This window comes from Allobosea eneae (genome assembly GCF_042657265.1).
Classification (GTDB): domain Bacteria; phylum Pseudomonadota; class Alphaproteobacteria; order Rhizobiales; family Beijerinckiaceae; genus Allobosea; species Allobosea eneae.
Genome location: NZ_JBHSLW010000035.1, coordinates 54,255 through 96,175 on the forward strand (window position 1 = coordinate 54,255; position 41,921 = coordinate 96,175).

Annotated in this window: 41 protein-coding genes; 24 read left to right on the top strand and 17 right to left on the bottom strand. The window is 65.6% G+C overall.

Annotation, left to right across the window (positions count from 1 at the left end; translation table 11 throughout):
- Nucleotides 1-110 precede the first annotated feature (110 nt).
- Nucleotides 111-449, top strand: coding sequence for a P-II family nitrogen regulator (locus tag ACFPOB_RS21450; RefSeq protein WP_377800423.1), 339 nt, complete (start codon nt 111-113; stop codon nt 447-449).
- An 80-nt stretch (nt 450-529) separates the two neighbouring features.
- Nucleotides 530-1,954 (top strand): ammonium transporter, encoded by a 1,425-nt coding sequence (locus ACFPOB_RS21455; RefSeq protein WP_377800463.1) that lies wholly within the window; start codon nt 530-532, stop codon nt 1,952-1,954.
- Between the two features lie 69 nt (nt 1,955-2,023).
- Here ACFPOB_RS21455 and ACFPOB_RS21460 read toward each other — a convergent pair whose 3' ends face one another.
- Nucleotides 2,024-2,365 carry a hypothetical protein gene (locus tag ACFPOB_RS21460; protein ID WP_377800424.1) on the bottom strand — a complete coding sequence of 114 codons (342 nt, stop codon included), beginning with the start codon at nt 2,363-2,365 and terminating at the stop codon, nt 2,024-2,026.
- A 183-nt stretch (nt 2,366-2,548) separates the two neighbouring features.
- Between ACFPOB_RS21460 and ACFPOB_RS21465 the strand changes: the two genes are divergently transcribed.
- From ACFPOB_RS21465 to xth, 3 genes are all read left to right on the top strand, one after another.
- Entirely contained in the window at nt 2,549-5,122 is a 2,574-nt protein-coding gene (locus ACFPOB_RS21465; protein ID WP_377800425.1) for an FtsK/SpoIIIE family DNA translocase, read from the top strand.
- A 157-nt stretch (nt 5,123-5,279) separates the two neighbouring features.
- Nucleotides 5,280-6,125, top strand: coding sequence for an outer-membrane lipoprotein carrier protein LolA (locus tag ACFPOB_RS21470; RefSeq protein ID WP_377800426.1), 846 nt, complete (start codon nt 5,280-5,282; stop codon nt 6,123-6,125).
- Nucleotides 6,126-6,206: 81 nt separating this feature from the next.
- Nucleotides 6,207-7,022, top strand: a complete 816-nt coding sequence (gene xth, locus ACFPOB_RS21475; protein WP_377800427.1) for an exodeoxyribonuclease III — start codon at nt 6,207-6,209, stop codon at nt 7,020-7,022.
- Nucleotides 7,023-7,046: 24 nt separating this feature from the next.
- On the opposite strand, the gene ACFPOB_RS21480 is transcribed toward xth, so the two are convergent.
- The gene (locus ACFPOB_RS21480; protein ID WP_377800428.1) at nt 7,047-7,511 is read right to left on the bottom strand and encodes a cyclic nucleotide-binding domain-containing protein; all 465 of its coding nucleotides are present in this window, start codon (nt 7,509-7,511) and stop codon (nt 7,047-7,049) included.
- 6 nt (nt 7,512-7,517) lie between these two features.
- Nucleotides 7,518-8,204 (bottom strand): response regulator transcription factor, encoded by a 687-nt coding sequence (locus ACFPOB_RS21485; protein ID WP_110493338.1) that lies wholly within the window; start codon nt 8,202-8,204, stop codon nt 7,518-7,520.
- Nucleotides 8,205-8,399: 195 nt separating this feature from the next.
- Here ACFPOB_RS21485 and ACFPOB_RS21490 point away from each other — a divergent pair, with 195 nt between their 5' ends.
- From ACFPOB_RS21490 to ACFPOB_RS21500, 3 genes are all read left to right on the top strand, one after another.
- Nucleotides 8,400-8,954, top strand: coding sequence for a L,D-transpeptidase family protein (locus ACFPOB_RS21490; RefSeq protein WP_377800429.1), 555 nt, complete (start codon nt 8,400-8,402; stop codon nt 8,952-8,954).
- A 130-nt stretch (nt 8,955-9,084) separates the two neighbouring features.
- Nucleotides 9,085-9,462 carry a VOC family protein gene (locus ACFPOB_RS21495; RefSeq protein WP_377800430.1) on the top strand — a complete coding sequence of 126 codons (378 nt, stop codon included), beginning with the start codon at nt 9,085-9,087 and terminating at the stop codon, nt 9,460-9,462.
- A gap of 135 nt (nt 9,463-9,597) precedes the next feature.
- A complete protein-coding gene (locus tag ACFPOB_RS21500) occupies nt 9,598-11,367 on the top strand; it encodes a sensor domain-containing diguanylate cyclase (RefSeq protein ID WP_377800431.1) in 1,770 nt (589 codons plus the stop codon).
- 9 nt (nt 11,368-11,376) lie between these two features.
- Here the strand turns inward: ACFPOB_RS21500 and ACFPOB_RS21505 are convergent, their stop codons facing one another.
- Nucleotides 11,377-12,042, bottom strand: coding sequence for a YggS family pyridoxal phosphate-dependent enzyme (locus ACFPOB_RS21505; protein ID WP_377800432.1), 666 nt, complete (start codon nt 12,040-12,042; stop codon nt 11,377-11,379).
- A 227-nt stretch (nt 12,043-12,269) separates the two neighbouring features.
- Here ACFPOB_RS21505 and leuS point away from each other — a divergent pair, with 227 nt between their 5' ends.
- From leuS to holA, 3 genes are read left to right on the top strand one after another with little or no spacing between them, the layout of a single operon-like run.
- The gene (leuS, locus tag ACFPOB_RS21510; RefSeq protein WP_377800433.1) at nt 12,270-14,894 is read left to right on the top strand and encodes a leucine--tRNA ligase; all 2,625 of its coding nucleotides are present in this window, start codon (nt 12,270-12,272) and stop codon (nt 14,892-14,894) included.
- Nucleotides 14,881-15,420 (top strand): LPS assembly lipoprotein LptE, encoded by a 540-nt coding sequence (gene lptE, locus ACFPOB_RS21515; RefSeq protein WP_377800434.1) that lies wholly within the window; start codon nt 14,881-14,883, stop codon nt 15,418-15,420. The genes leuS and lptE overlap by 14 nt, the downstream gene beginning before the upstream one ends.
- Before the next feature lie 4 nt (nt 15,421-15,424).
- Nucleotides 15,425-16,447 carry a DNA polymerase III subunit delta gene (gene holA, locus ACFPOB_RS21520; protein ID WP_377800435.1) on the top strand — a complete coding sequence of 341 codons (1,023 nt, stop codon included), beginning with the start codon at nt 15,425-15,427 and terminating at the stop codon, nt 16,445-16,447.
- On the opposite strand, the gene ACFPOB_RS21525 is transcribed toward holA, so the two are convergent.
- From ACFPOB_RS21525 to mnmE, 5 genes are read right to left on the bottom strand one after another with little or no spacing between them, the layout of a single operon-like run.
- Nucleotides 16,448-17,329: a ParB/RepB/Spo0J family partition protein gene (locus ACFPOB_RS21525; RefSeq protein ID WP_377800436.1), complete on the bottom strand. Its 882-nt coding sequence runs from the start codon at nt 17,327-17,329 to the stop codon at nt 16,448-16,450.
- 31 nt (nt 17,330-17,360) lie between these two features.
- A complete protein-coding gene (locus ACFPOB_RS21530; RefSeq protein ID WP_377800437.1) occupies nt 17,361-18,191 on the bottom strand; it encodes a ParA family protein in 831 nt (276 codons plus the stop codon).
- Nucleotides 18,191-18,862: a 16S rRNA (guanine(527)-N(7))-methyltransferase RsmG gene (gene rsmG, locus ACFPOB_RS21535; protein WP_377800438.1), complete on the bottom strand. Its 672-nt coding sequence runs from the start codon at nt 18,860-18,862 to the stop codon at nt 18,191-18,193. Before rsmG ends, ACFPOB_RS21530 begins: the two co-directional genes overlap by 1 nt.
- The gene (gene mnmG, locus ACFPOB_RS21540; protein WP_377800439.1) at nt 18,849-20,741 is read right to left on the bottom strand and encodes a tRNA uridine-5-carboxymethylaminomethyl(34) synthesis enzyme MnmG; all 1,893 of its coding nucleotides are present in this window, start codon (nt 20,739-20,741) and stop codon (nt 18,849-18,851) included. Before mnmG ends, rsmG begins: the two co-directional genes overlap by 14 nt.
- Before the next feature lie 46 nt (nt 20,742-20,787).
- Nucleotides 20,788-22,095: a tRNA uridine-5-carboxymethylaminomethyl(34) synthesis GTPase MnmE gene (gene mnmE / locus ACFPOB_RS21545; protein ID WP_377800440.1), complete on the bottom strand. Its 1,308-nt coding sequence runs from the start codon at nt 22,093-22,095 to the stop codon at nt 20,788-20,790.
- A gap of 29 nt (nt 22,096-22,124) precedes the next feature.
- Between mnmE and ACFPOB_RS21550 the strand changes: the two genes are divergently transcribed.
- Nucleotides 22,125-24,122: a thioredoxin domain-containing protein gene (locus tag ACFPOB_RS21550; RefSeq protein WP_377800441.1), complete on the top strand. Its 1,998-nt coding sequence runs from the start codon at nt 22,125-22,127 to the stop codon at nt 24,120-24,122.
- An 83-nt stretch (nt 24,123-24,205) separates the two neighbouring features.
- Here ACFPOB_RS21550 and rho read toward each other — a convergent pair whose 3' ends face one another.
- From rho to hemE, 3 genes are all read right to left on the bottom strand, one after another.
- Nucleotides 24,206-25,471 (bottom strand): transcription termination factor Rho, encoded by a 1,266-nt coding sequence (gene rho / locus ACFPOB_RS21555; protein WP_091835939.1) that lies wholly within the window; start codon nt 25,469-25,471, stop codon nt 24,206-24,208.
- Nucleotides 25,472-25,689: 218 nt separating this feature from the next.
- Nucleotides 25,690-26,115, bottom strand: coding sequence for a protoporphyrinogen oxidase HemJ (hemJ, locus tag ACFPOB_RS21560; protein WP_377800442.1), 426 nt, complete (start codon nt 26,113-26,115; stop codon nt 25,690-25,692).
- An 11-nt stretch (nt 26,116-26,126) separates the two neighbouring features.
- Nucleotides 26,127-27,152, bottom strand: a complete 1,026-nt coding sequence (gene hemE, locus ACFPOB_RS21565) for a uroporphyrinogen decarboxylase (RefSeq protein ID WP_377800443.1) — start codon at nt 27,150-27,152, stop codon at nt 26,127-26,129.
- Nucleotides 27,153-27,617: 465 nt separating this feature from the next.
- Here hemE and ACFPOB_RS21570 point away from each other — a divergent pair, with 465 nt between their 5' ends.
- Genes ACFPOB_RS21570 through dnaQ form a run of 5 tightly spaced genes read left to right on the top strand, consistent with a single transcriptional unit; the run spans nt 27,618 to nt 31,261 of the window.
- Complete coding sequence (locus ACFPOB_RS21570; RefSeq protein ID WP_377800444.1) at nt 27,618-28,448, top strand: pyruvate, water dikinase regulatory protein; 831 nt, start codon at nt 27,618-27,620, stop codon at nt 28,446-28,448.
- The gene (locus ACFPOB_RS21575) at nt 28,445-29,068 is read left to right on the top strand and encodes a Maf family protein (protein WP_377800445.1); all 624 of its coding nucleotides are present in this window, start codon (nt 28,445-28,447) and stop codon (nt 29,066-29,068) included. Before ACFPOB_RS21570 ends, ACFPOB_RS21575 begins: the two co-directional genes overlap by 4 nt.
- Before the next feature lie 16 nt (nt 29,069-29,084).
- Entirely contained in the window at nt 29,085-29,918 is an 834-nt protein-coding gene (locus tag ACFPOB_RS21580) for a shikimate dehydrogenase (protein WP_377800446.1), read from the top strand.
- A 22-nt stretch (nt 29,919-29,940) separates the two neighbouring features.
- Entirely contained in the window at nt 29,941-30,552 is a 612-nt protein-coding gene (gene coaE, locus ACFPOB_RS21585; protein ID WP_377800447.1) for a dephospho-CoA kinase, read from the top strand.
- Between the two features lies 1 nt (nt 30,553).
- The gene (gene dnaQ, locus ACFPOB_RS21590) at nt 30,554-31,261 is read left to right on the top strand and encodes a DNA polymerase III subunit epsilon (RefSeq protein ID WP_377800448.1); all 708 of its coding nucleotides are present in this window, start codon (nt 30,554-30,556) and stop codon (nt 31,259-31,261) included.
- Nucleotides 31,262-31,354: 93 nt separating this feature from the next.
- Here dnaQ and ACFPOB_RS21595 read toward each other — a convergent pair whose 3' ends face one another.
- Nucleotides 31,355-32,098 carry a TerC family protein gene (locus ACFPOB_RS21595; RefSeq protein ID WP_092163270.1) on the bottom strand — a complete coding sequence of 248 codons (744 nt, stop codon included), beginning with the start codon at nt 32,096-32,098 and terminating at the stop codon, nt 31,355-31,357.
- 150 nt (nt 32,099-32,248) lie between these two features.
- Nucleotides 32,249-32,752, bottom strand: a complete 504-nt coding sequence (secB, locus tag ACFPOB_RS21600; RefSeq protein ID WP_092163272.1) for a protein-export chaperone SecB — start codon at nt 32,750-32,752, stop codon at nt 32,249-32,251.
- Nucleotides 32,753-32,994: 242 nt separating this feature from the next.
- On the opposite strand from secB, the gene ACFPOB_RS21605 reads away from it, so the two are divergent.
- Genes ACFPOB_RS21605 through ACFPOB_RS21625 form a run of 5 tightly spaced genes read left to right on the top strand, consistent with a single transcriptional unit; the run spans nt 32,995 to nt 36,867 of the window.
- Complete coding sequence (locus tag ACFPOB_RS21605; RefSeq protein ID WP_377800449.1) at nt 32,995-33,720, top strand: Tim44/TimA family putative adaptor protein; 726 nt, start codon at nt 32,995-32,997, stop codon at nt 33,718-33,720.
- The gene (gene mltA / locus ACFPOB_RS21610) at nt 33,717-34,877 is read left to right on the top strand and encodes a murein transglycosylase A (RefSeq protein ID WP_377800450.1); all 1,161 of its coding nucleotides are present in this window, start codon (nt 33,717-33,719) and stop codon (nt 34,875-34,877) included. The genes ACFPOB_RS21605 and mltA overlap by 4 nt, the downstream gene beginning before the upstream one ends.
- Nucleotides 34,878-34,880: 3 nt before the next feature.
- Nucleotides 34,881-35,438 carry a Smr/MutS family protein gene (locus ACFPOB_RS21615; protein WP_377800451.1) on the top strand — a complete coding sequence of 186 codons (558 nt, stop codon included), beginning with the start codon at nt 34,881-34,883 and terminating at the stop codon, nt 35,436-35,438.
- On the top strand, nt 35,438-35,812 hold the full coding sequence (locus ACFPOB_RS21620) for a helix-turn-helix domain-containing protein (protein ID WP_377800452.1): 375 nt from the start codon (nt 35,438-35,440) through the stop codon (nt 35,810-35,812). The genes ACFPOB_RS21615 and ACFPOB_RS21620 overlap by 1 nt, the downstream gene beginning before the upstream one ends.
- 56 nt (nt 35,813-35,868) lie before the next feature.
- The gene (locus ACFPOB_RS21625; RefSeq protein WP_377800453.1) at nt 35,869-36,867 is read left to right on the top strand and encodes an adenosine kinase; all 999 of its coding nucleotides are present in this window, start codon (nt 35,869-35,871) and stop codon (nt 36,865-36,867) included.
- Between the two features lie 18 nt (nt 36,868-36,885).
- On the opposite strand, the gene hemA is transcribed toward ACFPOB_RS21625, so the two are convergent.
- A complete protein-coding gene (gene hemA, locus ACFPOB_RS21630) occupies nt 36,886-38,097 on the bottom strand; it encodes a 5-aminolevulinate synthase (RefSeq protein WP_377800454.1) in 1,212 nt (403 codons plus the stop codon).
- Nucleotides 38,098-38,304: 207 nt separating this feature from the next.
- Here hemA and ACFPOB_RS21635 point away from each other — a divergent pair, with 207 nt between their 5' ends.
- Entirely contained in the window at nt 38,305-39,936 is a 1,632-nt protein-coding gene (locus ACFPOB_RS21635) for an HAL/PAL/TAL family ammonia-lyase (RefSeq protein ID WP_377800455.1), read from the top strand.
- Nucleotides 39,937-40,070: 134 nt separating this feature from the next.
- Here the strand turns inward: ACFPOB_RS21635 and ACFPOB_RS21640 are convergent, their stop codons facing one another.
- Entirely contained in the window at nt 40,071-40,703 is a 633-nt protein-coding gene (locus ACFPOB_RS21640; RefSeq protein ID WP_377800456.1) for a pyridoxamine 5'-phosphate oxidase family protein, read from the bottom strand.
- The gene (locus tag ACFPOB_RS21645) at nt 40,688-40,900 is read right to left on the bottom strand and encodes a hypothetical protein (RefSeq protein ID WP_377800457.1); all 213 of its coding nucleotides are present in this window, start codon (nt 40,898-40,900) and stop codon (nt 40,688-40,690) included. The genes ACFPOB_RS21640 and ACFPOB_RS21645 overlap by 16 nt, the downstream gene beginning before the upstream one ends.
- A gap of 80 nt (nt 40,901-40,980) precedes the next feature.
- Between ACFPOB_RS21645 and ACFPOB_RS21650 the strand changes: the two genes are divergently transcribed.
- Nucleotides 40,981-41,826, top strand: coding sequence for a hypothetical protein (locus tag ACFPOB_RS21650; RefSeq protein WP_377800458.1), 846 nt, complete (start codon nt 40,981-40,983; stop codon nt 41,824-41,826).
- Nucleotides 41,827-41,921 lie beyond the last annotated feature (95 nt).

Consider the following 41,921-nt stretch of genomic DNA (forward strand, 5'->3'; position numbering starts at 1 on the left):
CACGGGCCTTGAAAGGCTCCCTCCGACGCGCCTGCTCGAATGGGCGCGAGAGGCGCAACGACGTCGCTTGGATCGCGGTCCGACGGCGCACAAGCGGGGGTAACCCAGCCATGAAGATCGTGATGGCCATCATCAAGCCGTTCAAGCTGGAGGAGGTGCGCGACGCGCTCACCGCCATCGGCGTGCACGGTCTGACCGTGACCGAAGTGAAGGGCTATGGCCGCCAGAAGGGCCATACCGAAATCTACCGCGGCGCCGAATACGCCGTGAGCTTCCTGCCCAAGATCAAGATCGAGGTCGCCGTCACCGACGATCTCGTCGCCAAGGTGATCGAGGCGATCACCGCCGCCGCCCGCACCGGCCAGATTGGCGACGGCAAGATCTTCGTCTCGTCGATCGAGAAGGCCGTGCGCATCCGCACCGGCGAGACCGACGGCGACGCCCTTTGATCCCCGACCTTCCCAGGAGTTTCTCGATGAACAACAAGACCCTTAACCGGGCCGGGCTGGTTGGACTGGCCTTCGCCGCGATGGCCGGCGCCGCGCTGGCGCAAACCCCGGCTGCACCGCCTGCCCCCGTGCCCAACAAGGGCGACGTCGCCTTCATGATGAGCTCGACGATGCTCGTGCTCCTGATGACGATCCCGGGCCTCGCTCTGTTCTATGGCGGCCTCGTGCGCGGCAAGAACATGCTCTCGGTGCTGACCCAGGTCTTCGCCATCGTCTGCATCGTCTGCCTGATGTGGATCATCTTCGGCTACTCGCTCGCCTTCACCAATGGCGGCGGCCTCAACGACTTCGTCGGCGGCTTCTCCAAGGCCTTCCTGCGCGGCGTCGACGGCAACTCGGTCGCCGCGACCTTCTCCAACGGCGTCGTCATTCCCGAATACGTCTACATCGCATTCCAGATGACCTTCGCCTGCATCACGCCGGCCCTCATCGTCGGCGCCTTCGCCGAGCGCATGAAGTTCTCGGCGCTGCTGCTCTTCACCGTGCTCTGGGTCACCTTCATCTATTTCCCGATGGCCCACATGGTCTGGTACTGGGGCGGTCCCGACGCGGTCGGCAACGCCGCCAAGGCGCTGGCTGACGCCGGCACTGACGGCAAGGCTGCGGCCCAGGCGGCGCTCGACGCGGTCAATGCCGATGCCGGCATGCTCTTCAAGTGGGGCGCGCTCGACTTCGCCGGCGGCACCGTCGTGCACATCAATGCCGGCATCGCGGGCCTCGTCGGCTGCATGCTGATCGGCAAGCGCATCGGCTTCGGCAAGGAGCTGATGGCCCCGCACTCGCTGACCATGACCCTGATCGGCGCTGCCTTGCTCTGGGTCGGCTGGTTCGGCTTCAACGCCGGCTCCAACCTCGAAGCCAACGGCACCGCCGCGCTCGCCATGATCAACACCTTCGTCGCCACGGCGGCGGCGGCTGTGGCCTGGCTCTTCGTCGAATGGGCGGTCAAGGGCAAGCCTTCCATGCTCGGCATGGTCTCGGGCGCGGTCGCTGGCCTCGTCGCCGTCACCCCGGCCGCGGGCTTTGCCGGCCCGATGGGCTCGATCGTCCTCGGCCTTGTCGCCGGCGCGGTCTGCTTCGTCTTCTGCTCGACCGTGAAGAACGCGATCGGCTACGACGACTCGCTCGACGTCTTCGGCATCCACTGCGTCGGCGGCATCATCGGCGCGCTGGCGACCGGCATCCTGGTCAACCAGGCGCTCGGCGGCGCCGGCATCCCCGACTACTCGACCAAGCCGGGCGAGCTGGTCGCCGCGACCTACGAGTTCGGCACGGCCTTCATGGCCCAGCTCAAGGCGGTGCTGTTCACACTCGTCTTCAGCGGCGTCGGCTCGGCGATCCTCTACAAGATCGTCGATGTGATCGTCGGCCTGCGCGTCGCCCCGGACCAGGAGCGCGAGGGTCTCGACATCGCCGAGCATGGCGAGCGCGCCTATCACGACTGATCGTGAAGGCTCGTCTTGCCTCCACCATAGCCCCGGCGGGAGACCGCCGGGGCTTTTCTTTGGCTGCTCTCAATCGCGGCTTGTCACGCGGTCCCGCACGATCTCCAGCACCTGCACCGCCTCCGGCAGCTCGATCAGGAATTCGGCATCGCGTTCGAGATGATGGATCCTGCGCGGATCGGGTCCGGCGAAGCGAGACATCGCCTCGACACTCTCCCAATAGGAGATCGTCACGAACTGGCTTTCGCCCGCACGATCCTCCCGGAACATCTGCGCGTCGAGCGCCTGCTCCGCCAGCGGCTTGACACCGACCTCCAGCAGATACTCGGCATAAGCGTTGGCCTTCTCCGGCACGGTGCGGCCGCGCCAGATCCGGGCAATTCTCGCGATCCTGTCGTCGCCATCGGCCATCTCGCCCTCCTTGCGTTTGCTGCCCAAAAAAATGCGGCGGCCGAGGCGATCGTTCCCCGAACTGCTGACAATAAGCGGCGGCAGCGCAAGGTTAAGCGGGCCTTAACCGGACCTTCCTAACCTGCCGGTTCGATAGGGCGGCCCTTGCCGCCTTCCTGACCGACGCCCGCAGACCACGGCCCGATGCGCACGATCCGACGCTCCTCATCGCTGATCGACCGCCTGCCTGATCCGGTGCGCGAGTTCCTGTCGCGCCGCGCCGCCGAGATCGCCGGCATGGCGATGCTCGCGCTGATGGTCGCCGTCGCCGCCGCCCTCGCGACCTGGTCGGTCGACGATCCCAGCCTCAACAACGCCACGCGCGGCACAGTGCAGAATTTGCTCGGCCGCCCCGGTGCGATGATCGCCGACCTCGCCATGCAATTGCTCGGCCTCGGTGTCGTCGCGCTGCTGCTGCCGCCGCTGCTCTGGTCGCTCCGGCTGATTCGCTTCCACCTCTTCGATCGCAGCGCCCTCAAGCTCGTGCTCTGGGTCGTCGGCATCGTCTCGAGCGCCGCGGTGGCGAGCGCCCTGCCCGCGACGCCGCGCTGGCCGCTGCCGACCGGCATGGGCGGCGTCATCGGCGACGCGCTGCTGCAGGGCACCCGCAACATCGTCGGCCTCGGCGGCACCGCGCTCGGCGGCCTCGTCGCCTTCGTCTTCGCTGGCATCGCCATCCTCTCGGTCACCGCCGCCGCGGGCTTCGGCTTCGTCACCGACGAGGACCCCGATCCTGACCAGGACGACGAAGCTTTCGCCGATGGCGAGGAACGCCGCGACGATGAACCGGGCTTCTCCGTCATCCTGATCGGCTGGATCGCCCATGGTGCCATGGCGCTGAAGGCCGCGATCCTGCGCCGCCTGCCGCGACCGCCGCAGCCTGCCTCCGCCGGCGCCGGCGCGATGCCCGTGCCGGCCCAGACTGGCCGGGTCCGCCGCGAGCCGAACTTCACTGGCGATCCGGAAGCCTACCGCTCTCCTGTCGTCGCGCCCGAGCTCGTGCGCCCTGTTTCCGCCAAAGTTGCACCGAGCGCCCGTCCGGCCCATGACGACGATGACGAGCCTTTCGAGGCGCAGGACCTGCGCGACCTCAATGCGCCGCGAGTCGCAGCTCCGGTGCGTGCGCCGAAGCCCGGCAAGCGCCTGTCGCGCGAGGCGCAGCCCTCGCTGCTCGACAGCGAAGGCTTCGAGCTGCCGCCACTGACCTATCTGGCCGAGCCCAAAAAGGTGCTGGCCAATGCCATCTCCACCGATGCGCTGGAGCAGAACGCCACCTTGCTCGAAGGCGTGCTCGAGGATTTCGGCGTGCGCGGCGAGATCAGCCAGGTCCGCCCCGGCCCGGTCGTCACTCTCTACGAGCTTGAGCCCGCTCCCGGCACGAAGTCCTCCCGCGTGATCTCGCTCGCCGACGACATTGCGCGCTCGATGAGCGCGGTGTCGGCGCGCGTGGCGGTGGTGCAAGGCAAGAACGCGATCGGCATCGAACTGCCCAACGCCAAGCGCGAGACCGTCTTCCTGCGCGAATTGCTGGCCTCCCAGGATTTCGAGGGCACCAAGCACAAGCTGGCGCTGTGCCTCGGCAAGACCATCGGCGGCGAGCCGGTGATCGCCGACCTTGCCCGCATGCCGCATCTGCTCGTCGCCGGCACCACCGGCTCGGGCAAGTCGGTGGCGATCAACACCATGATCCTGTCGATCCTCTACCGGCTGAAGCCGGAGGAGTGCCGGCTGATCATGGTCGATCCCAAGATGCTCGAGCTTTCCGTCTATGACGGCATCCCGCATCTGCTCACCCCCGTCGTCACCGACCCGAAGAAGGCGGTGGTCGCGCTGAAATGGGCGGTGCGCGAGATGGAGGAGCGCTACAAGAAGATGTCGAAGCTCGGTGTGCGCAACATCGACGGCTTCAATCTGCGCGTGGCGGAGGCGGCCGCGGCCGGCGAGGTCATCACCCGCACGGTCCAGACCGGCTTCGACAAGCATTCGGGCGAGGCGATCTATGAGGAGGAGGCGATGGACCTGTCGCCTCTGCCCTATATCGTCGTGATCGTCGACGAGATGGCCGACCTGATGATGGTCGCCGGCAAGGAGATCGAGGGCACGATCCAGCGCCTGGCGCAGATGGCCCGTGCCGCCGGCATCCATGTCGTGCTGGCGACGCAGCGGCCTTCGGTCGACGTCATCACCGGCACGATCAAGGCGAACTTCCCGACGCGCATCTCCTTCCAGGTGACCTCGAAAATCGACTCGCGCACCATCCTGGGCGAGATGGGCGCCGAGCAGCTGCTGGGCCAGGGCGACATGCTCTACATGGCCGGTGGCGGGCGGATCACCCGCGTGCACGGCCCGTTCGTCTCCGATGCCGAGGTCGAGAAGGTCGTCGCGCATCTGAAGACACAGGGGCGGCCGGACTATCTCGACGCGGTCACCGCCGAGGAGGAGGCCGGGGCTGGCGAGGACGAGGACGGCGCGGTCTTCGACAAGAGCGCGATGGGCCAGCCGGAGAGCGACGACCCTTACGAGCAGGCGGTCGCGGTGGTCCTGCGCGACAAGAAGGCCTCGACCTCCTATATCCAGCGCCGGCTGCAGATCGGCTACAACCGCGCCGCCTCGATCATGGAGCGGATGGAGAACGAGGGCATCGTCGGACCCGCCAACCACGCCGGAAAACGCGAGATCCTCGTCGAGACAGGTAGAGCCAGGGAAGACGAGGATTGAAGGCGACGGCCGCTGCGGCCTCATGGCGCGAAACCGGTCCTGAAAATGCCATCAGCCCGGTGCAACCTCGTCGCCGACTGACGCGTTGAACCCTTGCCGGCCAGCCTGGGCGGCACGATATTCCGCCAGAAGGCCGCCAACCGGACATCGGAGCCCCATGACCCATCTTTCGCCCATGCCAGCTCTCGCAGCCGCCGCCCTGGCGCTCGCGCTGGCCGCGGGCCAGGTCTCGGCCCAACCGCTTGACATCAAGCCCAGTGGCCAGCCGGCCGCTGCGGCTCGCCCGGCCCAGCGCGCGATTCCCCTGCCGCCGATCCGCCCGCCGGGTCTCGGCATGCCGCGTACCGACGCTGTGCAGGCCACCGCGACGAGCTCTGCGCCAGCCGCTCCGGCTCCCGCACCGGTCGTCACCGCCAACAATGAGCCGCGTGCAGCGACGCCTGCGAAATCAGCGCGCCCGAGCACGCCGTTGTCGAAGGCCGAGGCCGTAGAGCGGCTGAACGCCTATTTCAACGGCTTTTCGACCTTGCAGGGCGACTTCATCCAGTTCGCCGCCGATGGCCGCCGCTTCGAGGGCAAGCTCTATGTCCTGCGTCCAGGCAAGATGCGCTTCGAATATCGCCCACCTGTGACCATGGAGGTCGTCGCCGACGGCACCTCGGTCGCGATCCGCGATCGCAAGCTCGCGACCCAGGACCTCTACTCGATCGGCCAGACGCCGCTGAAGTTCCTGCTCAAGGAGCAGATCAGCCTCGAGCGTGACACCAGCGTCACCGGCGTCAGCACCAAGGGCGACATTCTCTCGCTCAAGCTCGAGGATCGCTCGACGCTGGGCGGCACCTCGAAGATCACGCTGAACTTCGATCTGACCGCCAACGAGCTCCGGCAATGGGTGGTGATCGACCCGCAGGGCTACGAGACCTCGGTCTCGCTCTACAATCTCGATACCCAGCGCCGGCCCGACCAGAAGAACTTCGTGATCGACTACCAGCGCGTGCTCTGAGCGCTGCCGCATTGCGGCGCTTGCTTTTCCTGATGTGACGACCCAGTTTCCGGCTTCCCTCTCGGCCGGATTCCCTTTTTCGTGCAGCTCTCCGTCACCACCTGGAACATCAACTCGGTGCGCCTGCGCATCGGCATGGTCACGCGGTTCCTGAAGGATCATCAGCCGGACGTGCTCTGCCTGCAGGAGACCAAGACGCCGGACGAGCAGTTCCCGGCCAAGGCCTTCAGCGAGGCCGGCTATGTCCATCAGGCCTTCATCGGCAACAAGGGCTATAACGGCGTCGCCATCGTCTCGAAGCTGCCTTTCTCCGAGAAGGAGGCGATGGCGATGTGCGAGCGCAACGACGCCCGCCACATGACCGTCGTGCTCGATAAGGCCGCCGGGGCCGCGGCCGGCATCGCCATCCATAATTTCTATATCCCGGCCGGCGGCGACATCGCCGATCCCGAAGCGAACCCGAAATTCGCCCACAAGCTGCATTTCCTCGACGCCGTCGGCGCCTGGGGCGTCGCACGCAACCCGGCCGGGCGACCGAGCCTCCTGGTCGGCGACCTCAACATCGCTCCCTATGAGCATGATGTCTGGAGCCACAAGCAGCTGCTAGACGTCGTCAGCCACACCCCGATCGAGACCACGACATTGGAGAAGTTGCGCAGCGAGCTCGGCTGGACCGACGCCGCCCGTACCCTCCGGCCGGAGCCCGAGAAGCTCTACAGCTGGTGGAGCTACCGTGCCGCCGACTGGCAGGCCTCGAATCGCGGCCGCCGGCTCGACCATATCTGGCTCTCGGATGCGCTGAGGCCGACCTTGCGCGAACTCACCTTCCTAAGCGAGGCACGCGGCTGGGAGCGGCCTTCGGATCACGTCCCGGTGACAGTGCAGCTGGAGCTGTGAGCCACCCCGTCATGGTGAGAAGCGTCAGCGCACGTCGATCGCCCTGAGCGCCGTCCCGATCGCAGCCAGCTCGCTGTTGAACGCATGCAGCCGCTCCGCGACGGCCGCCGCGATCGCCTGCGCCGAATCGGGCGATTCGCCGAGCACGCGCCGCATCACGCTGCGCGCCAGCCGCATCACCTGTGTCGGCTCGCGCGCAATCGCCGTCACCGGCCGTTCCAGCGCCGTGAACAAGGCGAGCTCGCCGATCAGCGTGCCAGGTCCGACGACCTCGTCGGCCGGGCGGCCATCATCCTCGCGCTTCAGCGCCACCGCGCCGGAGATCACCAGAAAAGCGCCGTCCGAGCCCTCGCCGCGCCGGAACAGCACGTCGCCGGCGCGCAGGGACCGCGTCTCGGCGGCGAAGGCGACAAGGCGCAGCGCATCGCGATCCATCAGGCCCAGCAGCGGTTGGCGGGCCAGCAGGGCGATGTCGTCGTTGAGGGACATTCAGCGCTACGGATTCAGCCGGTAGCCGCCGGCATCGGTGACGAGCAGGCGCGCATTGGCAGGGTCCGGCTCGATCTTCTGGCGCAGGCGGTAGATATGGGTCTCGAGCGTGTGCGTCGTGACCTGCGAATTATAACCCCAGACCTCCTGCAGCAGGGTCTCGCGCGCGATCGGCTTGCGGCCGGCACGATAGAGGAAGCGCAGGATCGCCGTCTCCTTCTCGGTGAGCTTGGTCTTCGAGCCCTTGGCGCTGACAAGCAGCTTCGAGCCGGGGTGAAAGGTGTAGGGCCCGACCTGAAAGATCGCGTCCTCGCTCGCCTCGTACTGTCGCAAATGCGCGCGGATGCGCGCCAGCAGCACGGCGAACTTGAACGGCTTCACCACATAGTCGTTGGCGCCGGCTTCGAGGCCGAGCACGGTGTCGGCGTCCGAGCCCTGCCCGGTCAGCATCACCACAGGGCCCTTGAAGCCGTTCTTGCGCATCAGCTTCACCGCCTCGCGGCCATCCATGTCGGGCAGGCCGACATCCATGACCACGAGATCGATGCGCTCGGCCTGCACGGCCTTCAGGCTCGCCGTCGCATTGGGCGCGGACGACACCTTGAATTCGTCATAGAGCGCGAGCTGCTCGGCAAGCGCGTCGCGCAAGGTCTGGTCGTCGTCGACCAGCAGGATATGGTGGGTAGCAGACATGAAGGCGAGTCAGCCCGTTTGCGTTGGCGCGATAGTAGAGCATGTTCAGCGGAAGTGGGAGCCACCTTTGCGAACGGCTCATGCTCCAACATATTGAGTTGAGCGCAGATTCTGACTGTCCGGCGCAAGCCGGTCAAACGGAAAGCACGCCGGATGGCCACACACGGACGGCAGATCACGCAAGATGGATGGCCTGTGAGAAAACGTGATGATGGCGCCGCGACCGGCCGACGGCTGACCCGCCTCGTGGTTGTGCGCTCGGTGCACGATCGCCGTAAGGGGTTCCTGATCGCTGGTGCCGCGGTCTTCCCCTGTGCCCTCGGTCGCTCCGGCATCGTCGTCGCCAAGCGCGAGGGCGATGGCGGCACGCCGCGGGCGAAGCTGCCGCTGCGCCGCGTCTTCTACCGCGCCGACCGGCGACCGCGGCCCTCCAGCCTGCTGCCGGTCCGCGCGATCACGCCACGCGATGCCTGGTGCGACGACCAGGCCGACCGGCGCTACAACCGCCTGATCGACCGCCCACCCGGCGAGGCGCAGGAACGGCTCGCCCGCGCCGACAATCTCTACGACGTCATCGTCGAGCTCGGCTGGAACGACGCTCCGGTCCGGCGCGGCCGTGGCAGCGCGATCTTCTGGCATCTCGCCCGGCCGGGCTTCACCCCGACGGCAGGCTGCGTCGCCGTCACCGGCGACATTTTCGGCAAGGTCCTGCCACGCCTCGCGCGGCACTGCGCGATCGTCGTGCGCTAGCCACTTGCAACTCGGCGCAAGCCGGCGATAGTGGGCGTCGAGCACCGTCCCGCCGATCATTTCAGGAGCGCCGGAGTTGAGCGGGCACCGTCCCGCTGAGCGAGGTCGGTGTCCAGCACGAGACTGTGCCATGACTGATTCGCCCACCACCGAGATCGGCTTCGGCCGCGTCGCCGCGATGTTCCCCGTCAAGGACATGGAACGCGCCTGCGCTTTCTATGTCGGCGTTCTCGGCCTCACCAAGACCTTCGAGAACGGCCAGCCGGTCGGCTTCATGATCCTTAAGAAGGACAAGGCCGAAATCCATCTGACCCTGCAGAAGGACCACAAGGCGGCACCCTTCAACATCGCCCATATCATGGTCGAGAACATCGATGCCTTCCACGAGCTTTGCCGTGGCCACGGGCTGCGCATCGTCAAGGGCCTGCGCGACCAGGACTATGGCTTACGCGCCTTCGTCTTCGAGGATCCCGACGGCAACCGCATCGATGTCGGCCAGCCGATCTAGGTGCCGGTGATGACCAAGCGCATTCGAGCACGGCTGTTCACCCCGGACAAACCATCGTCGCCGACAGCTTTCGCCCGTTAACGGACGATTCGGCGAGATTAACAATCCTCTCCGGCGGTCTTGCCGGAGAGCCTTATGCAAAAACGCCTGTCACTGGTCGCACTCGCCGATCGTCTGACATTGCGGCAGCAGACCGCGGCGATGGCCGGCCTGCTCTGCATCATCGTCGTCGCCGTGTCGGCTACCGGCGCCGCCTGGCTGGCGCGTCGGGATGCCGTACGCGAAGCCAATTCCGAGCTGGTAGCGCTCGCCCGCACCATGTCGGACCGGCTCGATCAGAACATGTTCGAGCGCTATCGCGAGATCAAGAACTTGGCCAGTATGGAACCGCTGCGCGTGGTTTGGCAGGACAATCCCGCCCGGGCGAGGGCCGTCCTGATGCAATTGCAGGCGAGCTTGAGCGATTATGCCTGGCTCGGCATCGCCGAGCCGAACGGCAATGTCCGTGCCGCGACCCGCGGCATGCTCGAAGGCGTGTCGGTCGCCCAGCGGCCCTGGTTCATCAGCGGACTTGCCGGCCCGGCGGTCGAGGATGTCCATGACGCCAAGCTGCTCGATGGCCTTCTGCGCAAGAGCCCGGACGATGCACCCTTTCGCTTCGTCGACGTCGCCATGCCCGTCTTCGGGCCGACAGGCGCCAAAGTCGGCGTGCTCGGCGCGCATCTGAGCTGGAACTGGACCGGCAATCTGCGCGACAACGTCCTGCGCAATCACGACCCCGCGCTCGCCTCGGAGCTATGGATTATCGGCCGCGACGGCTCGGTTCTGCTCGGCCCGAAGGACGCCAAGCCCTTCGACAGCGCGCAGATCGCTGCCGCCCGCCACGGCATCTCCTTCGTCGACGGTTCCGGTGAACAGCCGATGCTGACGGCGCTCGCCGCGACCAAAGGGCTAGATGACTATCCGGGCCTCGGCTGGGTCGTAGCCGCGCGGCGGCCCGTCGATGTCGCGCTTGCTCCGGCCAACCGCCTCACCGCCGTGATCGCCCTGCTCGGCCTGGCCGTTGCTGCCATCGGCGCCGCCCTGGCCTGGTTCCTGGCGGGCACCGTCACCCGGCCATTGCGAAATCTCTGCCGCTCGGTCGACCTGATCGGCCGCGATCCGGGCGCCGCGGGCATTCGGCGCCAGCACGGCTCGCGCGACATCCTCCAGCTCTCCGCCGCGCTTCGTTCACTGCTGCGCCGCCTGGGCACCGCCGAGAAAGGCGCCCGCGACGCCGCGGCGATCATCCGCGACGTCCAGGCCAAGGCCGACAAACAGGCGCGCGACGCCGAGGAGAAGACCCGCCGCCTCGGCTCGGACCTGCACACCCTACAAATCCTCGCCGACACAGATCCGCTCACCAGCCTGCTCAATCGCCGTGCCTTCCTGCCCTTCGCAGAGGACGCGATGAATTATTACAAGCGCTATAAGCGCAATCTCGGCGTGCTGATGTTCGACATCGACCATTTCAAGCGTATCAATGACACTTTCGGCCATGCCGCCGGCGACGAGGTCATCCGCGCCGTCGCCAAGATCATCGCCGGCCAGATCCGCACGACCGACAAGGTCGCGCGCTTCGGCGGCGAGGAGTTCGTCGTGCTGCTGCGCGAGACCGATGCGCAGGGAGCCGAGAATCTCGCCAACCGCATTCGCGAATCGGTCGGCGCGACCGTGGTGACGCAGGGGCTCGCCCAGATCGACCTCACCATCAGCGTCGGCGCCGCTATCGTCGGCCAGCAGGATCGCGATATCGAGGACGTGATCGAGCGTGCCGACAAGGCGCTCTATGCGGCCAAGTCCTCCGGCCGCAACCGCGTTGTCCTGGCGGAAACCGGGCGCGAGCCGGCTCCAGCCACCGTTTGAACGATCTCGTCAGCCGCGCGCGCCAAAGATCACGCTGCCGACTCTGACATGGGTGGCGCCGAGCTGGATCGCCGCCTCATAGTCGGCGCTCATCCCCATCGACAGGACCGGCAGGCCGTTTCGCTTGGCGATCTTGGCGAGCAGGGCGAAGTGCGGCGAGGGCTGATCCTCGGCCGGGGGAATGCACATCAGCCCGGAGATCCTCAGGCCATAGCGGCTCCGGCACAGCTCGAGCAAGGCGTCGGCCTCGTCGGGCAGGACGCCGCCCTTCTGCGGCTCGGCACCGGTATTGACCTGCACGATCAGCTCGGGCGTCTTGCCGGCGCGCTCGATCTCGCGCGCCAGTTCCTTGGCCAGGCTCTCGCGATCGAGCGACTCGATCACGTCGAACAGCGCCACCGCGTCGCGTGCCTTGTTCGACTGCAAAGGCCCAATCATGTGCAGCCGGGCTTGCGGGAAGCGCTCCTGCAGCGCCGGCCATTTCGCCTTGGCTTCCTGGACGTAGTTCTCGCCGAAATCGATCTGCCCGACCTCGAGCACCGGCACGATCATCTCGGCCGGCTTGGTCTTGGAGACTGCGACCAGCGTTACCGACTCCGGCTTGCGGCCGAAGTCGCGCGCGGCGCGGGCGATCGCATTCCGCGTTTCCTGAAGTCTCGCCACGACATCCGACATTTCGACCCGTCCTCGCCATACGCGTTCCCGCCAAGCCGTTCCGAACATTCACCCGGGGGCTGCGATGGTGTCTGGCGCGCATTCCGTTCGGCCGCAACGGCCGAACGACAAGAATTCGCGCCGTTACGATAGTTCTGAGCATGTTCTAGTCGCAAAAGTGCCTTCCACTTTTGCGGAACATGCTCTAGTCCGGCCCAGTCCGCTCACGCAAGAACGACACGATCAGCATGGCCGTTGAACGCTACAATCCGAAGGAAGCCGAGCCGAAATGGCGCCAGGTCTGGAATGAGCGCAAGCTCTTCGAGACCCGCAACGACGACACGCGGCCGCCTTACTACGTGCTCGAGATGTTCCCCTATCCGTCGGGACGCATCCATATGGGCCATGTCCGCAATTATGCGATGGGCGACGTCGTCGCGCGCTACAAGCGCGCCAAGGGTTTTTCGGTACTCCACCCGATGGGTTGGGACGCCTTCGGCCTGCCGGCGGAGAACGCCGCCAAGGCCAACAAAGTCCATCCGCGCGACTGGACCTACGCCAATATCGCGACCATGCGCGGCCAGCTGCAGTCCATGGGCCTGTCGCTCGACTGGAGCCGCGAGCTCGCCACCTGCGACCCCAGCTACTACAAGCACCAGCAGAAGCTCTTCCTCGACTTCCTGAAGGCCGGGCTGGTCGATCGCAAGACCGCCAAGGTCAACTGGGACCCAGTCGACGAGACCGTGCTCGCCAATGAGCAGGTCATCGACGGCCGCGGCTGGCGCTCGGGTGCCCCGGTCGAGATCCGCGAGCTGACCCAGTGGTTCTTCAAGATCACCGCCTTCGGCCAGGAGCTGAACGACGCGCTGGACGGCCTGACCCGCTGGCCGGACAAGGTCCGGCTGATGCAAAAGAACTGGATCGGCCGGTCGGAGGGTCTGCTGGTTCGTTTCGCTCTCGAATCGAATGCGCTCGGCCAGAGTGAGGTTGAGGTCTACACGACCCGACCCGACACCCTGTTCGGCGCCAAGTTTCTGGCCGTCGCGTCCGATCATCCGCTGGCCAAGGCCGCAGCCGAAACGAATCCGGCGCTGCAGGACTTCATTGCCGAGTGCAAGAAGACCGGCACGGCACAGGAAAACATCGACAAGGCCGAGAAACAGGGCTTCGACACCGGCCTGCGCGCCGCCCATCCCTTTGATCCAGCATGGACTTTGCCGGTCTATGTCGCGAACTTCATCCTGATGGAATACGGCACGGGCGCGATCTTCGGCTGCCCAGCGCATGACCAGCGAGACCTCGACTTCGTCAACAAATACGGGCTCGGGAACACCCCCGTCGTCTGCCCGGAAGGCATTGATCCCGCGAGCTTCGTCATCACCGACACGGCCTATGACGGCGAGGGGCGGATGATCAATTCGCGCTTCCTCGATGGCATGACCATTCCGGAGGCGAAAGAAGAGGTCGCCAGGCGCCTGGAGGCCGAGAGCCTCGGCAATCGCCCGGTCGCCCAGCGCAAGGTCAATTTCCGCCTGCGCGACTGGGGCATCTCACGCCAGCGCTATTGGGGCTGCCCGATCCCGATCGTGCATTGCGAGGACTGCGGCGTCGTTCCGGTGCCGGAGCAGGACCTGCCGGTCAAGCTCCCGGACGACGTCTCCTTCGACAAGCCCGGCAACCCGCTCGACCATCATCCGAGCTGGAAGCATGTCGCCTGCCCGCAATGCGGCAAGCCGGCGCGTCGCGAGACCGACACCATGGACACCTTCGTCGATTCGTCCTGGTACTTCGCCCGTTTCACCGATCCTTGGCGCACCGACAGCCCGACGGACCGCAAGGCCGTCGACCGCTTCCTGCCGGTCGACCAGTATATCGGCGGCGTCGAGCACGCGATCCTGCATCTGCTCTATTCGCGCTTCTTCACCCGCGCGATGAAGGCGACGGGCCATACCGGGCTCGACGAGCCCTTCCACGGCATGTTCACCCAGGGCATGGTCGTGCACGAGACCTACCGGGCCCGGGATGGCGCCTGGGTCGAGCCCGGCAATGTCCGGATCGAGACGGTCGGCAGTGAGCGCCGCGGCTTCGACGTCGAGACCGGGGCGCCGATCGAGATCGGCTCAATCGAGAAGATGTCGAAGTCGAAGAAGAATGTCGTCGACCCCGACGACATCATCGCCTCCTATGGCGCCGACACCGCCCGCTGGTTCATGCTCTCCGATTCGCCGCCCGATCGCGACGTGATCTGGAGCGACGAAGGCGTCCAGGGCGCAGCCCGCTTCGTGCAGCGGCTCTGGCGCCTCGTCGCCGAGATCGGCGAGCGCACCGGCGGCCAGCCGGCACGCCCCGCAAGCTTCTCGGAGCCTGCGCTGACCTTGCGCAAGGCCAGTCACCGGGCCTTGCACGCTGTCGGAGCCGATATCGAGCGGCTCGCCTTCAACCGCTGCGTCGCCCATGTCTACACCTTGGCCAACGCCATCGGCAAAGCGCTCGATGGCGCCGCCGAGTCGGCCGAGGTCCCGGCCGACATGGCCTTCGCCCTGCATGAATCCGCCATGATCGCCACCCAGCTTGTCGCCCCGATGATGCCGCATCTGGCCGAGGAATGCTGGCAAGCGCTCGGGCTGCCGGGCCTCGCTGGCGAAGCCGACTGGCCGCAGACCGAAACGGATTTGTTACAGGACGACAGCAAGATCCTGCCGGTACAGGTCAACGGCAAGAAGCGGGCGGAGGTGACGGTGCCCGCCGATGCCGATACGGTGGCGGTCGAGGCGATTGTGCGCGCCTCCGAGGCTGTCGCCAAAGCTCTGGAGAACCGGCCGATCCGTAAGGTGATCGTGGTGCCGGGGAGGATCGTGAATGTCGTCGTCTGAGGCCATGACACGCCGCCGCCCGCTAGCCCTCGCAGCCACGTTGGCGCTCGCTGCGCTCGCCGGCGGCTGCTTCCAGCCGCTCTATGGCGAGGGCACGGTCAGCAAGGTCGGCGGCAATGTCCGCAATGCGATGCTCGGCATCGATGTGCCTGAGATCAAGGGCCTCGTTGGACATTACCTGCGCAACGAGCTCGTGTTCGAATTCGACGGTGGGGGCGCCCCCGATCGACAGAAGATCCTGAAACTTACCGCGAGCACCTCCGAATCGCTCGAGGTCATCACGGTCGACTATGCCAACGGCCGCGCTGATTCGGCCATTCTGGTTGCGACCGCCGACTGGCAGCTCGTCCGCGCCGGCTCGAACGAGGTCGTTGCCTCCGGTCAGAGCATCGTCCGGGCACCCTATGAGCGCTCGCAGCAGCGCTTCGCCGCGTTGCGCGCCGCGCGCGACGCGCAAATTCGTGCTGCCAAGGAGCTCGCCCAGCAGATCAAAGCCCGGGTCGCAGCGGCGCTCGTCGCCGGCTGAAGCGATGGTGACGGTCAAGGCGCATGAGGCGGATCGCGCGCTTTCTCGCCCCGATCCTGCCTGGCGCCTGTTCCTGTTCTACGGCCCCGATGCGGGCCTGATCTCCGAGCGGGCCGCGGCCTTGGCCCGCAGCAGCGTCGATAATCCCCAGGACGCCTTCCAGCTGATCCGCATGGACGGCGACGAGATCGCCTCCGATCCGCTGAAGCTGGTCGACGAGGCCAACACCATCGGCCTGTTCGGCGGGCGCCGCGCGATCCGCGTCTCGCCGACCTCTCGCCCCCTCGTCGCCGCCGTTGAACCTTTGCTGGCGACGCCGTCGCAGGATGCGATCGTGATCGTCGAGGCCGGCGACCTACCCAAGACGAATCCGCTGCGCACCGCCTGCGAGCGCGCCAAGTCGGCGGTCGCCGTGCCCTGTTACGGCGACGCGGCACGCGATCTCGGCACCATCGTCGACGAAATGGCGCGTGCAGCGGGCAAGAGCATCGACCGAAGCACGCGTGACGTGTTGACCAGCCTGCTCGGCGGCGACCGCCGGACCTCGCGCCAGGAGATCGACAAGCTGATTCTCTATGCCGGCAGCGACGCCGCCCTCACCGCGGCCCATGTCGAGGCTGTCGTCGGCGACACCGCCCAGCGCGAGCAGGCGGGGGTAGTCGATGCTGTCTTTGCCGGGCGACTGCCGAGTCTCGACCTCGCCTTGACCAAGCTCGCCAGCGAGGGGCTCGACCAGGGCGTGCTGCTCGGCGCAGTCCTGCGCCACACTCTGGGCCTGCTGAAAGCAAAACTCGCTATAGAGGGCGGCAAGCCGATGCGCGAGGCAGTCGGCGCGATGCGCCTGCCCTATCCGCGCATCGCCGCTGCAGAAGCTGCCCTGAACGCCTGGCCCGCGGCCAAGCTGCGCGACGCCGTGGCCATTCTGGGCACGGCGATGCTGGCTGTTCGCCGCGACGGCGACATGGGCAAGCCGATCGCCGCCCGTGCACTCTGGACCCTCAGCCGGATGGGGGGCAAGGGGCGCTGATCAGGCCTTCAGCCGCCGGCAGAGCGCATCGAGCTGCTCCAGCGTCTTGTAGCTGATCTTCATCTCACCGCCGCCGTTGGCGCGATGCTGGATCGAGACCCCGAGGCCGAGCGCCTCTTCCAGCGCCCTCTCGACTGCGCGCGTATCCGGATCCTTCTCCGGCTTCGGCGCGGCAGCCCTGACCGGCTTGTTCTCGCTACGGGCCTCATCCTGGCCAAGCCGCTCGACGTCACGGACCGTAAGTCCTTGCTCGACAACGCGTTTCGCGACCTGTTCCGGGTCCGAAACAGCAAGCAGTGCGCGCGCGTGCCCAGCCGAAACCGCGCCGTCGCTGACCAGTTGCTTGACCGGCTCCGGCAGCTTGCTCAGGCGCAACGTGTTCGCCACATGCGAGCGGCTCTTGCCGATCACCTTGGCAAGATCGTTCTGGGTATAGTCGAACTCGGCGATCAGCCGCTCGTAGCCGGCGGCCTCTTCCATCGCGTTGAGGTCGGCGCGCTGGACGTTCTCGACGATGGCGATCTCGAGCGCCTCGCGGTCATTGGCCTCGACCAGGATGACGGGCACGTCATGCAGCTCGGCCCGCTGCGCCGCCCGCCAGCGCCGCTCGCCGGCGATGATCTCATAAGCGTCGATCATGCCCGGGATCGAGCGGACGATGATTGGCTGCAGGATGCCGCGCTCGCGCACCGAGGCCGCCAAATCCTCCAGCTCGGCTTCGGCAAAGGCCTTGCGCGGGTTGCGCGCATTGGGACGCAGGAATTCGACCGGAACCTTGCGCTGTCCACGCGCCCGCTCGATCGCGCCGATCTCCTCGCCGACATCGCCGATCAGCGCAGCCAGCCCGCGGCCAAGACGCGAACGCCCCTGTTCCTCGACCATTGCCATTCCTCTTGAACCTTTTCTTGTTTGATCAGGCGGCGCGCAGCGTGCGCTCGCGCTTGATCACCTCCGAGGCCAGCTTCAGATAGGCCTGCGAACCGGCGCAGCGCAGATCATAGAGCAGTGCCGGCTTGCCATAGGACGGCGCCTCCGAGATCCGCACATTGCGCGGGATCACAGTCTCGTAGACCTTGTCGCCGAGAAAATGGCGGACATCGGCCATGACCTGGCCGGAGAGGTTGTTACGCGGGTCGTACATCGTCAGCACCACACCCTGAATGATCAGCCGCGGGTTGAGGCCGGCACGGACCTGCTCGACCGTCTTCAGCAACTGGCTCAGACCTTCCAGCGCGAAGAACTCGCATTGCAGTGGCACCAGCACCGCATCCGCCGCCGTCATCGCATTGATGGTGATCAGGCTGAGGGACGGTGGGCAATCGATCAGGATATAGGTCAGGTCGCTGCAGCGTTGGTCGTCGACCAGCTCGTCGATCGCCTTCTTCAGGCGCGCTGCGCGGTCCTTGGCGCTGGCGATCTCAAGCTCCACACCAAGCAGGTCGAGCGTCGACGGCGCCAGGAACAGATTAGGAACGGCAGTGGCTTGCATCGCCATGCCGAGCCCGATATCGCCGCAGAGCACGTCATAGGTCGAGGCCCTGCGGCTCTTGCGGTCGACGCCGAGCCCGGTTGAAGCATTGCCCTGGGGGTCGAGATCGATGATCAGCACTTTCTCGCCGATAGCGGCGAGGGCAGTGCCGAGATTGATCGCGGTCGTGGTCTTGCCGACCCCGCCCTTCTGATTAGCGAGCGCCAGCACACGCGGCCGCGTGGCAGGAAGTGTTATAGGACGAGAGTCGGTCATCAATCCGCCCGTTTCTCGGCGCCGCTGATCACCAGGATGGCGGCCGCCGAATCCGTCAAGGATGGAAACGTTGTGGCTTGAATCTTCCAATATTTAGCAGCCGCGGTCAATTCCGCCTCTAGATGTTGTCCCTTGGGAAAGACTCCCGTCACCCCGGTTCTCAACAGCTCTTTGCACCAGTCGAGCAGCAACGGCAGTGGCGCCAACGCGCGGGCCGTAACCGCCTCGACTTTGCCGACGAAGCCGTCGACGACATTCTCGATCCGGGCGTTGTGGACCGTGACGGGGGAGCCCGTCAGCCGCGCGGCATGCCGTAGAAAGGCGCACTTCTTGGCATTGCTCTCGACGAGGTCGATGTGCCCGCCGAGCTCGGCGAGCCGGATTCCGAGCACGAGGCCTGGAAAGCCCCCGCCCGAGCCGAGATCAAGCCAGCGCCGCGCTTGCGGCTGATGGCCGAGCAATTGCAGGGAATCGGCGACATGCCGAGTCCAGACCTCGTCCAGGGTCGCGCCCGAGACCAGATTCTTCGCTTGCTGCCAGCGTTTGAGCTCCGCGACTAGAATGGCGAGGCGCTCTTCTGTTTCACGTGAAACAGGCGTCAAGCGAAAAGCGTGCTGCCTGTCGGCGTTGTCCGCCTTATCAACAGAACTCACAGGCTCATGCCTCGGCATCCGCCATGCGTGCGCCCTGATGCTTGCGCACATGTGCGGCAAGTAAGGTCAAGGCCGCAGGCGTCATGCCTTCGATCCGGCCAGCCTGCGCCAGATTGCTCGGCCAGGCCGCGCGCAACTTCAATCGCAATTCGTTCGACAGGCCGGAGATGCCATCGAGGTCGAGATCGACGGGGAGCACCAGTGCCTGATCGCGCTGGCACGACGCGATCTCGGCCGCCTGCCGGTCGAGATAGACCGCATAGGTCGCGTCCGCAGCGACGCGAGCACGCACCGTCTCGGAAAAGCCGGCGAGGTCAGGCCAGACCCGCACCAGGGCGTCGAAATCGACAGCCGGGTAGGACAGGATCTGGAAAGCCGAGCGCCTGATCCCGTCGCGATTGAGCTCCAATCCTGCAGCCGCCGCTTGATTCGGCGACAGAGTTCGGTCGCGTAAGAGTTCGGTAAGCTTAACGATTTCCGACTGCCGCTGCTCGAAGCGCTCCTTCCGAGCCTTGCCGACGATGCCGAGCCCAATCCCGAGGGCGGTGAGCCGTTCGTCGGCATTGTCGACCCGCAGCGACAGCCGGAACTCGGCGCGCGAGGTGAACATTCGATACGGTTCCGTAACGCCGCGCGTCACCAGATCGTCGACCATCACGCCGATATAGGATTGCGTGCGATCGAGGCCGACCGGCTCGCTGCCTCCGGCCCGGCGCGCGGCGTTGAGACCGGCGAGCAGGCCTTGCGCCGCCGCCTCCTCATAGCCGGTCGTGCCGTTGATCTGGCCGGCCAGGAAGAGACCGCTGACGGCCCGGGTCTCCAGCGTCGACTTCAGCGCACGCGGATCGACATAATCATATTCGATCGCATAACCCGGCCGCAGCATGACGGCCTGTTCCAGGCCGGGAATCGTCTTGAGGAGGCCGAGCTGGACATCCTCCGGCAGCGAGGTCGAGATCCCATTCGGATAGACCGTGGGATCGTCGAGGCCCTCAGGTTCCAGGAAGATCTGATGGCCGTCGCGATCGCCGAAACGGCCGACCTTGTCCTCGATCGACGGGCAATAGCGCGGCCCGCGTCCCTCGATCTGGCCGGAGAACATCGGCGCCCGGTGCAAATTGGCACGGATCAACTCATGCGTCGCCAATGTCGTCCGCGTCACGCCGCAGCTGATCTGCGGCGTGGTGATCGCCTCCGTCATCGCCGAGAACGGCTCCGGCGGCTCGTCCCCGGGCTGCATCTCCAGGCTGGCCCAGTCGATCGTGCGGCCGTCGAGCCGCGGCGGCGTCCCGGTTTTCAGCCGCCCAAGCGGAAAGCCGTGGCGCTCCAGCGTGGCGGAAAGACCGAGCGACGGCGCCTCGCCGACACGGCCAGCCGGAATTTTCGTTTCGCCGATATGGATCAGGCCACGCAGAAAGGTACCGGTGGTGAGCACGACCGTTCCGCAGGCGAATCGACGTCCATCGGCCAGTACGATGCCGGCGACCTGCCCCTCGACGACTGCCAGATCGAACGCTTCGCCTTCGATCACGGTGAGGCCGGCCTGACCAGCGAGCGCAGCCTGCACCGCTTGGCGGTAGAGCTTGCGGTCGGCCTGGGCACGCGGCCCGCGCACGGCCGGCCCCTTGCGCCGGTTGAGCATGCGGAACTGGATGCCGCCCTGATCGGCGCAGCGGGCCATGATCCCGTCGAGCGCGTCGATCTCGCGAACGAGATGGCCCTTGCCGAGCCCGCCGATCGCCGGGTTGCACGACATCGCACCGATCGTGGCGATCTGTTGAGTGATCAAGGCAGTCCTGGCGCCGGCGCGCGCCGCCGCGGCCGCGGCTTCCGCCCCGGCATGGCCGCCGCCCACCACGACGACATCGTAGTGCCCGTTCGCCTGTGCATTCGACATGGCTAGTTCGCTAGCCAAGCCCGGCCGCGAGGTCAATGAAAACCGGCTATTTGCCGATGCAGAAGCCCGAGAACAGGCTGTCGAGCACATCCTCAACGTCGACTTTGCCGATCAGCCGCTCCAGTGCCCGGACAGCTAGGCGCAGCTCCTCCGCGATTAGCTCGGGCTGTTCATGTGGAAGCAGCACCGCCCGCTCGATCGCGGCGGCGGCATCCGCCACCGCGACACGCTGGCGCTCGCGGGTGACGAGAGCGGGTTCCCCCTGACCGAGCTTGCCCAGGCGAGAGGTAATGAGCGCCATCAACTCCGGTAGTCCGGCCCCGGTGATGGCGGATACACCGACCTCGCCGGGCCGAGCACTACCGCCAAGATCGAGCTTCGTTGCGACAACGATCTCGGTAGTGCCACTGCCTTTTCGTTCCGGTTCCGAATCAGGCGGCCGCAATCGCAGCACGAGGTCGGCATTGTCAGCCCGCTGGCGGGCGCGCCGCACGCCTTCCGCCTCGATCTCGTCGGAACTCTCGCGCAGGCCGGCGGTATCGACAAGAACGACGGGAATACCGCCCAGATCCAGCCTGACCTCGATGGCATCCCGGGTCGTACCGGCGATCGGCGAGACGATCGCGACATCGCGCCGAGCCAGCGCATTGAGCAGGCTGGATTTACCCGCATTGGGCGGTCCGGCCAGCACCACGACGAAGCCCTCGCGAACCCGCTCGCCCGCCGAGAAACTACCGAGCGCTACCTGCAGACTGCCGAGGACGCCCTGCGCCCGGGCCACCGCTTCGACGATCAGTGGGCCGCTGACATCGCCTTCGTCGGAGAAATCGATCTCGGCCTCGAGCAGCATCATCGCCTCGATCAGCCCGCTGCGCCAGGCCGCGGCGGCCTGCCCGAGCGCGCCTTCCATCTGCCGCAGAGCCTGCTTGCGCTGCCATTCCGTCTCCGAATCGATCAGATCGGCGAGGCCTTCGACGACGGCGAGGTCGAGCTTTCCGGCTTCGAACGCCCGCCGGGTGAACTCGCCGGGCTCGGCCAGACGCAAACCGGGCAGGGCCGTGAGCACTGAGAGCAGCCGCGACAGCACCGCGCGGGAGCCGTGGATATGGAATTCGGCGACATCCTCGCCCGTAAAGCTCGCAGGCGCTGGAAAGAACAGGACCAGCCCATGATCGATGACCGCCCCTTCAGGATCACGCAGAGCGCGATAGGCAGCCTTGCGCGCCTCGGGCACCGATCCCGCAATCGTTTCGACAGCGAATCGGACACGCTCGCCGGAGACCCGGACGACCGCGACACCAGCCCGCCCGGCGCCGGAGGACAGCGCCACAATCGTCGGATAGGCTTTCGTCATATGTCGTCGCCAGGGCTGGAGTTCCGCCAATGAACCGCCTGAAACACGCCGCCAGTCCTTATTTGCTGCAGCACCAGGACAACCCCGTCGACTGGTGGGAATGGAGCGATCAGGCCTTCGCGGAAGCACGCGCCAGCAATCGCCCGGTCCTGCTCTCCGTCGGCTATGCCGCCTGTCATTGGTGCCATGTCATGGCGCATGAAAGCTTCGAGAACCCCGCTATTGCCGCGGTGATGAACGAGCTCTTCGTGAACATCAAGGTCGATCGCGAGGAGCGGCCCGACATCGACCATGTCTATATGAGCGCTCTTCATACGCTGGGAGAGCAGGGCGGCTGGCCGCTGACCATGTTCCTTGACAGCCAGGGCGCACCGTTCTGGGGCGGCACCTATTTCCCGCCGACCTCGCGCTATGGCCGGCCGGGCTTCATCGACGTGCTCCGGCAAATTGCTGGCATCTATCGCAGTGACCGCGAGCGCGTCGGTCGCAATGCTCAGGCGATCGGCGACGCCCTGCAACAGAGCCTCCAGCGAATTGCCGAGGCTGACGAACCCGATCTCAGCCACCTCGCCAGCCAGATCGCTCGTCGCTTCGATCGCGACCATGGCGGGCTCGGCGGCGCGCCGAAATTCCCGAACCCAGGACTGATCGAACTGCTCTGGCGCCATGGCAGCCGCGCCGGCGATGATGCCTCGCGCGAAGCTGCCAATCGCACACTGCTACAGATGGCGCGCGGCGGCATCCATGATCATCTCGGCGGCGGCTTCGCTCGCTATGCCGTCGACGAGCGCTGGCTCGTGCCGCATTTCGAGAAGATGCTCTACGACAACGCTCAATTGCTGCCGCTCTATGCGCTCGAGGCGGCGCGGACCGGCGACCCGCTTCTGCTGGAAGCTGCAGACGGGATCGTCGCCTGGCTGAAGCGCGACATGCTCCTGCCGGACGGCGCCTTCGCCGCCAGCCTCGATGCCGACTCGGAAGGCGAGGAGGGCAAGTTCTATGTCTGGACGCTGGCCGAGCTGGCGGCGGCTCTCGGGCCGGAAGGCGCCGCGCTCTTCGCCCGCCACTACGACGTGACCGCCAGCGGCAATTGGGAAGGCCATGTCATCCTCAACCGGCTGGATACGCCCGATCCCACTCCGGAGATCGCCGAGAGGCTGACGGCGCTCCGCACGCAATTGCTGGCCGTGCGCAGCCGGCGCGTTCCGCCCGGCCGTGACGACAAGATCCTCGCCGACTGGAACGGGCTGATGATCACCGGCCTCGCCCGAGCCGCAGGCCTTCTCGGCCGCGACGATTGGATTAAGCTCGCCGCCAACGCCTTTCGTTTCATTACCGAATCAATGACTGATGACAGCGGCCTCGCCCATTCCTACCGCGCTGGTCGCCTGATCGCGCCGGGCTTCGCGCTCGATCACGCGGCCATGGCGGAAGCCGCGATCGCCTTGCACGATGCCACCGGCGAGCAGCACTACTTCGCGCTTGCCCGGCGCTGGACCAGGCATCTCGATCAGCACTACCGTGAGGCCAACACGGGGCTCCTGCGGATGACTCGGGCCGACTCGGCGGCGCTGCCGGTCGTACCCAGGCCGACTCACGACGATGCCGTGCCCAACGCCAACGGGCTGCATGCCGGCAACCTGCTGCGGATCGCAGCGCAAACCGGCCAGCCCGGCGACCGCGCGGTGGCCGACCAATTCCTGGCGGTCCTACTCGCAGCAGCCGCACATGCGCCGATGGCGCATGGCTCGGTCCTCAACGCCTATGATCTCGCCCGCAACGGCGTCGAGATCGTGCTCGCCGGTCCTACTAGGGAATCCTTCAGGCAGACCGCTCTGGCACTACCGCATTTGACGACGATGCTGGTCGATTGTCCCGACCCGGACGGATTGCCGCCGGAGCACCCGGCTCATGCCTATGCCAAGCAAGCCGGCAACGGCGCCGCTTTCGTTTGCCTGCACGGCCGCTGCCTGCCGCCCGTCATGGAGCCGAATCGATTAGCGGACGCGGTCGCTGGCGCCCGCTGAATGCCACGCAAGGCAGCACCCATGAAAAAGGCCTCGGACGCAACGCCGAGGCCCTTTCATTTCGCTGCGGCGGTGGTCGCCGCTCAGGTGTTCATCGAGTCGAAGAACTCGGAGTTCTGCTTTGTCTGGCGCAGCTTGTCCAAGAGGAACTCGATTGCATCCTGCGGGCCCATCGGATTGAGGATGCGGCGCAGCACATAGGTCTTCTGCAGATCGGAGCGTGGCGTGATCAGCTCTTCCTTGCGGGTGCCGGACTTGATGATATCGATCGCCGGGAAGATGCGCTTGTCGGCCACCTTGCGGTCAAGGATGATTTCCGAGTTACCGGTGCCCTTGAACTCTTCGAAGATGACTTCGTCCATGCGGCTGCCGGTATCGATCAGCGCCGTGGCGACGATGGTCAGCGAGCCGCCTTCCTCGATATTGCGGGCGGCGCCGAAAAAGCGCTTCGGGCGCTGCAGGGCGTTGGCGTCGACACCGCCGGTCAGCACCTTGCCGGAGGACGGCACCACCGTGTTGTAGGCGCGGCCGAGCCGGGTGATCGAATCGAGCAGGATGACCACGTCGCGGCCATGCTCGACCAGGCGCTTGGCCTTCTCGATCACCATCTCCGCGACCTGGACGTGGCGGGTTGCCGGCTCGTCGAAGGTCGAGGATACGACCTCGCCCTTGACCGAGCGCTGCATGTCGGTGACTTCCTCAGGGCGCTCGTCGATCAGCAGCACGATCAGATAGCACTCGGGATGATTGGTCGTGATCGACTGCGCGATGTTCTGCAGCAGCACGGTCTTGCCGGTGCGCGGCGGCGCCACAATCAAAGCGCGCTGGCCCTTGCCGATCGGTGCGACGATGTCGATGACGCGCGGCGAGAAGTCCTTCTTAGTCGGATCCTGCACCTCGAGCCTGAGCCGCTCGTCGGGATAGAGCGGCGTCAGGTTGTCGAAGTGGATCTTGTGCTTGATCTTCTCCGGATCCTCGAAGTTGATCGTGTTGACCTTGAGCAGGGCGAAATAGCGCTCGCCATCCTTGGGGCCGCGAATCGGACCCTCGACCGTGTCGCCGGTGCGCAGGCCGAATTTCCGGATCTGCGAGGGCGAGACATAGATGTCGTCGGGGCCCGGCAGATAATTGGAATCGGAGGAGCGCAGGAAGCCGAAGCCGTCCTGCAGCACCTCGACGACGCCCTCGCCGAGGATTTCGGTTTCCTGGGAAGCGAGCTGCTTCAGGATGGCGAACATGAGCTCCTGCTTGCGCATGGTGCTCGCATTCTCGACCTCCATGCCTTCGGCGAAGGTGAGCAGCTCGGTCGGCGACTTAGCCTTGAGTTCGTGGAGCTTGATTTCCCGCATGGGGTACCCGGAGTAACGGGCCCGCGATCAGGCAGGCCGGACGGCAGTGGAGGGATCGACGGGACGAAAGGCCTGAAGGCCCACTTGTCAGGACGTCGTGTCGGCCGAGAAAGCAGCCGCGGCACGAGCCGTCGACGATAAGGAAGGACGCGTACGAAAAGCGCAGAGGCTTGATAACCGCTTTCCCCGAATCGCTCAAGCGGGAAACCGCGGCGATCTCAGAACGGCTTGACGATCACCAGGATGACGATGGCCGCCATTAGCAGCGCCGGCACCTCGTTGAGGATGCGATAGAAGCGCGCCGGCTTGTCGTTGCGGTCCTCGGCAAACGCCCTGACCCTGCCGGTCAGATAGCCATGGATGCCAGAGAGGACAAGGACCAGCGCGATCTTGCCGTGCAGCCAGCCGCCCTTGAAGCCGAAGCCGCTCCAGGCGAGGTAGAGCCCGAGCACCCAGGTTGCGATCATCGCGGGGTTGATGATCCCCTTGAGCAGCCGGCGCTCCATGATCTTGAAGGTCTCGGACTGGATGGAGCCCGCCTGCGCCTCGGCATGATAGACCATCAGCCGCGGCAGATAGAGCATCCCGGCCATCCAGGCGATCACCGCCATGACGTGGAAAGCCTTGATCCATTCGTAAGCCATGGCGAAGTCCTTTAGGCGCGCACCAACTCGACCAGCCGCTCGACATGAGCGATCGGCGTGTCCGGCAGGATGCCATGCCCGAGATTGAAGACGAACGCCCTATCGCCGAATGCCGCACGGATGGCCGCGATCTCGCGCTCGAGCTCGGTCCCACCCGCCCGCAGCAGCTCCGGATCGAGATGGCCCTGAACCGGGACCAATGGCTGGATCGCCTCGCGCACGAAACTCCGGTCGATCTCGGTCTCGAGCCCGACGGCGTCGACACCGGTCGCGCGAACATAATCCGGGATGCCGGCCCCCGCTCCGCGTGGAAACCCGATGATCTTCACCTGCGGATGGCGCGCCCGGACCAGATCGACGATCCGTTTGGTCGGCTCGATGCACCAGCGCCTGAAATCCTCCGGCCCGAGCGAACCCGCCCAGCTGTCGAAGATCTGGACGGCATCGACCCCGGCATCGATCTGCGCATTGAGATAGGCGGCGGAATTGACCACCAGTCGATCGATGAGCCTGGCGAAGAGGGAGGGGTCGCGCCGAAACAGCTCCTTGGCCGGCCCCTTGTCCGGGGTACCGCGCCCAGCCACCATGTAGGTCGCAACGGTCCAAGGCGCACCGCAGAAGCCGATCAGCGGAGTCCCGACAGGGAGGGCTGCCTTCACTCGCCGCACAGTCTCGTACACCGGCGCCAGCACATCCTGATCGATTTCCGTGCGGATCTCGCCGAACCGAGCTTCATCAGCAATCGGCTCCAGCCTCGGCCCTTCGCCCTGTGCGAACCAGAGCTTCTGGCCGAGTGCATGCGGGATCACCAGGATGTCGGAGAACAGGATCGCGGCATCAAACCCGAAACGCCTGATCGGCTGCAAGGTAACCTCGGCTGCCCATTTCGGATTATAGCAGAGATCGAGGAAGCCACCGGCCTCGGCGCGAAGCGCGCGATACTCCGGCAGATATCGGCCAGCCTGACGCATCAGCCAGAGCGGAGGCTTGGGGAGTGTCTCGCCGGAGAGAGCACGGAGGAAAAGGCTGTCGGTCATGAAGCGCACCGGGCTATCCGCCCTTCGTTCTAAAAAGAATCTTTTCTAAGAGAGTCTTCTGTTTTGACTCTTGGATGGGGGCACATAGCCCGCCCCAAGATTGTCCACAACCGGTCCACAGGTCGCACGCCGGCCGGCCGGCAGCCTCTGACCAGGCTGATCGAGTCTTAAGAGTTTCTTAACGAATTGGATTTCGTTCGTTGGCGCGGTTTGCCGCCGCATCCAAAAATGATTCACGTGAAACATCTCAATTCCCCCCACAGCTCGATGCCTGTTCAGTCCTGAGCTGGGTTGTCCCAGCCCGCCGGGACAGATCTTCGGAAGAGCCGGTTTATCCCCAGAGCTCCCCAACCCTGTGGATCGCCGCACCTTCCCCTCCCTCTCCATCGAATCGAAAAGGGATTCCCAGGTCGGCGGAACCACTCTAGAGCTGAATCAGAGCAAAGGCCGGGGGCGACGGTAGCCGTGGCGCGCAATTACTTTCACCTGCACCTGGTCTCCGACGCGACCGGCGAGACCCTGATCGCGGTCAGCCGCGCTGCTGCTGCGCAATACGAAGCGGTCTCGGCGATCGAGCACGTCTATCCGCTGGTCCGTTCCGAGAACCAGCTCTCGAGGGTCCTGGCCGAAATCGAATCCTCGCCCGGCGTGGTGCTCTATACCCTGGTCGAGCCGGAATGGGCGGAGCGGCTGGAAGCCTTCTGCCGTGACATCGGCTGTCCCTGCCTGTCGGTGCTGCAGCCCGTGCTGTCGCTGTTCCAGTCCTATCTGGGGCAGGCCTCGGCCCCACGCCCCGGCGCGCAGCACATGCTCAACGCCGAGTATTTTCGCCGTATCGACGCGATGAATTACACGCTGATGCATGATGACGGGCAGCTCGGCGGTGATCTCGAAAGCGCCGACGTCATTCTCGTCGGCATCAGTCGGACATCGAAGACGCCAACCAGCATCTATCTCGCCAACCGCGGCATCAAGACCGCCAACATCCCATTGGTGCCGAACGTGCCGTTGCCGGTTGAGCTCGATGGCCTGAAGAAACCCTTGGTCGTCGGCCTCGTCGCCAGTGCTGAGCGCATCATCCAGATCCGGCAGAACCGGCTTCTTTCGCTGAAGGCAGATGACGAGACGCCCTATGTCGATCCCGATGCTGTCGCCGAGGAGATCACCCAGTCGCGTCGTCTCTGCTCCCGCAGGGGCTGGCCGGTCATCGACGTCACTCGTCGTTCGATCGAGGAGACGGCGGCCGCGATCCTCGACCTGCTGCGCGATCATCGCATGAAGTTTATCGCGACGTGAGCGGGCGGGCGACATTCTGGCGCGGCGATGCGCCGCTCATCCTCGCCTCCGGGAGCGCGACGCGCTTGCAGCTGCTGGAGGCGGCAGGGCTCCCGGTCGAGGTGATCAGGCCTGATGTCGACGAGCGCGCGGTCGAAGCGGAATTCATCGCCATGGGCTGCCCGCCTGCCGGCGTTGCCGCGGCACTGGCGGAAGCCAAGGCCTTGTCGGTCTCGCCTCGCTATTCCGGTCGGATCGTCCTGGCCGCCGACCAGATGCTGATCTGCGAAGGCCGGCCGTTCCACAAGCCCGAGGACGCCGCTGCTGCCATCCGGCAGGTCGCCATGCTCGCGGGCCGCAGCCATGAGCTCACTTCGGCCTTTGCCTTGGCCCGCAGTGGCCAGATCGTCGGTCGTGGGAGCAGCAGCGCGACGCTCGCCATGCGGCCGCTGACGCCGGAGTTCATCGAGGGCTATGTCACGGCGGCTGGTCCTGCCGCGACGAGCAGTGTCGGGGGGTATCAGCTCGAAGGCCTCGGCATCCATCTGTTCGAGGCGATCGAGGGTGACCATTCCACCATCCTCGGCCTGCCGATGCTGACTCTACTCGCCGCATTGCGCAGCCTCGACCTCGCGAGATGACCTTCGTTTTGAGATCATGACCAGACGCTGCTTCATCATCGGCCATCCCGTCGCGCATTCCCGTTCACCGCTGATCCATGGCCACTGGCTTGCCGAGCACGGCCTCGCAGGCAGCTATGAGCGCGTCGATGTCCCGCCGGCCGAGATGCCGTCCTTCATCGCCCGGCTGCGCGCTGGGGAGTTCGTCGGCGGCAACGTCACCGTGCCGAGCAAGGAAGTCGTGCTGCCTCTGCTCGACGAGGCCAGCGCGACGGCACGCGCCATGGGCGCGGCCAACACGCTCTGGATGGAGAATGGTCGGCTCCATGGCGACAATACCGACGCCTATGGCTTCCTCGCTCATCTCGACGCCTGCGTACCAGGCTGGGCGCAGCGGAGCGTAGCGGCGCTGGTTCTCGGCGCCGGCGGCGCGGCGCGCGCCGTGATCCACGGCCTCGTCGCTCGCGGCCTGCGTCGCATCCTTCTGGTCAACCGTAGTCCCGAGCGCGCGCTCGAGCTGGCAGAGGCGTTTCCGAAGGTGGTCGAGGCGCGTGCCTGGCAAGAGGTCGCCGCGCTCGTCGGCGAGAGCAGTCTGATCGTCAACACGACCTCGCTCGGCATGCATGGCCAGCCGCAGCTGGAGCTCGACCTCTCGGCCTTGCGCCCCGGCACGATCGTCGACGACATCGTCTATGTGCCGCTGGAGACATCGTTGCTCGCTGAGGCCAGGCGCCGCGGCGGTATTCCGGTCGATGGCCTCGGCATGCTGCTGCATCAGGCAGTACCCGGTTTCGAGCGTTGGTTCGGCGTCCGCCCGCAGGTGACGGCGGCGCTGCGCGCTAAGCTCGAAGCCGATATTCCCGGCGCATGAGCCCGATGGCGGAGACGCTGCGATGACCTACCTGCTCGGCCTCACCGGCTCGATCGGCATGGGCAAATCGACGACATCGGCGATGTTCCGCGCGGCCGGCGTACCCGTCCATGACGCCGACCAGGCGGTGCATGACCTCTATGCCGGCGCTGCAGTACCGCAGATCGAGGCGGCCTTCCCAGGAACGACGACCAATGGCGTTGTCGACCGGGCCAGGCTTTCCGCCGCCGTGCTCGGCCGCCCCGAAGCGCTGACGAAGCTCGAGGCAATCATCCATCCGCTGGTCCGTGCCAAGGAACAGGCCTTCCTGGTCGAGGCTCGCAGGAGTGGCGCGACCGTTGCGGTGCTCGACATACCGCTTCTGTTGGAGACCGGTGCGGAGGGGCGTTACGACGCGGTCGTCGTCGTCACGGCTCCGGCTGAGGTCCAGCGCAAGCGCGTGCTCGGCCGCCCCGGCATGACCGAAGAGAAATTCGCAGCGATCCTCGCCCGTCAGATGCCTGATGCGGAGAAGCGGCGCCGGGCCCACTTCCTTGTGGACACCTCGCATGGGCTCATGGCCGCCGAGCGCCAGGTCCGCTCTATCCTCAACGCCGTCGCCGGCCGCTTCGGCCGGTCGCAAAGGGCGGGCTGACATGCGCGAGATCGTTCTCGATACCGAGACCACCGGCGTCGACGCCCTGAAAGGTGATCGCATCGTCGAAATCGGTTGCGTTGAGCTGCTCAACCACTGCCCGACGGGCCGCAATTATCACGTCTACATCAATCCCGAGCGGGACATGCCTGAAGGCGCCTTCAAGGTGCACGGGCTGTCGGAAGCCTTCCTCTCCGACAAGCCGGTCTTCGCCGCGATCGCCAGCGAGTTCGCCGCCTTCATCGCCGATGCCAAGCTCGTCATCCACAACGCGGCCTTCGACGTCGGCTTCATCAACATGGAGTTCGGCCGGCTTGGCCTGCCGCCGATCGTGCCGGCGCTCGTGGTCGACACGCTCGCCCTGGCCCGGCGCAAGCATCCCGGCGCCAGCAACAGCCTGGACGCGCTCTGCTCGCGTTATGGGATCGACAACAGCCGCCGCACCAAGCACGGCGCGTTGCTCGATTCGGAGATCCTGGCCGAGGTCTATATCGAGCTGATCGGCGGCAAGCAGACCAGCCTTGGCTTCGGCAGCGCAGCTGCAGGAAAGGCGGGTGCCGGGGCCGCGCTCGCAATCGAGCGTCCAGTGCGCCAGCGCCCGCTCGCGGTGCGGCTGACACCGGAGGACCTGGCGGCCCATGAGGCCTTCGTGCTGAAGCTCAAGGGGCCGCTCTGGCGTGGCTATCTCGGGGTACCCGAGGAGGCGTAGCTTCAAGCGTCATTCTCGGGCGACGCGCAGCGACGACCCGAGAATCTCCTGGTTGAGATGCTCGGGACAAGCCCGAGCATGACCGGCGGATTACTACCCGCCCCGCTTCCGGCTCGCCCGGCGCGACATCATGTTCAGCCCCTCGATCAGGGCCGAGAAGGCCATGGCGGCGTAGATGTAGCCCTTCGGGATATGGGCGCCGAAGCCCTCGCCGATCAGCGTGCCGCCGATCATCAGCAGGAAGCCGAGCGCCAGCATCACGATCGTGGGGTTCTTGTCGATGAAGCGCGCCAGCGGGTCGGCCGCGAGCAGCATCACCAGCACGGCGACGATGACGGCGATGACCATCACCGGGATATGCTCTGTCATGCCGACGGCGGTGATGATGCTGTCGATCGAGAAGACGAGGTCGAGCAACAGGATCTGGAAGATCACGCCGCCGAAGGTCACTGCTGCGGCTGCGCCGCCGTCGAACATGTCGGGTCCGTGATCGGGATCGACCTTGTGATGAATCTCCTTGGTCGCCTTCCAGACCAGGAACAGGCCGCCGGCGATCAGGATGAGATCACGCCAGGAGAAGGCTTTTCCGAAGACCGAGAACACCGGCGCGGTGAGCTGCACGATGAAGGCGACGGTCGAGAGGAGGCCGAGGCGCAGGATCAGCGCCAGGCCAATGCCGATCCGCCGGCCGCGCGCGCGCTGGTGCTCGGGCAGCTTGTTGGTCAGGATCGAGATGAAGATGAGGTTGTCGATACCGAGGACGACCTCCATGGCGATCAGGGCGCCAAGCGCCGCCCAGACTGCCGGGTCGGCGGCGAGCGTCATAAGGGCATCCATGGAGTCGTGAACCTCGCGGGTACGGCGCGCCAGTATGGCGGCCTCTGGCCCGCGGGAGATGGAAACGCTCCGGCGATTTACAACCTCCTCACCAACAAAAAAGAGCCCCGAAGGGCCCTTATCTGTCGCATTCGCGATATCGGCCGCCGATCAGGCGTTAGGCACGCCCTGCTGCGCCTGCATCTCTTCGACGCGCTGGCGGTAGAGGGAAGCGAAGTCGATCGGGTCGATATAGAGCGGCGGGAAGCCGCCATTGCGCACGGCTTCAGCCACGATCGCACGAGCGAAGGGGAAAAGCAGGCGCGGGCAGTCTATCATCACGACAGCGTGCATCTGCTCCGGCGGCACGCCGAGGATGCGGAAGACGCCGGCATAGCTCAGCTCGAAGGCGAACAGCGTCTCGTCGTTCAGCGTCGCCTTGCCCTCGAGCGTCAGGATCGTCTCGACGTCGTTGTCGCCGAGCGCATTGGCGTGGACGTTGACCTGGAGGCCGATCTGCGGCCCGCTCTGTTGCTGCTGCTGGATCAGCGAGCGCGGGGCGTTAGGGTTCTCGAAGGAGAAATCCTTGATGTATTGGACCAGCGTGTTGAGGCTGGGCCCCTGCTGGTCGGCGGCGCCGGCGCCGTTGCCGTTTTCGTTGGCCATCGGTCCCATCATGTCTTCTAAAAATCCTCGGGAAATTCCGTGCCGTGGCCGGAATTGCCCGGCGAGGCAGCGACGCCGGGCCCGCGTCGGCTATCATGGCGGCGGGGCCGGCACAAGCGAAGCGCGCTTTAGCGCCCTTGTCGCGCCCCGGGGGTGGATGTTACGAGCCTCCCACACCATATCCGTTCGATGACGGGCGACAGAAGCGCGCCCGCGCGGGAACGAGTTTTCGAGGTTCGGATCAGCCGGCGATGCAGAATTTCGATATGACGACCCTGGTCTTCCTGGCCCTGGCCGTTTTTGTCGCCTGGAAACTGCGCTCCGTGCTGGGCCAGAAGACCGGGCACGAAAAGCCGCCTGTGGACCCGTTTGCGCGGCGCGAGACGCCGCCGCTGCGGCCCGATCAGCCGTCGAATGGCGAGCGACGCGACAATGTCGTCCGCCTGCCCGGTGCCGCCAACGATGCCGCGGCTGCCCCAGCGGCCGATGCCGAGCGCTGGAAGGATATCGCGGCGCCCGGCTCGCCGATCGCCGTCGGTCTCGATGCCATCGTCCGTCAGGAGCCGCGTTTCGAGCCCCAGGGTTTCCTCGTCGGCGCGAAATCGGCCTATGAGACCATCGTCACCGCCTTCGCCCGCGGCGACCGCAAGACCCTGAAGGGCCTGCTCGCCAAGGAAGTCTATGACGGTTTCGAGCAGGCGATCGCCGAGCGCGAGAAGCGCGGCGAGAAGGCGGAGTCCAATTTCGTCTCGATCGACAAGGCTGAGATCGTCGCCGTCGACGTCAAGGGCAAGGTCGCACAAGTCACGATCGCCTTCGTCTCGCAGCTGATCAGCGCCGTCCGCGACGCGCAGGGCAACGTTGTCGACGGCAGCGCCGATGCGGTCTCGGAGGTCAACGACGTCTGGACCTTCTCGCGACAGCTCGGCAGCCGCGACCCGAACTGGCTGCTGGTCGCCACCGAATCGGCCGCGTGATCCGTGCGACCGGTCTGGCTCTGGGGCTGCTGGCCGCAGCGATCGCGATGACCGGTGCGGACGCTTCCCCTCCACCTCTGCCGATGGGCGCCCGGGCTGAATCCGTGGCGCCCGCTGCGCTCGCCGGCTGGGGCGCCGACGACCAGCTCGCGGTTTTGCGCCTGTTCGCACAGGGCTGCGAGACTGACCCGCCACTGCGGCAAGGCGCCCTTCCGCCACCGGCTTTGCCGGCCTTATGCGCGAAGGCAGCCGCTCTGCTCGCTGCCGATGCATCCGCCGCTGCGGCCCGCCGCTTCTTCGCGGACAATTTCGCCTTCTGGCGCATCCGTCCGGCCGGTGCGGAACGTGGCTTCATGACCGGTTATTTCGAGCCCGAATTCGAGGGCTCGCTGACCCGCTCCGATGCCTTCCCGACGCCGCTCTATGGCCGCCCGGCCGACCTCGTGACCAAGATGCCGGGCGATGACTGGCCCGGCCTCGACCCGGCCCTGACCTCGGCGCGCCGGACGGCGAAGGGGCTGGAGGCCTTCCCCGAACGCGCGGCGATCGAGGAGGGCGCGCTCGCCGGCCAGGGCCTCGAAATTCTCTATATGCGCGATCCCGTCGATCGCTTCGTCCTGCAGGTCCAGGGTTCGGGCCGCATCCGCTTGCCGGACGGCAAGGTGACGCGCCTGGTCTATTCGGGCCGCAACGGCCACCCCTACACCTCGCTCGGGCGTGAGCTCAGCCGTCGCGAGAACATCCCGCCCGAGCAGATGACGATGGACAAGCTGATCGCCCGGCTGAAGGCCGATGCCGGTTTTGCCCGCGATCTGATCCGGCTCAATCGCTCCTTCGTTTTCTTCGCCCGGAATGACGATCTTCCGCCTGAGTCCGGTCCGATCGGCGGCGCCGGCCTGCCGCTGACGCCGCTGCGCAGCATCGCGGTCGACCGCTCGCTCTGGCCCTATGGCATGCCGGCCTGGATCGAGAGCGAGATCCCCGACGGCAAGGGCGGCAGCGAGAAGCTCGCCCGGCTGATGCTGGCCCAGGATACCGGCACCGCGATCGTCGGCCCGGCCCGGATCGATCTCTTCGTTGGCTCCGGCGCGGAAGCCGGCCATCGTGCTGGCCTGATCCGGCACCCTGTCGACTTCGTTGTGCTCTGGCCACGCTGAGCCATGCGCCGGCGCGGCAAGCTCCTCTCCGAGGCGGAACTCGCGCTCTGGCGCCAGGTCGCACGCACGGTGAAGCCGCTGGCCGGCCGTACGCCGGTCGAGCCTGAACCGGAATCAGCACAGGCCAAGCCTGCTCCGATTGGGGACAACGTTTCGCCTCCAGCCATTCTGACACCAGCCCGGCCCGCCAAGCCGGCACCGCCGCCCTTGGTTCCGCTGGACCGGCGGATGCGCACGCAGTTGCGCCGCGGCCAGCAGGGCGTCGAGGCGGTGATCGACCTGCATGGCCTGCGCCAGGAGGCAGCGCACAGTGCCTTGCGCGGCTTCCTGCGCCTGCAGCAGCAGCGCGGCGCGAGGCTCGTGCTGGTGGTGACCGGCAAGGGCATCGCCGGCGATGTCCCTTATGGCGAGGAAAGGGGCATCCTGCGCCGCAACGTTCCGCACTGGCTGCGCCTGCCGGATCTGCGCCCGCTGGTTCTCGGTTTCGACGAGGCCGAGCAGCGCCATGGCGGTGCCGGCGCCCTTTATATTCGCCTGCGCCGCAGCCGGGAGATCGGCTGATGACGCCCTTCGGCCGCCGCGTCCGGCAATTGCGCGCCGCCCGCGGCGTCACCCTGGCGCAGATGGCGCAGGCGCTCGGTGTCACTCCGGCCTATCTCTCGGCTCTGGAGCACGGCAAGCGCGGCCAGCCGACCTTCACCCTGATCCAGGGCGCTATCCATCATCTCGGCGTGATCTGGGACGAGGCCGACGAACTGATCCGCCTCGCCGAGCTCTCGCATCCGCGCATCGTGATCGACACCGCCGGCCTCGAACCGGAGGCGACCTTGTTCGCCAACCGCCTCGCCCATGAGGTGCAATGGCTCGGCCCGTCCGATCTCGCGGCGCTGACCTCGATCCTCGACAGCGCCGCGCGCCGCCGCGGCAGCGCTTGACCTGACCTGTCGTCAATGCAACACGCCGCCATCCTCCCGCCATCACGGATCGTTCAATGACCTCCAAGCGCTATGACGTGCTCGCCCTGGGCAATGCCATCGTCGACGTCTTCGCCGCGGCGGAGGAAGATTTCCTGGTGAAGTACGAGCTGGTCAAAGGCTCGATGGCGCTGATCGACGAGCCGCGGGCCGAGCTGCTTTATGGCGCGATGGGGCCGGGCAAGGTGGTCTCGGGCGGCTCGGCCGCCAACACCATCGCCGGTCTAGCCTCCTTCGGCGGCAAGGGCGCCTTCATCGGCAAGGTCAAGGCTGACGAGCTCGGCCAGCTCTATCGCCACGATCTGACCTCGCTCGGCGTCGCCTTCGACACGGCCGCGGCGACGGAGGGCCCGGCGACTGCACGCTCCTTCATCATCGTCACGCCCGATGGCGAGCGCACGATGAACACCTATCTCGGCGCCTGCCAGGGTCTGACGCCGGCCGATGTCGATCCCGCTACTGTCGAGAACGCCGACATCGTCTATCTCGAAGGCTATCTCTGGGATCCGCCGGCGGCCAAGGATGCCTTCCGCAAGGCCTCCGAACTCGCCCATAAGGCCGGCGGCCGCGTCGCCATCACCCTGTCGGATTCCTTCTGCGTCGACCGCTATCGCGACGAGTTCCTCGGCCTGATCCGCAATCGCATGGTCGATCTCGTCTTCGCCAACGAGCACGAGCTGAAGAGCCTCTACCAGAGCGCGGACTTTGACACGGCGCTGGCAGGGCTGCGGGCGGAGAACATCCTCGCGGTCATCACCCGCTCTGAGAACGGCGCGCTGGCGCTGACGCCGGATGGCGTCGTGGCCGAGCCGGTCTTCCCGGTCGAGCGCGTCGTCGATGCGACCGGTGCCGGCGATCTCTTCGCCGCCGGCTTCCTGCACGGCCTGACCTCGGGCCGCGACGCCCGCGACTGCCTGCGGCTCGGCGCGCTCGCCGCCGCCGAGGTCATCAGCCATGTCGGCGCGCGCCCGGACGTCAGCCTGAAGACGCTCGCGGGCAATAACGGCCTGCTCTGAGGAAAAGGGTCGGGCGGCTCAGGCCGCCCGCTTCAGCCCCGTCGCGCTCCAGATCTCGCTGAGGGCCCCGACAAGCGTGGCGATATCCTCGTCGCAATGCAGCGGCGTCGGCGTGATCCGCAGGCGCTCGGTACCGCGTGCCACGGTCGGATAGTTGATCGGCTGGACATAGATCGCGAAGCGCTCCAGCAACTCGTCGCTGATCCGCTTGCACAGCCCGGCATCGCCGACCATCACCGGCACGATATGGCTGGGGTTGGTCAGATGCGGGATGCCGGCCTGATCGAGCTGGCCACGGAGCTTGCGCACCCGGTCCTGCTGGCCCTCACGCTCGGCCGAGCTCGTCTTGAGATGTCGTATCGCGGCGAGCGCGCCGGCGGCGAGCGCCGGCGGCAGCGAGCTCGAGAAGATGAAGCCGGAGGCGAAGCTGCGGATGAAGTCGCAGAGATCAGCCGAGCCGGTGACATAGCCGCCCATCACGCCGAAGGATTTGGCCAGCGTGCCCTCGATCAGATCGAGCCGGTGGCTCAAGCCCTCATGCTCGCTGACGCCGCCGCCGCGCGGTCCGTAGAGCCCGACGGCATGGACCTCGTCTATATAGGTCAAGGCCCCGAATTCCTCGGCGAGATCGCAGAATTCGGCGATCGGCGCGATGTCGCCATCCATCGAATAAACTGATTCGAAGGCGATCAGCTTCGGCCGGGCAGGATTGATGCTCGCGAGCTTGCGGCGCAGATCCTGCGGGTCGTTATGGGCGAAGATCAGCTTCTCGGCCCGCGAATGCCGGATGCCCTCGATCATCGAGGCATGGTTGGCGGCGTCGGTCAGTACGACGCAGCCGGGAATGCGCGCGGCCAGCGTCGAGAGCGAGGCCCAGTTCGACATGTAGCCGGAGTTGAACAGCAGCGCGGCGTCCTTGCCGTGCAGGTCGGCGAGCTCGCGCTCCAGCAGGACATGGTAGTGGTTGGTGCCGGCGATGTTGCGGGTGCCGCCGGCGCCGGCACCGCAAGCATCGAGTGCCTCGCGCATCGCGGCGAGCACGGCCGGGTGCTGGCCCATGCCGAGATAGTCGTTCGAGCACCACACGGTGACCTCGCGCGGCCCGTTCGGACCGTGGAAGGCGGCGCGCGGAAAGCGGCCGGCGCGGCGCTCGAGATCGGCAAAGACGCGGTAGCGACCTTCGGCCTTGAGGCCGTCGAGCTCGCTGCGGAAAAAGGCTTCGAAATCCATGAGTGACGCTCCTGGCGGCACCTTTGAGGGATTCCAGGCACGCGGTAAAGGCGCGCCAATGTCGCGCCGCGACAAGGCCACGGTGGCCTATTCTAGCGCAAGCTGCGGCGCATCGCACAAGGTGCTTTTCGTTTCGCGGCGGGAATGGGCCTTTCCCTTTGGCGTGCCGGCCAGTTAGATCGGCGGCAAAGCTGGGAAGGACAGGCCATGGCGGTAACGATCGACGGACGGACCCTGAAGGGCAAGCAGGTGCTGCGTGTGGCCCGGCCCGGGCCCTCCGGCCGCTATGAGAAGGCGACGCTGGCCAGGTCCGCCCGTGACGCGATCGCGGCGACACGGGCTCATATCGACGCCAATTTCATGAACGACGAAGCTCCGTTCATGTACTCCTTCAACACCGGCGTCGGCCTGTTCAAGGACCAGCGCGTGCTGATGTCGGAGATGACCGAGTATCAGCGCAAGAGCGTCTATGCTCACGCCACCGGCATCGGCGAGCCCTTCCCGGAGGATGTGACGCGCGCCACCATGCTGCTGCGCGCCAATGCCTTCGCCTCGAACTATTCCGGCCCGCAGGTCGCCTTGGTCGAGCGCTTGCTCGCCTGCCTCAATGCCGGCGTCCACCCGGTGATCCCGCAGAAGGGCTCGGTCGGCGCCTCCGGCGATCTCGCCCCGCTCGCCCATATGTCAGCCGCGGTCTGTGGCTTCGAGGAGGGCGAGGCGATTTACAAGGGCAAGCGGATGAAGGCTCGCGAGGCGCTGGCCAAGGCCGGGCTCGAGCCGGACTTCAAGCTCGGCGCCAAGGACGCCTCGGCCCTGATCAACGGCTCGACGGTGTCGCTGGCGCTTGGCGTGCTCGCGACCGAGGACGCCAAGCGCCTGATCAAGGCGGCCGATATCGGCCTTGCGCTCTCGCTCGAAGCGATGCGCGGCGAGCTCGCTGCCTTCGATCCGCGCGTCCATGCCGCCCGCCCGCATCCCGGCCAGGCGCTGGTGGCGCGCAACCTCGTCAAGATCACGCAAGGGTCGAAGCGCTGCTCGGCTTCCGCTCGCGAGACGATCTATCCCGACGAGATCGGCCGCACGCCGGGGAAGCCGCCGGCGCCGCGCGTGCAGGACGTCTATTCGCTGCGCTGCGCCCCGCAGGTGCACGGCCCGGCCCGCGAGGCGCTGGATTATGTCAGCCGCATTATCGCGACCGAGACCAATTCGGCGACCGACAATCCGCTGATCTTCCCCGAGGACGACGGCTACCGCGTCATCTCCGGCGGCCATTTCCACGGCCAGTACGTCGCGCAGGCGATGGACCTGCTCGCCATCGCCATGACCGATCTCGGCTCGATCTGCGAGCGGCGGCTCGCCCGCCTGGTCGATCCGACCTTGAGCTACGGCCTGCCGCGCAACCTGCTCGCCGGCAAGCGCGGCCTCAACACCGGCTTTGCGACCGTGCAGTGCTCGATGTCGGCGCTGGTGATGGAGAACCGCACGCTGTCCTCGCCGGGTTCGGTCGATTCGATCCCCGGCAAGTCCAACGCCGAGGACCATGTCTCGAACTCGACCTGGTGCGGCCGCAAGGCGCGCACCGTGGTCGAGAATGTCGAGATGATCATTGCCGCCGAGATACTGATGGCCTGCCAGGCGCTCTCGCTGATCGCCGAGACGGCCAAGGCCCACCCGCTCGGCAAGGGCACGCAGGCGGCTCTGGATGCGCTGCGCGAGACGATCCCGCCGGCGCTCGACGGCGACCGCTGGTACGCCGCCGAGATGAACCAGGCCACGGCTTTGGTGCGCTCGGGCGCAATCGTCGAGGCGGTCGAGGCGGCAGTGGGGGCCTTGGAGTAAGGCGGAAGCGTCGCCTTCCTCGTCATGGTCGGGCTTGTCCCGGCCATCCACGTCTTCCTTTGAGCAGGGCGGTGTTCAAGACGTGGATGCTCGCCACAAGGGCGAGCATGACGGGTGTGCGTGTCAGACGCTCCTTAGTACAATGTCGCCCTGACCCGCTCCGGCAGTGCCTTGTCATAGGCCTCGCCGTCGAACGTCTCGGTCGCCGCCCGCGCCGAGATGTCGCGTAGGATCGTGCCGGCGCTCGGCAGCGAGCGCTTGTCGACCTGCATAGCGGGGTTCCAGAGATCGGCGCGCACCACCGCCCGCGAGCATTGGAAGTACGCCGCTTCGACAGTGACGACGATCACGCAGGCCGGCAGTTTTCCGGCCATCTCGAAGCGCGCGCACAGCTCCGGGTCGGTCGAGAGCACCGCGGTGCCGTTCACACGCAGCGTTTCGCCGTAACCGGGGATCAGAAAGAGCATTCCGACCCGATTGTCGGACAGAAGATTTTTCAATGAATCCAGTCTGTTATTGCCTCTTCGGTCCGGAATCAGCAGCGTTTTGGCGTCGCTGACCGTGACAAAGCCCGGCAAATCCCCGCGCGGCGAGCAATCCAGCCCGTCCGGACCGTTGGTGGCGAGCACAAAAAACGGCGAGGCCGCGATCAACGCGCCATAGTTGGCGTCGATGTGATCGATCTCCTTGATGACCGAAGCCGGCGCGATCGGGTTTGGATAGAGCGCGGCGAGCTGCTCGGGCGAACTAATCAACGATGCGCGCATTCATCAACGCGATCGTTAAGAGCACTCGCTTCCTCCACCGGTCCGCTAGTGCGCTGATCGATAAAAGTCTGGATATTAGCTTTGAGTTTATCGGCAGCTTCAGCTGTCATCAAAAGAAAATAGGAATTATCACTGCTTTGAAGCATGTCACGCATGCTCGACAGGACCCAGCTCTCACGTTCCTGTTTAACGTGCATAGCCGAAGCTCCCATATTGACAACCGAATTGTAAAGATACGAATCAGTGTACCATTTGTTCCCTCTGAGGTGAATCGTTTATGAGCCTTGGCCCACACAAATTTCCGCAAGAAGTATTTTTAGCATTTGCTGGGCCAGTTGGATCGAATATGGCCGGGGCAATCGACAAGTTTAAGAGAGAGTTAAAAGCATATGACTTTGAACCGGTAGAAATACATATAACAAATGGCCTGTCGACCTACTTTAATGATATACCGAGTACGTTTAGCGGGCACAAAGAAAGGTATGATACTCTTATTGGAGCAGCAAATAAGCTACGACGTTTGACTAAAAAACCAGATGTAATGACGTACCTAGCTCTTTCCGCAATTTCTGAGAAGCGGAAAGAGATAATTGCACGGGATAATCCGAGTAAAATAGCCTACCTCATAAGGCAGATCAAGCGACCAGAGGAAATAATAGCTTTTAGAAATGTCTACAATCGTTCCTTCTACACAATATCACTTTATAGTGATAGGGACGTTAGATTAGAACGCACCGTTTCTGAGATAAAAAAGAAGTCCAGAGGCAGAATTGAAAATGACAAGGCTCATTCTGAAGCTGAAGACTTACTTAGAACTGACGAGTTTCAGGAAGAAGAAAATCTAGGACAAAATCTAAGAAGTGCGTTCCCACTGGCAGATGTATTTATTGATACGACCCAGAATGACGACGTTGGTACTCAAGTTGAGAGGTTTTGTAAGATTCTATTCGGCGCGAACGATCAGAGCCCGACCCGCGACGAATATGGAATGTATATGGCTAAATCAGCGTCTCTTCGTTCCCTTGATTTGTCTCGGCAGGTCGGCGCAGCAATTTTTTCAGAGCGAACTGAAATAAAAACGCTGGGGTGCAACGAAGTGCCGAGCGCTCGTGGAGGAACTTAGAGCCCGTCCCGAAAGGGTTGAGCGACTGGGGCACTCGTGATTCCAAGGGGTTGTTCAGGCCATCTTGGAGCGAGCGATGTGGACCCCAGCCACTC

Bases quoted from the DNA above. Each gene is read 5' to 3' on its own strand.
- coaE (WP_377800447.1), top strand. From the start codon at position 29,941: ATGACCTACCTGCTCGGCCTCACCGGCTCGATCGGCATGGGCAAATCG.
- ACFPOB_RS21645 (WP_377800457.1), bottom strand. From the start codon at position 40,900: ATGCACGTTAAACAGGAACGTGAGAGCTGGGTCCTGTCGAGCATGCGT.
- ACFPOB_RS21485 (WP_110493338.1), bottom strand. From the start codon at position 8,204: ATGTCTGCTACCCACCATATCCTGCTGGTCGACGACGACCAGACCTTG.
- ACFPOB_RS21650 (WP_377800458.1), top strand. From the start codon at position 40,981: ATGAGCCTTGGCCCACACAAATTTCCGCAAGAAGTATTTTTAGCATTT.
- mnmE (WP_377800440.1), bottom strand. From the start codon at position 22,095: ATGACGAAAGCCTATCCGACGATTGTGGCGCTGTCCTCCGGCGCCGGG.
- ACFPOB_RS21460 (WP_377800424.1), bottom strand. From the start codon at position 2,365: ATGGCCGATGGCGACGACAGGATCGCGAGAATTGCCCGGATCTGGCGC.
- ACFPOB_RS21455 (WP_377800463.1), top strand. From the start codon at position 530: ATGGCCGGCGCCGCGCTGGCGCAAACCCCGGCTGCACCGCCTGCCCCC.
- ACFPOB_RS21480 (WP_377800428.1), bottom strand. From the start codon at position 7,511: ATGTCCCTCAACGACGACATCGCCCTGCTGGCCCGCCAACCGCTGCTG.
- dnaQ (WP_377800448.1), top strand. From the start codon at position 30,554: ATGCGCGAGATCGTTCTCGATACCGAGACCACCGGCGTCGACGCCCTG.
- ACFPOB_RS21530 (WP_377800437.1), bottom strand. From the start codon at position 18,191: ATGACCGACTCTCGTCCTATAACACTTCCTGCCACGCGGCCGCGTGTG.
- rho (WP_091835939.1), bottom strand. From the start codon at position 25,471: ATGCGGGAAATCAAGCTCCACGAACTCAAGGCTAAGTCGCCGACCGAG.
- ACFPOB_RS21500 (WP_377800431.1), top strand. From the start codon at position 9,598: ATGCAAAAACGCCTGTCACTGGTCGCACTCGCCGATCGTCTGACATTG.
- ACFPOB_RS21595 (WP_092163270.1), bottom strand. From the start codon at position 32,098: ATGGATGCCCTTATGACGCTCGCCGCCGACCCGGCAGTCTGGGCGGCG.
- ACFPOB_RS21615 (WP_377800451.1), top strand. From the start codon at position 34,881: ATGCGCCGGCGCGGCAAGCTCCTCTCCGAGGCGGAACTCGCGCTCTGG.
- leuS (WP_377800433.1), top strand. From the start codon at position 12,270: ATGGCCGTTGAACGCTACAATCCGAAGGAAGCCGAGCCGAAATGGCGC.
- ACFPOB_RS21605 (WP_377800449.1), top strand. From the start codon at position 32,995: ATGCAGAATTTCGATATGACGACCCTGGTCTTCCTGGCCCTGGCCGTT.
- hemE (WP_377800443.1), bottom strand. From the start codon at position 27,152: ATGACCGACAGCCTTTTCCTCCGTGCTCTCTCCGGCGAGACACTCCCC.
- ACFPOB_RS21470 (WP_377800426.1), top strand. From the start codon at position 5,280: ATGACCCATCTTTCGCCCATGCCAGCTCTCGCAGCCGCCGCCCTGGCG.
- holA (WP_377800435.1), top strand. From the start codon at position 15,425: ATGGTGACGGTCAAGGCGCATGAGGCGGATCGCGCGCTTTCTCGCCCC.
- ACFPOB_RS21625 (WP_377800453.1), top strand. From the start codon at position 35,869: ATGACCTCCAAGCGCTATGACGTGCTCGCCCTGGGCAATGCCATCGTC.
- secB (WP_092163272.1), bottom strand. From the start codon at position 32,752: ATGGGACCGATGGCCAACGAAAACGGCAACGGCGCCGGCGCCGCCGAC.
- ACFPOB_RS21505 (WP_377800432.1), bottom strand. From the start codon at position 12,042: ATGTCGGATGTCGTGGCGAGACTTCAGGAAACGCGGAATGCGATCGCC.
- ACFPOB_RS21640 (WP_377800456.1), bottom strand. From the start codon at position 40,703: ATGCGCGCATCGTTGATTAGTTCGCCCGAGCAGCTCGCCGCGCTCTAT.
- ACFPOB_RS21550 (WP_377800441.1), top strand. From the start codon at position 22,125: ATGAACCGCCTGAAACACGCCGCCAGTCCTTATTTGCTGCAGCACCAG.
- ACFPOB_RS21465 (WP_377800425.1), top strand. From the start codon at position 2,549: ATGCGCACGATCCGACGCTCCTCATCGCTGATCGACCGCCTGCCTGAT.
- hemJ (WP_377800442.1), bottom strand. From the start codon at position 26,115: ATGGCTTACGAATGGATCAAGGCTTTCCACGTCATGGCGGTGATCGCC.
- ACFPOB_RS21525 (WP_377800436.1), bottom strand. From the start codon at position 17,329: ATGGTCGAGGAACAGGGGCGTTCGCGTCTTGGCCGCGGGCTGGCTGCG.
- ACFPOB_RS21450 (WP_377800423.1), top strand. From the start codon at position 111: ATGAAGATCGTGATGGCCATCATCAAGCCGTTCAAGCTGGAGGAGGTG.
- rsmG (WP_377800438.1), bottom strand. From the start codon at position 18,862: ATGCCGAGGCATGAGCCTGTGAGTTCTGTTGATAAGGCGGACAACGCC.
- ACFPOB_RS21580 (WP_377800446.1), top strand. From the start codon at position 29,085: ATGACCAGACGCTGCTTCATCATCGGCCATCCCGTCGCGCATTCCCGT.
- hemA (WP_377800454.1), bottom strand. From the start codon at position 38,097: ATGGATTTCGAAGCCTTTTTCCGCAGCGAGCTCGACGGCCTCAAGGCC.
- ACFPOB_RS21620 (WP_377800452.1), top strand. From the start codon at position 35,438: ATGACGCCCTTCGGCCGCCGCGTCCGGCAATTGCGCGCCGCCCGCGGC.
- ACFPOB_RS21635 (WP_377800455.1), top strand. From the start codon at position 38,305: ATGGCGGTAACGATCGACGGACGGACCCTGAAGGGCAAGCAGGTGCTG.
- lptE (WP_377800434.1), top strand. From the start codon at position 14,881: ATGTCGTCGTCTGAGGCCATGACACGCCGCCGCCCGCTAGCCCTCGCA.
- ACFPOB_RS21495 (WP_377800430.1), top strand. From the start codon at position 9,085: ATGACTGATTCGCCCACCACCGAGATCGGCTTCGGCCGCGTCGCCGCG.
- mnmG (WP_377800439.1), bottom strand. From the start codon at position 20,741: ATGTCGAATGCACAGGCGAACGGGCACTACGATGTCGTCGTGGTGGGC.